This is a genomic window from Cerasibacillus quisquiliarum (assembly GCF_014202495.1).
In the GTDB taxonomy this organism is placed as follows: domain Bacteria; phylum Bacillota; class Bacilli; order Bacillales; family Amphibacillaceae; genus Cerasibacillus; species Cerasibacillus quisquiliarum.
Genome location: NZ_JACHHA010000002.1, coordinates 1 through 57671 on the forward strand (window position 1 = coordinate 1; position 57671 = coordinate 57671).

Here is a 57671-nt window from a genome sequence, read left to right on the forward strand (position 1 = left end):
TTATTTTATTAGTTTAACTGATTAGGAGGCTATTTTAATAGAAAAGTGTTCAATTCTATCAAGCAGAAACTGTTGATTCTATTCTAGCAGTTACATATGTGGTATTTGTTTACTAAATTGATAACACTGTTTGTAAATATGCTGCTGAAATAATAAAGAATAAATTGTCTTACCTAATTCAATACGGCGATGAAGCTTTGTAAAATCTTTTGTATAAGAACCATAAAGCTTACCTGTTATTGTTGGTAAGAGAACAGCATTTAGTTTTAATCGATTTTGCATTCGATATGGAAGTTCACGAAAGACAGAATGCTTTTGGATAATCGGATTTTCAATAATATGTTGTTCATTTACAATTAATGCCATTACAAGACGTGTTTTTTGCTTACTTTCCCAAAAATGGATCCATTCATTTTTCATATATTGCGATACATTGAAATATTTTAATAAAAAGAATAAAGGTCGCTTTTCTTTTTTTGATAATGCATAGATAAGGAGTTGTGGATAAGCATCCGCAAAGATACGTGCGTTCGCTTCTTCATAAGTCAAAAACAACTTATCACATGATGTTTTTCCTAGTAAAAGTTGAAACATAGGTAGCTTTAAATCGGTCATATTCCAACCAGCATTACGCGAAACAATACTTGCTAAAAACGCCCATTCAATTTCTGGATGTTGAGAATAATAATTTAAATATGCTTCAGTACGAGAGATGTTATCGAAATTATGTTCTTCTGTTTGTTTTGTTATATAATGTATATAGTTAAACATATAACCACCTTTTTCTTAACAATATGGACATTTTTGTTACATTTATATTTTTCGATTATCAAATCACCATTTTTTTGATATGATACTTTCAGACATTAGGAGGAATCCTTATGAATTACCCAAATGGACAAAAAAGAAATACTGCAACTAAACAAGTAATAAAACCATTATCAACGCACTATGGTAATCGGGGAATGAGTCTTGAAAAAGATATTAATATAACGAATACGTATTATTTACAAACAAATCGGGCTGTTATTCATAAAAAGCCAACACCTGTACAAATTGTTGATGTTCATTATCCTAGACGAAGTGCTGCTGTGATTAAAGAAGCATATTTTAAACAAGCATCAACAACGGATTATAATGGTATATATCGCAGCAAGTATATTGATTTTGAAGCAAAAGAAACGAAAAATAAGACATCCTTTCCATTAGCCAATATTCAAGACCATCAGATTAAACATATGGAAGCTGTTTTACAACATGGCGGCATATGTTTCTTTATTATCCGTTTTGCAGCAAATGATGAAACCTTTTTATATCCTGCAAAGTATTTACTAATGGATTGGAAGCATCATTTAAAAAATGGACGTAAATCCATACCTTATCATAGGATTCAGCAAAATGGTGTTTTAATTCCTTTTAAATTCCAAGCAAGGGTTGATTACCTATCAGTAGTCGATCGACTCTACTTTAAATAATCGGAGGTATAATCATGGTTACAAATAACCAGCAAACCCGAATGGGAAGAAAGAAACAACAAAAAAGATTGAAGCAAAATAAGCATAAAAAGCATAAGCCTTTATGGAAAAAGCTTTTCTTATCTATTCTCGTCTTAATATTAGCGATAGGAATTGGTGTAATGGCATTATTTGGATATTATATTGCCACTGCTCCAAAAATTGATCCTGAAAAATTATCAGATCCCTTCTCATCTAAAGTTCTTGATAAAAATGGTGAAGTATTTGCCGATTTAGGTTCTGAAAAACGAACAAAAATCGTTTATGATGATTTACCAGAAGTTCTCGTTGATGCGGTTATAGCGACTGAAGACTCTCGCTTCTTTAAACATCCTGGAATCGATATTAAACGAATTGGTGGTGCGATTATCGCTAACATTAAACACGGTTTCGGGTCTGAAGGTGCAAGTACGATTACACAACAAGTAGCAGAGAATGCCTTTTTAACATCAGAAAAGAAAATAAAGTTAAAGGTTCAAGAACAATGGATCGCTTTAAAACTCGAACGACAATATTCTAAAGAACAGATATTGGAAATGTATTTAAATAAAATATTTTATGGTAATGGTGCTTATGGAGTAGCACGTGCCGCGCAAGTTTATTTCGGTAAGACCGATTTGCACGAACTAACATTACCAGAAGCAGCAATATTAGCTGGTTTACCACAGCGTCCGACAGCTTATAACCCATTTAAAAATCCCGATTTAACTAAAAAACGAATGAATACTGTTTTAGACTTGATGGTACGACATAATAAAATTACAGAGAAAGAAGCAGATGAAGCTAGGAAAGTTGACATTGAATCATTATTAACTGAAAGAAGTCCACAGTCTATTAAATATCAAGCATTTATTCAACAAGTTGAAAAAGAAGTAAAAGAAAAAGTGAATGGTGCTAATATTTATACAGATGGTCTAAAAATATATACGACATTAGACCCTGACATACAAGATTATGTTGAGTTTTTACTTACTGATCAAGAAGAAAATCCGATTAAGTTTCCAAATGATACGATGCAGTCAGGAATGGTTGTTGTCGATACAAAAACAGGAAAAATCCAAGCCATTGGTGGTAGAAGAAACAGTGAAGGTGATGATTTTAACTATGCCCAAGCCGGCTTTCAACCTGCTTCAACAGCTAAACCAATCATGGCTTACGGTCCTGCTATTGAATACAATAAATGGTCAACTTATCATCAGATAAATGATGATAAGCCTTATGAGATAGCTGGATCAAATCCGATTCGAAATCATAACCGAACATACCAAGGTTGGGTTAGTGCACGTTACGCCTTAACGCATTCATTAAATGTACCAGCTGTTAAGACATTTGAAGAAGTAGGCGCTGATAAAGTGAAGCAATTTGCAGAGGGATTAGGAATTAAATTTCCTAAGTCTGGAATTAATATTCGTGATGCAATAGGTGGAACTGAAACAACTGTATCACCTATCCAAATGGCTGGAGCATACCAAGCATTTGGAAATGAAGGTATTTATATTGAGCCACATACAGTGACTAAAGTCGAATTTCCTGATGGAAAAGTGATTGAATTAACGCCTGAATCTAAAGCTGTCATGAATGATTACACGGCATATATGGTTACTGACATGCTTAAATCCGTTGTTAGAGAAGGTACGGGTCAAAGGGCAAATGTTGCTGGGCTACCTATTGCAGGTAAAACCGGAACAACAAATGAGAACAAAGATTCTTGGTTTGTCGGATACTCAACGAATTATACAGTCTCAGTATGGACGGGAAATTATGACGAAGATAATAATCGACAACCGATTCCATCTGGCTATACGGGTATTGCAAGAGATTTATTCCGTTATACTATGACCGAGATTTCGAAAAACATTGAGACACCTGATTTTAAGATGCCAGATTCTGTTGTTAAAGTAAATATTGAAAGAGGATCTAACCCACCGTCATTACCAAGTAGTTATACGCCTAGTTCAAAAATTGTAACTGAATTATTTGTTAAAGGGACTGAGCCAAAACAATCATCAGTTAAGTACGATCAATTAGACCCTGTTAAAGGTCTACAAGCAACATTTGACGAGGCTAAAGAAGCTATCCATATTAAATGGTCTCATGATAAAAAAGATGACGTACAATTTGAAGTTAGCGCACGCATAGATGGTGGTCAAATGAATGTATTATCAACAACAGATGATACCGAGCTTGTCATTAATCAAGTAGAACTAGGCGCACAATATGATATTCAAGTTGTTGCTATAAGCAAAGCTGATCAAGCGCTTAAAAGTCATCCGCAAACAGTCACAGTTAGAACTGGTCCAGATGAAGATCAGAACTTAGACGATGATGAAAACAAAGATGATGAGCAAGATGAACCTGAAGAAGAAACCATCCCTTCTGTTCAAAATTTAAGTGCTCATTATAATGGATCCATGATTCAGGTTAATTGGGGCTATAACGGTCCACCAGCATCATTTGAAGTCACAGTAAATGGTCAAACAGAGATAAAAAATTCAATGGGTGTCAATATCAAAGGTGCACAACCAGGTGAAACATATACAATCGTCGTAACAGCCATTGGCAAACAGTCCGGAAAACGAAGTGAAGAAAATTCAGTACAAATTAAGATACCGAATGAAGAACAAAATAAAAATAATAATGACGACAATGACGACGATGATAACAGTGACGACGACGATGACGATGATGAAAACGATGAAGACAATTAGTTAAAAAATAGAAACCCCGTACATATGAAAAATGTACGGGGTTTCTTATTTTTGTTCAATGCGTTTCATTCGCTTTTTTCCTTCACGACATAAATCAAGAAGTGGACATTCAGGACAGTTTGGATTTCGTGCTTTACAATGATACCTACCAAAGAATATCATTCGGTGATGCGTTATACTCCATTCTTCTTCTGGTATTTTCCGCATTAATGTTTTTTCAACTTCCAACACACTATCTTTCCAACGACAAATACCTAATCTTTTTGCAACGCGCTCGACATGAGTATCCACGGCAATAGCAGGTTCATTAAAGGCAACAGAAGCTACGACATTAGCTGTTTTCCTTCCTACTCCTGCTAACTTTACAAGTTCTTTTTTAGATTGGGGAACTTTCCCATCATATTCGTGTATGATTTGATAAGACAATTTTTGAATGTTTTTTGCTTTGTTACGATATAAACCAATCGAGCGGATATCATTTTGTAATTCCTCTTGTGAAACTGCTAAGTAATCCTCGGGTGTTTTATACTTTTTAAATAATTCCCGTGTTACTTTATTCACGAGGTCGTCTGTACATTGAGCAGATAAAACAACAGCGATCAGAAGCTCAAATGGATTTCGATGGATAAGCTCACAAGTTGCATGTGGAAACATCTTCTCTATCTCATCTAAACAGAAACGTATTTCATTTTTATTTAGCATGCCCATCCTCCCCTGTTAACCAGTTAAAATATAATGTATCATCTTTTTGCTCTACATTTTTATATGTTGTATGCTGAGATGCTTGCTTTTTAAATGAGCGACTCTCCACGCGAGCTTGCTCAACTGTTTCAATACCCTTTTTCTTCCAACTCCGTAAAATACGATCAATGTATTTAAAATTCAACTTATTCATTAATACAGATTCTCTTAATCCTGCTTTTATTAATGATGGAGAAATTCGATCATCATCTAACCAAGTATTAATCATTTCAATTTCAAAAGGTGATAACGGACGACCAAATTCTTGTTCAAACAGAATAAAAAGCGTACCGTCATCTGACACTTCTTGTTGTAAATTATTTTCATGAAATAATTTTTCCCATAATGGTTCTAATGAATAAACTTCACTAATCTGATTCATTTCATTTTCGATTTGATCGATGGATAATAATTGTTTCTGGATTAAACGTCTCAATATATTCGCACATTCTGTTTCATTGATTGATAAGCATTCGGATAAATCTTGCGGCGTTGGGAAATTATTTCCTTCATGCCGAAACCGATGCAATTGAATAATAACGACTAATTCAATCTCATCTAATCCTAATAAATGAAAATCTGTTAATAATTTTGTCGGAACTGGCAGTTGGTTTGATAAAATATGTTCTAATTTCATTTGTTTGTTCATATAGTTGTTCCACCTCTTATTTCTAACATATAGTATAGCATGATTATGTATTGTAAATAAAAAGATAAAATCCCTTGCAATGATTGCAAGAGATTTTATATTGTTTATGGATATAGACGATTTAACAGTCTTGGGAATGGTATCGTTTCACGAACATGTTCAACACCTGATATCCATGCAACTGTTCTTTCTAACCCAAGACCAAAGCCGGAGTGAGGTACACTACCATATTTTCGTAATTCTAAATACCATTCATATGCCGGACCACTTAAACCATGTTCTTCGTAACGTTGTTTCATTAAGTCATAATCATGGATGCGTTCAGACCCACCAATTATTTCGCCATATCCCTCTGGTGCAATTAAATCAGCACATAGGACGAGTTCAGGATTGTCTGGATGTGGTTGCATATAGAAAGCTTTAATTTCTTTTGGCCAATTTGTAATAAATACAGGCTGATTATAGTTTTCAGCTATCGCAGTTTCATGTGGTGCTCCAAAATCGTCTCCCCATTCAATATCAGTAAAACCTTTTTCTTTTAAAAATTTAATCGCTTCACCATAGGTTATTCTAGGAAATGGTGTTTTTACTTTCTCTAGCTTTGAAATATCGCGATCAAGCTGTTTTAATTCTGTTTGACAATTTTCTAATACAGACTGAACGACATGAGTCACATATTGCTCTTGAATTTGTAAACTTTCTTCATGTTCTACAAAAGCCATTTCAGGCTCCATCATCCAGAATTCGATTAAATGACGTCGTGTTTTTGATTTTTCAGCTCTAAAAGTAGGCCCGAATGAGAACACCTTTCCTAAAGCCATTGCAGCTGCTTCCATATAGAGTTGTCCACTTTGCGATAAATACGCTTCTTCATCAAAGTATTCAACATGAAACAATTCAGTTGTATCTTCAGCTGATGCACCTGTTAATATAGGTGGATCTACTTTGACAAAATCTCGTGCATTAAAAAATTCATATGTTGAACGAATGATCTCATTACGGATTTTCATTACGGCATGTTGTCTTCTAGAACGCAACCATAAATGACGATGGTCCATCAAAAATTCAGTACCATGTTCTTTTGGTGTAATGGGATAATCAACTGCTTCTTGAATGAGTTCGATATTTTTTACTTGCATTTCATAACCTATTGGTGAACGCTTATCTTCAACTATCGTCCCGGTAATATACATTGAAGATTCTTGGTTCATAGTTTTCGCTAATTTAAAGACATTTTCATCAACATCGTTTTTTACGACGACTGCTTGCATAAAGCCTGTTCCATCACGTAATTGTAAAAATGCAATCTTACCACTTGACCGTTTATTTGCAAGCCATGCACCTATTGTTACTTCTTGTCCTTCATATTTTGCTATATGTTGAATCGTTGTTTTCAAATTAAAAACCTCCAAAATCTATTGTTGATTTTTTTCTACAAAATGTTTAATACGTTGTGCCGCTTCGACTAATTCTTCTTTTGATGTCGCATACGATAGTCGCACATTTTCAGGCGCTCCGAAGCCAGATCCTGGGACAAGTGCCACTTTCACTTCTTCTAAAAGTGCTTCCACCCATGCATCAACAGTTTGAAAACCATTTTGTTTAATAGCTCCACTCACATTTGGAAATAAGTAAAATGCACCTTTAGGCTGACGACATGTAATCCCAGGTATAGTCGTTATTAAATCATATAGTGTTTGCAAACGCTCTTTAAAAATCGCTCTCATTTCAATGGTAGGATCCTGATCAGTCTCATAGGCTCGTAATGCAGCATATTGAGCAATTGAAGTTGGGTTACTCGTTGCGTGAGATACATGATTAGTCATCGCTTTAACGATGCCTTTAGGTCCTGCTAAATAACCAATCCGCCAACCAGTCATCGCATGAGATTTAGATACACCATTTATGACAACTGTTTGCGCTTTTAATTCAGGTGATAACTGTGCAATTGATATATGTGGATCGCTCGTATAAATAAGCTTTTCATAAATTTCATCGGAAACAATTAAAATATTATGTTTCAGGCACACTTCCCCAAGTGCATATAGTTCTTCTTTAGAATACATCATACCAGTAGGATTACTTGGTGAATTAATAATCAAGGCTTTCGTTTTATTTGTAATTGATTGTTCAAGTTGTTCAGGCGTGATTTTGAAATCATTTTCTTCTAAAGCATGAACAAAAACAGGCTCTCCTTCAGCTAACTTAATTTGCTCTGGATAACTTACCCAATAAGGCGAAGGTACAATCACCTCATCTCCTGCATTTAAGATGACTTGAAATAATGTATATAATGCATGCTTAGCCCCTGTTGTAATAATGATTTCATCAAGTTCATAATCAAGTTGATTATCTTTTTTAAACTTTTTAGCAATGGCTTTTTTTAATTCCGGAATGCCTCCAGAAGGTGTGTATTTGGTTAACCCGTCTTGCATCGCTTGATTTGCAGCGTCTAATATATATTGCGGTGTATTAAAATCAGGTTCTCCTACACCAAGACCAATGACATCATGCCCTTCTTTTTTTAGCGCTTTTGCTTTAGCTGATATTGCTAACGTTGATGATGGTGTCAAGTTCATTACCCGATTAGCTAATCTCATTATGTATCCCCTTCTTTCTTATTTTTCACTAAATCGTTTAAAGCGAAATTGTTCTATACTCTTACCGTCATACATGGACAAGTAATCAAAAACATATCTCAAAGATTGGTCTTTATAAGTTATTTCCCAAACTGGTTGGTCATCAATTAGACCCGGTGATATTCTAATAAAATGACATGTTTGACAGCTCTTTAACCAATGATCCTTAATCTGACTTTGGGATATAATATTCGCATGATTGATAAGCGTTATTTTTTGTTTTTTATGATTATTTGTAATAGGTAGAAAAGCAAAATATGTATCTCCATCTTTTGCTCGTCCAGTAATGACATGATAAGATGTATCACCATGGAATCGTTCAACTTTATCAACAGATATTAACTTTGTTTGTTCTAAAATAATCTGTTCTGATTTTTGTAGACCTGTTTCTTTATTATTAAGTATCGAATAATATAGATAGACACTATATATAAGTATACCAATAATAAGTACACAGCATAGTACAATAAACCATATTAGCCATGTTAATTTGAACTTGTTTTTTCGTTCGATGATCATACTTTCACCTTACCCGTGTATGACATAATAAACTCCTAAAAATTGTTACTTATATGATTGAATCAAATGAAAACAATAAAGGAATAGTTGAACATAAACAGACATCATCTTCTTTATTATAACAACTTTGACTAAGATTGTGTCTTGTTTTTTCGCATTTCAACTAAAAAACTCAACTTACACCAATTATTCGTAAACATACTGATGATAAACAGTATGTTTACGCTTTTTCAAATGGAATCTTTCTGATTAAACCATGTATGAGCTTTCTTAATTAGTCGATGTGTTGTATCGTAATGAATAGGAACATTAGGTATCGAATCAATAAAAAACGAACCATATGTCGATGTTTTTATTCGTGAATCACAGACAAATACAAGCCCCCTATCTGTATTAGACCGAATTAACCTTCCAAAACCTTGTTTAAAACGAATCACTGCATGTGGTAAAGCTAAATGATAAAAAGCGTTTTTCCTTGTCTCCTTTAATTTTTCTGCTTTAGCTTTATAAACAGGATGATTTGGTGGCTGAAATGGCAATCGAACAATAACTAACGATGATAAAGCTTCTCCAGGAATATCAATCCCCTCCCAAAAAGAACTTGTTCCTAAAAGAATTGCTTTTTCAAATGATTGAAATTTCTTTTTTAGTCGGGAACGACTTCCACTTGTTATTCCTTGGGCTATTAACGTATAGTCTTCCGCAAACATTTCTTTTAATAAATTATATGAGCGTTGTAACATGTCATACGATGTGAAAAGAACAAGCATTCTCCCTTTTGTTATTTCAGCTAAAGAGAGAATAGCTTCACATGAAGAGTAGATAAACTCCTCTGGATCCGTTCGAATATCTGGAAAGTCATTCGGTATAAGCATTTGTACTTGTTCTTCAAAATTAAACGGTGTTGCAATTTGCGACTTGATTACCTGTCCATTAGTTAGGCCGAGTTGTTCTTGAACGAAACGAAATGATTGTTTCATCGTTAATGTAGCACTTGTTAAAATAACGGATTGCTTTTCATCAAAAAATTGTTTATTTAAAATATCCGCGATGTTGCTCGGTTTAGCATATATATATACAGCATTTTTTGCACCTGTTGTATCAATTTCAATCCACTTTACTTGATTCTCATTAGATTGAAGAAAGATCGCAAATAGTTTCTTTTGGATTGACTCCATGAAATCATGACTTTGTTTTATTTGTTCTAATAAATAAGAATCAATAAAAGGATCCATCATTAACTCTTTTAATAAAATACATAGTTCCTTTGCAAGAATATGAATAGAATGCATATTCTCAACAATCGATTGCCAATATGGTTCGGATAATCTTACTTCATTGATATCATATTGTAAACGTCCAATATCATTAAACGATGCACTACTATGTTTTAATACATGTTCGTAAATGCTTCGAAATATTTCGTCTAACTCCATTCTAAACGACATAAATTGGGCGTCCCATTGATTTAATATTTTCCCTTTACTCTGATTAGGAAGTGCATGAGCTAACTTTGTCATCCATCTACCATCATCAGTCGTACCCATTTGGTTTAATACGAAAACGCTTTGCATATAATCAAACTGTAATCCAAAATGATGTGCGGCTGTTTCTTCTAAATGGTGTGCCTCATCAATAATGATCTTTTCATATCTTGGTAAATACGAATATTCACTTACTATATCTGTACATAATAAAGCATGATTAGTAATGATTAAATCTGCATTGTATGCTTTTTCGTATGCTTTTTGGTAATATGAATACCGATGCCATGGCGTATGAACATCCTGAATATCTTCAGATTCCGCTGAAATCTTTCTAAAAAAGTAGTAACCACTTGATGGTAGATGAATTTCATCAATGTCGCCAGTTACCGTTTCTGTTAACCATACAAGAATCATTGCCTTTGTAATGACTATTCCATAATGATCATCTTCAGAATGAGGCAATTCTTTTACAAATTTATCTAGACTAATGTAATGCTTTTTCCCTTTTAAGAGAGCGACTTGAAAGGAAAATGGCAAAATTGCTTGAAGTATCGGAATTTCTTCCACTAGTAACTGACTCTGTAATTGTGTCGTATATGTACTAATAACAATACGTTCATTTAGTTGAACAGCTTCATAAATTGCTGGTATTAAATAAGCAAGTGATTTACCAGTTCCTGTTGATGCTTCAATTAACCCATGTTTTTTTTGCCTAAATATATCATAGACGAGTTCAGACATATCTTTTTGTTCTCGACGCATTTCAAAGCGATTAAGGGCTTGTTTTAATAAGCCATTCGAACTATATATATCTTCTATTAGCTCTCCAAAGGAAGGAAGAGTTTCTTTAAAGCTCAATGTATCCGGCTGTTCATCTTTCCGAAAAGCTATGCCTTTATAAAAATCAATCGCTTTTTGTTTATCTTTATATGCTTTAATTTGTTTTTCTTTTTCAAGAATAGCAAACAAATCCGATTTTAAGAAAGGTTCTAATTCTAATAAATGCGATATTGTTTCAAAGGGTAATGTTTTTAATTTGGCGATAATCTTCATAAAAATTTCTGCTGTAACAAATGCATCAGATAATGCACGATGTGGCATATCATGTGTTAAATTTAAATAGTTGGCTAACTCATTCAATTTAAATCCAGTAGCTGTTGGAAAGAAGATGCGTGCTAATTCTACAGTATCAAGAACCGGATTGTTTAATGGTGAAAAACCTTCTTCGATTAACATAGCGTTTAAAAATTCATAATCAAATTGGGCATTATGTGCGATGAAATAACCTGATTCAAAAAAATGAATGATTTCTTTTACAACTTCTGAAAAAAAAGGAGCTTCCTTGACATCATCATCATAAATATGTGTTAATTGACTGATAAATGGTGGGATAGATTGGTTAGGATTCATTAGCGTGTTATACGTATTCGTAATTGTTTCATTTTCAATGATGACAATCCCAATTTCAATGATTTTATCGCCTTGTTCTGGCGAATGCCCAGTTGTTTCTAAATCAACAACAATATATCTTTGCAATTCATTCCCCACCTTTCTATACTATATGAAGATTTATTCTCGAAACCAGTCAATTTCAGCAGAATATAATTTTTCAATTTTACCATCGTGTTTATTTTTTACTAGTAATCCTCCGTCTGAACCAATGCCTGAGAAAGTTCCTTCCCATTCTCGATTCATTGTTTTAATATTAATTTTTTCACCGATTTTAAAACCATAACTTTCCCATTTATTTTTAATCGCCGTAAAGCCATGATGTAAATACATTTCATATGTTTTTTCAAACTGTTCTAAAATAGATTGAACGAGTGTAAGCATATTGATTTGGCGCCCTGTTTCAATTTTTAGAGATGTTGCTGTTTCACGTAATTTATTTGGTAAATCGCCCTTTGTTTGGTTGATATTCATACCAATACCAATAATGATATATTGTATACGATCTTGTTCTGCTTGCATTTCAGTTAAAATACCACTTAACTTTTTATTTTCAATTAAAATATCATTCGGCCATTTAATATACGGACGTATATTTGTTTCTTGATAGATTACATCAGCTAGAACAGTTGCTGTTAATAATGTTAATTGTGGTGCCTGATGTGGTGAAATTTCTGGTCTTAAGATAAGACTCGTCCATATACCTTGATTTTTTGAAGAATGCCATGGGCGATTCATTCTACCTTTTCCACCTGTTTGTTCATCGGCAATAACGATTGTGCCGTGTTCAGCACCCTCCCTAGCTAATTGATGCGCGATATGCTGTGTAGACGTTGTGATCGTTTTATGGATAATTGTATGTCCTAACCAATCTGTTTCCAACCCCCACTTTAAAGTGTTTTCACTAAGTTTATTTGGAAAGGATACAATTCGGTATCCACGTCGTTGACGCGCCTCAATTTCATATCCGTCTTTTTCTAGTTCTTTCATATGTTTCCAAATGGCACTCCGAGAAATGTCTAGCTTTTCTGATAAGTACTGCCCGGAAATATACTTATCTTGATTATTTGCAAGAATAGCGATTAATTTATTCCGGGTGGATTGCATTTGATCCACTCCTTTATCTTTTCTTTATGATTTTTCAGTTGTTCTGTAACGATTAATCTTTCAATCTGATTTAAAAGTCTTTGCACCCACGGTCCTGCTTTCTTATTAGGAAACATCTTAAGTATATCATGCCCATTAACAGCTAATTCTTTTTTGGAATGAATAGCAAGCTCTTCTCTTATTAGATGAATGGTGTTAGTGTCGATTATTTGATCTCCTAAAATATAGTGAATAATACGTAAAAAAGCCTCATCATATTGAGCAGGCAATTGATAAACGAGCCAACGATCTAACCCATTCTTTTTATACTGTAATATCGTGTCAACCAATAGATTGGCTTTTCGCTTTATTTGGTTGGATGCCTTCCATCCTTTCACCCATGATTGAACACTTATCTCTGGTTCTAAAAGGTGCAAGACTGTTATGACTTCAGCAAATGAATTTAATGGCATCACTGGTTGCGGAAATTGATAGACAATATGAGGATGACTTTTAAAAACAGGTAAATATTGATGTATATTTAAATCTTTAAGATAATACATGCCTTTATCAACATATTTACCTGCAAAGAATCTTTCCATTTCTTGATAAAGCCGTTCAACTGCTAAATGCTCTATTTTAGCTTTTAATGTTTTCATCGCTTTTAATGTATCAGTTTCAATTGAAAAACCTAATTGGCTTGTAAAACGTAATGCTCGTATGATGCGCAAAGGGTCTTCTTTGAAACGTTTCACACCATCTCCGACTGTTCGAATAATATGTGCTTGTAAATCACGTTTTCCACCATATAAATCAATGATTTTTCCATGTTTATCCATAGCCAGAGCATTCATCGTAAAATCTCTTCTAGCAAGGTCTTCGTCAATGCGATCAATGAACTGGACCGAATCAGGATGTCTTTCATCTGAATATGAGCCATCTAATCGAAAGGTTGTTACTTCATAAGATATCCCTTGATGGTGGACTATAACTGTTCCATGTTCAATACCAACTGGAATAACTTTATCAAAGATATCTTGGATTAACTCTGGCTTTGCCGATGTAGCAATATCGATATCTTTTATATCATTATTTAATAATAAATCACGAACACAGCCACCAACAAAATAAGCTTGGTGGCCATGTTCTTCAATTTTATCAATAATGTAGCGAGCATGATGAAACGGGTTTGTAAGCATTTAATCACCATCAATTCTTTAACGTTAACGATTTAATATACTTTTATATAAATTTACGTATTGATTAACGATCAAATCTGAATGAAAATATTCTTGTGAACGGATATATGCTTGTTCTGATAAACGAACTAATTTTTCTTTGTTTGTCAATAAGTCTATCGCCTGCTTTGCCGCTTCTTCAACTGCACCAACCTCAACAAGTAAGCCACTCTCATTATGTTTAATAACCTCAGGAATTCCGCCAATATTAGTCCCGATTGTAGGCACATGACAGGCCATCGCTTCTAATATAACGAGTCCAAAACTTTCTTTTTCAGATAATAACAAATGTAAATCTGAAATAGATAAAAGATCACTGATGTTTTTTTGTTTTCCAAGAAAGAGCACATTATTTTCAATCTTCAATTCTTTAACTAATTGATATGCATGTGTTGATTCAGGGCCATCTCCAACGAGAAGAAGCTTCGAATCAACTTGTTTTTGTACATAATAAAATGTCTTAATAATATCTTCAATACGTTTTACCTTACGAAAATTAGAAATATGTATCAACACTTTCTCTTCATCTTTAATTCCGTATTGTGATTTTAAATTTGGCAATTCTTTCTTATAATAAACGTTTTCATTTATGAAATTGTAAATAACAGCAATATCTTTATTAACTTGAGTTAGCTCAATCGTTTGTTCTTTTAAGCGATTAGAAACAGCTGTGACAGCATCTGACTTTTCTATAGCATATGCAATCATTTTCTTAAAAAGCTGATCGACTCCTAACACAGTAATATCTGTACCATGCAATGTTGTCACTATTTTTACATCGTGTTTTGCAATATCACGTGCTAAAATGGCTGAAATTGCATGTGGAATAGCATAATGAACATGTAAAATGTCGAGTGCGTACTGGTCTATTACTTCTGCCATTTTAGAGGCTAAAGCTAAGTCATAAGGTGCATATTGAAAAACAGGATATTGGTTTACTTCTACTTCATGGTAATAAATATATGGATTCACTTGATTTAACCGAAATGGAAGTCCAGATGTAATAAAGTGAATTTCATGACCACGTTTTGCTAACATCATGCCCAACTCTGTTGCAATAACACCTGAGCCTCCAACAGTTGGATAGCATGTTATACCAATTTTCATGATGAACGTCCTTCCCTTTGTTTAACAATATCACGCCATGCAAAGTCCCCACGCTCCAACGCTCGAATGACAATTTCTGCCGCTGCAAGATTTGTAACTAATGGAATATAATAAACATCACATAAGCGCATCAATGCACTTATATCAGGTTCATGTGGTTGAGCAGTTAAAGGGTCTTTAAAGAATATGACAAGATCCATTTCATTGTGAGCAACCATAGCACCAATTTGCTGATCGCCACCTAATGGTCCAGACTTAAAGCGAGTGATCTTTAAATCCGTATGTTCCTCTATACGCTTACCTGTTGTTCCAGTTGCATATAAATGATGACGCTTTAAAATTTCTTCATAAGCAATGGTAAATTGAATCATTTCTTGCTTTTTTTCATCATGTGCGATTAATGCTATATTCATCATGCATATTCCCCTTTATTGTTAATCTAAAATATTTTCCATACCATAAACGAGTTCAGTTAGTTCATTGACCTTATTTAAAGCGAATTTAACACCCGTCATAAATGATTGACGATTATAAGAATCATGAGTAATCGTCAATGTTTGTCCTAAACCTCCAAAGATCACTTCTTGATGAGCTATCAATCCAGGTAAACGAACGCTATGAATGTGGACACCAGATTGATTTGCTCCTCTTGCTCCTTGCAATGTCTCTTTTTCATTCGGATGTCCTTGCTCTTTATCTTCTCTTGTTTCCAAAATCATATCTAATGTTTTTATGGCTGTCCCTGACGGTGCATCCAACTTTTTGTCATGGTGCTTCTCAATAATTTCTATATCTGGGAAATAACGTGCAGCTTTTTGAGCGAATTGCATCATTAAAACAGCACCTATAGCGAAGTTAGGGGCAATGATACATCCTAACTCCTTCTCAAAAGCAAGTATTTTTAGATCATGAATTTGTTCCTTTGTCAATCCTGATGTACCTACCACTGCACGTAAACCGTTTTTTAACGCATTTACTGTATGTGTGAATGCTACATCAGGGATAGATAATTCTAAAAATATATCAGCTTTAATGGATTCGAAACATTGTTTTGAGTCTACAAATATTGGTACATGAACATCTGGCATCCCATCAATATCCGCTAACATTTTTCCATTATTTATTCGATCAATACAAGCAACCAGTTCCATATTTTCTTCATTTAAAATCATATTAATGGCTTCTTTCCCCATTCTGCCTCTCGGACCAGATACAATTATTTTTAATGTCATAGTTGTCAACTCCTTGATTATTTACGAGTCCAGCGATCTTTGTCACGTGTTTCAATTTTTGTCATAGATCGTTCAAATGCTTCAGATAAGTCAATTTCAAGAGAATTAGCGAAACATGTTAGAACGAAAAGCATATCACCAAGTTCTTCTTCAATTGTTTTCTCTTTCTCTGTATGCTTTTTTGGCTTTTCACCGTAATAATGATTCACTTCACGTGCTAATTCTCCTACCTCTTCTGTCATACGTGCTAATAAACTTAATGGAGAAAAGTAACCTTCCTTAAATTGTGATATATAAGAATCAACTCGATTTTGTATATCTTTAGTCGTGTAAGTGTTCATAGAATAGGCACTCCTTTAATTTTAAGAAGTAAAAATGAACATATATCAATGTTAGCTAATTGTCCATTCTTTGACAAATGTTTTATCATTATTTATACAAAAAAAAGAGGTGTTATGATTAAAATCACCTCTAGTTATCACATCATGATTATTCACGGTTAGCAAAAACAATTAAGGCAAAACGAATTAATTCCATAACAGCAACTAAAGCTGCCGCAACATATGTCATAGCTGCAGCATTTAATACTTTTCTCGTATCGCGTTCTTCACGATTTGTAATATATCCACCGCTAACGAGTTGTCCCATAGCACGACTTGATGCATCAAATTCGACTGGTAATGTAACGAGCTGGAATAAAACAGCCCCCGCCATAAACAAAAGTCCAACGACGGCTAAATTCATCATATTCAAGAATAGGCCGACAATAATTAAGAAAAATGATAAGTTTGATCCAAGATTAGCAACAGGAACGAGCGCAGAACGAAATCTTAGAAAAGCGTAGTTCTCTGCATCTTGGATAGCATGTCCAACTTCGTGTGCAGCAACTGCTGATGCTGCCATCGAATAGCCATGATAATTATCAGTAGATAGACGAACGGTTTTTGAACGCGGATCATAATGGTCTGACAGAATACCTCTCGTTTCCTCTACTGTTACATCAAAAAGGCCATTATCATTTAAAATCTGCCTAGCAACTTGTGCACCAGTCATTTTAGATGATGTTGCAATTTTCGAATATTTAGAATACGTACTTTTAACTTTAGCTTGTGCCCATAACGGAACAATAAGAAGTATTGCAAAATAAATTAAGAGAGTTCCAGAGCTTAGATACATTTATTGTCCCCTCCATAAGTTATCTATAGGTCAATTTTAGTCAAATTATGCTAATCAGTCAACTGTTTTGTCATGAGTTCTTTGTTTCTGTTTTTCACCTTTATATTTTCTCCAACTAACATAAGTTAATGTAAGTGCAATTAATCCACCTATGACAAATAATACCCAATAAAAAGCAATCATATCTACACTTTTTTGAACGGTTTCTGTTTTTACTTTTGCTTTCGTGATTTTTGAGAAGAATAATATCTCGATTATCCCTATGATTATTATGAGTTTGCCTTTATTTATCTGTTTTATAAAATAATTCTTCATAGAGATCCCTCGCATAGCTTTTATTTTAATCTATGCGTGAACAAAAGGTTTTATAACTGATGTTGACGTTTGATTGTTAATTGATAAGCAATAAAAATGGATGTGATACTTAACCAAAATGTGAAGTATCCAATATGGTCCATATATTCTGTTAAGGAGTTATATATAGGCATCATTCCATAAACATAATCAATTACATCATTATGTAATGTCCATATACTCGCAACGACGAGATGCTTTAATTTAACTTTATAAAAACGGACATAAAGTAAACCTTCAACAGCCATTAAAGCATGTGATATTATGAGCATATAACCTTGTGGACTTAATGATCCATCAATATATAGTGATAATAGATTCATTACAACTGCCCATACACCATATTTAAATAGCGTGATTAGTGCTAATGCTTCGATATAAGGCACATTTCTTCCGAATATAAAAAACAACAAAAATATTGTAAAAAATAAACTCGCTGTTGGGCTATCAGGAACAAAAATGAGAAATTTAGCTGGTGTTATAGCCAATTGATATTTATACCAATAGAAACCATATATAGTTCCAAGCAGATTTATTATAAATAAAAGGATAAGCACACGTCGATCAGCTAAGATATGCCTAAACATTACAAAACTCCCTTCAATAAAGTTAAAAAGCACCTTTACCGACTGTGATGGCAAAGGTGCTTTCGTTTAGCTCTTTCTTATTCTTCTTTATTTTCCTCATTAATTGTAAAAATGAACTCAGCTAACTGTTCGAGTTCTTCATCTGTACCATCAAAGACACCAGCTGGCATATTACCGATTCCTTCTACAGATATTTTAGCAATTTCATCTGCAGTATAATCAATACCAATTAATGGTGGTCCAGCAGCGCCATCTGTTAAATTATCACCATGACATGATGCACAAGAATTTTTATATACTTCATAACCTGGATCAGATGTATCTATTTCAACTTCAGATGGTGGGATAGGCTTATTAGCCTCAGCACGTGCTTCCCAATCTACAGCTGAAGCTGAGTCATATGTTAGCCAAATCGTAGCAATTAAAGCTAATAACATCATGCTTGTAGCAATAGGGCGTTGACTTGGACGACGACCTGGTCCATTATCAAGAAATGGTGCTAATAGAAGGGCACCAAATGCTAGACCAGGAATGACGACAACACCGAGTAAAACATAATCTCCACCCGCGTATTTGTACTTTAATAATTCATATAAGAATAAGAAGTACCAGTCTGGAAGTGGTATATATCCTGCTGTCGTAGGGTCAGCCATCCCTTCGAGAGGTGATGGATGAGTTAATACAAGTGTAAGGAATCCTACTAGAAAAACTGAACCTGCAAGCCATTCTGTTAATAAGAAGTTAGGCCAGAAAGCTACGGTTCTACCAGGATATTCCGAATAGTCTTTTGGAGTTGTCGATGTTTTCTCTGCTGAAACTCGAGAATCACCGACATACTTCATTCCTTTACCCCTTTTCATTCTTTATCCCTCCTCATCATAGTGGTCCAGAAATACCTTGTCTACGAATTAATATAAAGTGTACAGCTAATAATGCGAATAATGCTGCTGGTAAGAAGAATACATGGATTGCAAAGAACCTTGTCAATGTTTGTGCACCAATAATTTCAGGGTGTCCACCGAGAAGAGTAATGAGCCAATCTCCAATTAAAGGTACTTGACCAGCAATATTCAAGCCAACTTCTGTAGCAAAATATGCTTTGTTATCCCATGGTAATAAATATCCAGTGAATCCTAAACCGAGCATGACAAAGAATAATAGAACGCCTACCATCCAGTTTAATTCACGTGGTTTTTTATATGCTCCTTGGAAGAACACTCGTAGTGTATGTAATAAGAGCATGACTATAACGACACTGGCGCCCCAATGGTGCATTCCACGAACAATTTGACCATGTGCTACCTGTGTTTGTAAATAATATACGGACTTCCAAGCGTTTTCAATATCAGGCACATAATACATCGTTAAAAACATGCCCGATAGTATTTGGATCACAACAACGAAGAAAGTTAATCCGCCAAAACAGTAAACAAACGCTGAAAAATGATGCGCTGGGTTAACGTGTTCTGGTACTTCGTGATCTGCGATATCGCGCCAAATTGGCGTAATATCTATACGCTCATCAATCCAATCATACATTTTTTGTAACATAGATGATTACGCCTCCCCTCTTGGATATGCTTTTCCTAAAAATAGCATGCCATTTTCAACCTTATGTTCATATACATGTAACGGTTCTAAAGGTGGTGTACCTTCAACGTTAGTACCATCTTTTGTAAAGCGTCCGTCATGACATGGACAGTAAAATTGGTCTGGATGACTTTCACTACCTTCCCATGATACCATACACCCTAAATGTGTACATTTTGGGGAAAGAGCTACAATTTCATCCTGATCATTTTTAAATACAAATGCTTTTCGAGTAACATCTGATTTATACCAAGCATCAACTTGTTCTACTTCCCATTCAACAGGTTGCGGTTCTGTTGTGATATCATCTACAGACAAACCTACATTAGCAAAATCACCATCACCAGATGGTTGTAAAACTGGATCAATTGCCATTCGTAAAGGTGAAATCAACATTCCTGCTGCCATAAACCCGCCTACACCTGTTAATGTATAGTTTAAGAATTGTCTTCGGGTCACTTGCTTCTTTTTATCACTCATGATTTTCCCCCCTCTTTACTTTGATGTTCACGGACATAATTTTAAAATCAGATTACTAGGACATTACCATGATAGCGTAAAGTAACATCTTGGTCAATTAATAACTTATAAATGTTAAAACTTGTTCAAAGTTGACCAATTTATACCTGATTTTACCAGTAAGAACGGATTAATTCACTAACTTGCTTTACATTTTCATGCATCCAACGTTTCAATTCATTATCATGAATATGGTCGACTTGAATGACTGGTAACCATATTAATTGACCTTCTAATTGCCTTTCATACTTTTTCCAACCCATATCAAATGTGATTAAAAAGGTATGTTTAAAAGGTTGTGTTTCAATTTCTTTAATCCATGTATTAAGTCTAGAAACTTCCTGTTGTTTATCTGTATGATGGAGATATGTATACGGTGGAATTTGCATTGTTCGACCTGATAGTTCGCGTTCTAATTCATCTGCAAATATTTGCAAAACATCGCTTTGATAAGCTTGCTTTGATATTTCATCATCTTTTAATATATGAAACGGAAGTAAAGACAATAAAGCCGTGTCAATATATTCTTTTGCTGTTATATATTTATTTACATCATCTTGTCGCCATTTCATTAACGAGCTCTCCTCCATATTATTTACTAAAATATAGATATATATGCTATCTTTACTATTTTCTTTCCCAAAAAAATCAACCTTAGCTAGGAAGTAGGTTGATTTTTCTGTTCTTCTAGCTGCTTTAAAGCTTGAGAAAGCTCTAAAAACTTCCTTTTATCTCCGCAATCTAAAGCAGCATCTATCTCCGCTTTTAATTGTGTCTTTTGAAAGCGATAGACGGACTGATTTAATAATCGGTTTGCATTTTGTTTATCCTCTACCGAGAGAAAAAAATCTTCTGGAATAAAAGGGTTTTCTTCTATCACACTAACATATTGAGTATTTTGATAAGCTTGTTTAAAATTTAACTCCAAGTAAAGTTTTTGGTCACAATTTAGACGAATATCATGAAATGCCTTCTCGGGATCAGTTGTTACGATATGACTTTTATAATACCGAAAAGGAATATGATCAGAACAAGTTGTAGACATAATCAAACCTCTAGGACAAAATTTTGCTCCATTTACAAAATGAACATTCTCTAAAACTGATTTATGTCCTAAAAGGTAATGCAGAATCCATACACTTTCTCGCCTTTTAAATTTAAGGTGATTTAATACCCATGTAAGAAAGTTCTTCTTATCTTCTATCGATACAGATGCGCTCATTTATCGATCTCCTTACCATAGTGAGCATCTTTTAGTTTATTTCCTCTATTCGCTCGGTAAATGCTATAATATCATAATCATCGGGAATCATCATTAAGTAAGTTCGAAAAATATTGACTGCTTCTTTACGCTCTCCTGCTTCATATAATAACATACCATATTCTTTTAGAAACTCAGGATCATCTTGTAAATTAGTATATGCCTGCTTATAGGCGTTTAATGCATCGTTTCTTTCATCTAATTCACTATATGCTCTACCTAACGCCCATTCATACAAGGGATCAATAGAGCCGTCATTTTTAATATCATGAATTAAGTCAATGATTAACTCGTATTTATTATTATCTTTCCAAAGTGCTATAAGCGATAAAATGGCTTCTTTATAATCAGGATCAAGTGTTATGGCTTCTTGAAACATTGTTTCACTTTCATCTAACCGATTTAACTTTTGTAATAATATTCCTAAATGATAATATAATTCTTTATTAAATTCGTCATATTCTAGTCCCTGTTTTAATATGTTATATGCTTCTTTAATTAAACCTTGTCTTTCATATGCTTCTGCAAGAAGTAAGTACGCCGAATGATAGTATGGATCTTTTTCTAAAAGTTGTTTTAAAACTTTAATTGCCACATCATCACGTTCTATTTGAAATGCAGTCAAACCATATGAAAACAACGTATCATGATCAGGTTCTTTAATTGTTTTAAAATAATTAAAAGCGAGTTCATATTTTCCAACTGCTGTTAAACTATGAGCGAGTCTTTCAGTTATAGATACATTTAAAATGTCTGTTGATACCTTTTCATAGTACAATATCGCGCGGTTATAGTCGCCAATTGAATAATATAATTCACCTAATGCGAAATCAATGACTTCTTCTTGCGGTGCAATTCGCTTTGCTTCCAATAGTTTTTGTTCAGAGACTTCAAATAATCCTTCTTGTTGGTACAAATCAGCTAATTGTAATAATGCAGGAAGATATGCTTCATCATCTGGATCGATTAATAAAAGGAGTTCAATTGCCTTTGTGTCTTCCTGTTGTTCAGTATATATTTCAGCAAGCATTAAAATGACTTCACTATGACACATCTTAGCATGGAGTGGTTCTAAAATGGAACGCGCCTCATCTAAAAACCCCCACTCCATAAAAAAGGCAGCATATAATATTTTTTCATTTTCTGAAGCTGTATTAAGTGCTTCCTCGATTAAATTTATCGCTTCATTTGCTAAGTGAGCTTCCATTAATTGATTTGCCTCTGTAATGATATCCATTATTTAGCTTCCTTTCTCATATTAAATCACAATTTGTTTTAAATCATGAATAAAGCGTGGATATGAAATATTCATACATGATAAATCGTCAATATATATTGGTTCTTTCGTAATGAGAGAGGCAATGATAATCATCATCGCCATCCGATGATCACCATATGCTGATACAGAGCCACCTATTAAAGTTGTTTTACCATTTATAATCATGCCATCTGCTGTTTCTTTTATGGATGCTCCCAAAGTTGTTAGCACATCAACAACTGCTTTAATTCGATCTGTTTCTTTCACACGAAGTTCTTCAGCATTTTTTATAACCGTTTGTCCCTCTGCTTGAGTTGCTATTAAACTGATGATAGGTAATTCATCAATAAGTCGTGGAATTAACTTGCCATCAATTGTTATACCACATAAGTTACTCGTCTCAATAGTTAGATTACCTACTCGTTCTCCGTTTGTTTCTTTTATATCGGACACTTGAATATGAGCACCCATTTGCCACAAAACATCTAACATACCAGTTCGTGTTGGATTAAGACCGATATTTTTAATAACTAATTGACTATTTTGTAAAATAAGTGCTCCAGCTATAAAGAAAGCAGCAGAAGAAAAATCACCTGGAACATTAATTTGCGTTGCTTTAAGCTGTTGCTTACCTTGGATTGAGATTTGATTATTTCTTGTCTTAAGTGATCCGCCAAAATGTTTCAACATTAATTCTGTATGATTTCGGGTTGGTATCCGCTCAATAACCGTTGTTTCTCCCTCTGCATATAAACCCGCTAATAATATGGCAGACTTAACTTGAGCACTCTCTATCTCCATTTCATATGTTATACTGGACAATGGTTGACCGTTAATAGCTAAAGGAAGTCGTGTATGAGAATCTCTCCCAAAGATAGATGCTCCCATCATTTTAAGAGGTTTTATCACACGATCCATTGGACGTTGACTTAATGATTGATCACCATAAACTGTTGTAAAAAATGGTAATCCTGATAATAATCCAAGCATAAGTCGCGCAGTTGTTCCTGAGTTGCCGAAATAAAGTGGTTTATCCGGCTCAACTAATCCTGCTATGCCTTTTCCATCAATTGTAACTGTATAATTATCTTGAACAATTTGAACACCTAAACATCTGAATACTTCTAATGTTCGTAAACAGTCTTTAGCTGGAAGGAAATTTTTAACAGTTGTTGTACCATTCGCGATTGAACCGAGTATAATTGCTCGATGGGATATTGATTTATCTCCAGGCATAGATAGATTTCCTCTTAATGCTCGAGCATTAAAATCTAGTTTGATTGGTTTCATTTGTCAATTCCTTTCATTAATTCTGAGAAAAATGATGTTATATATTCTACCATTTCTCGATCAGTAAAACATTTAAGTTCAGGTTGTCCAACAGACTTTAATAAAACCATCTGAATGTGACGATTAACTACTTTTTTATCTACCTTCATTCGATTTAGAAGGTCGTTGACATTTATTTTTGGAATCATTAGTGGGTAATCATGTTTCTTGAACCAATCTAGTAAAACGAGGTAAGTGTGTTTATTTCCATATTCATTTGCACTGATATATAATGCAAAAAGTAAACCAATCGCAACTGCTTCACCGTGTGTTAATTGCCCATAACCTAATTGCTGTTCAAGTGCATGTGCTAATGTATGACCAAAATTTAAATAACGACGAATGTTTTGTTCTCTCTCATCTTGTTGAACGATGCTTGCTTTAATCCGCATGCCGTGATAAAGATGATTAACTTGTGTTTTGGCATCGGTTTGATAAATGTTCGTTAATAAAAGGTCATTAAAAAACGCCTCATCCGAAATCAATGCTTCTTTAATAATCTCAGCATAACCAGAACGTATTTCTCGCTTATCTAGTGTACGAAGTGTTGCGACGTCATATATAACAGCTTTTGGGACATAGAATTGGCCAATTAAATTTTTACCTAAATGATGATTAATCGCTACCTTTCCACCTACGCTACTATCATGCGCTAATATTGTTGTAGGAATTTGAATAAAGTCAATGCCACGCATAAATGTCGCAGCAACAAAACCGGCTAAATCTCCAACGACTCCTCCACCGAGAGCAATAATGAGTGAATGCCGATCCAATCCAAAAGAAAGAGCTTTCGTATGAATGTCATAAAACTGCTCGATCGATTTAGACTGTTCTCCAGGTTCAATAACGATATGATGGACGGAAAATTGTTTTAAAGCATTCATTACATCATCTAAATAATAAGTCGCTACCGTTTGATCTGTTATAACTAAAACGGACGTATATGATGGATTTATATACTGCTCTAAACGTTTTAATAAATCTGTTCCTAGATAAATAGGGTAAGATGTCGTCTTAGACTTAATCAACATTTGTTTCATTAAAAGCACCTGCTTGCTTCACGATGTCGGTCTAATTCACGTTTTAATATAGTAAATTGATCACTTGAAAACTGTTCTGTAATAGCTTTTGCAATTTCAAATGCCACAACATGTTCCATGACAACACTAGCAGCAGGAACAGCACAAGCATCAGAACGTTCAATACTTGCATGAAATGGTTCTTTTGTCTCAATATCAACACTTTGCAACGGCTTATAGAGAGTCGGTATTGGCTTCATGACACCTTTGACAACGATTGGCATGCCAGTTGTCATACCACCTTCAAATCCACCTAAACGGTTTGTTTTTCTATAATATCCTTTATTTTTTGACCACATAATTTCATCATGTACTTCACTACCATTTTTACGTGCTGCTAAAAAACCAATTCCAAATTCAACACCTTTAAAAGCGTTAATGCTCATCACACTTCCTGCAATTCTCCCGTCTAATTTCCTGTCATAATGGACGTATGAACCAATACCAGCAGGCACACCTTCAACAATCACTTCAGCAACGCCACCTATAGAATCACCATCTTTTTTAGCTTGATCAATTTTGGACATCATGTCTTCTTCTACATCTTTATCTAAAGTACGTACTGGCGATTGATTAGACCTATTGATTTTTTCATCTATCGATAAAGATTGAAAGTCTTTTGCAACAACTCCCGCGATTTCTTTTACATAACCGACTATTTTAATGCCTAAATGATTTAATAAGATTTTACCTACAGCACCTGCCGCAACCCGAGCTGCTGTTTCACGGGCAGATGAACGTTCCAAAACATTTCGCATATCACGATGTCCATACTTGATAGCCCCATTCAAATCGGCATGCCCTGGTCTTGGTTTCGTTACAATTCGTCTAATATATGTATCTGGATCAATCGGCTCTTCCCCCATAATATCTGTCCAATGTTTATAATCATCGTTTTTTACTACTAGTGTAATCGGAGAACCTAATGTGTAACCATGTCGAACGCCACTCATAATATGAACATCATCAGTTTCTATTTCCATTCGTTTACCACGTCCATATCCGCCTTGCCGACGATGTAAAGACTCATTAATATCTTGTGCTAATAGAGGCATACCTGCAGGCACACCTTCTATAATCGTTGTTAATTGTTTACCATGTGACTCGCCTGCTGTTAAATAACGCAATGAAGCTTCCTCCTTATCTATGTTAATGCCTTTTATATGCTCATTATACAAAAATACTCTTATCTATGTGAAGATAAGAGTGATATATCTTAGATCTTTTGATAAAAAAATGTATCGAACAACCGAAGATTAAACCGTTCTGGATGGAAAATTTGTTCAGTGCTTCCAACGAATAAGATACCTTTGTTTGTTAAAGTTTTCCCAATACGGTAATAAATATTTTCTTTAGCTTCATCTGTAAAATAAATTAAAACATTCCTACAAATAATTAAATCTATCTCAGTAGGATATGGGTCCTTTAATAAATCATGTTTCAAAAAAGAGACTTCTTTTTTAATATGTTCTGATATTTTATATAAATTATTGTGATACGTGAAATATTTGCGTTTCATATTGTCTGGGACTTCTTTTAATGCTTGTTCTTTATATAATCCATTTTGAGCTTTCTGCAAAATATTCTCGTCGATATCTGTAGCTATTAATTTAAATGAAACTTGTGGAAAATACTCTTTTAGCATCATAATGACACTGTATGGTTCCTCACCAGTCGAACATGCAGCAGACCAAATGTTTAGATGTGCCCTTGACTCAAGAAGCGATGGAATAATTTTATCTCTAAGTATGTCCCATCGTTTTGGATTTCGAAAAAACTCGGAAACATTAATCGTGATTCGATCAGTAAATTCATTTAACAGCTTTTTGTCTCTATCAAGCGCATGAAAATAAGATGCAAAATCATTAAATCCACGTTTATTTCTTAAAGATGTTAATCTTCGTTTCATTTGTGCTTCTTTATATAATGATAAATCAATGCCAAGCTTTCTATTAATTTGTGAAATAAATGTTTGATAATCAGTCATATGTCGTCTCCGTATGTGATGATAATTGTTGAAAAAGCCCCCTTGCTTCGGGGGGCTTTACGCTTAATAAATCCATGTTTGATCTTGTTTTTTATAAGATACCAATTCTTCCTCTTTAAAAAAGAGGTTAATTTCTCTTTCCGCACTTTCAGGAGAGTCAGAACCATGGATCACGTTTTTACCAATTGTTACTCCAAAGTCTCCACGAATCGTTCCTGGTTGAGCTTCAGCTGGATTCGTTGCTCCCATCATTGTACGGGCTGTTTTAATGACATCTTCACCTTCCCAAACCATCGCAAAAACTGGTCCTGAAGTGATAAAGTCAACGAGTTCACCAAAGAAAGGACGCTCTTTATGTTCTCCGTAATGATTTTCAGCCAATTCATCAGAGACTTGCATTAATTTAGCCCCAACTAATTGGAATCCTTTTTGCTCAAAACGAGCTACTATTTCTCCAATTAAATTACGTTGTACACCGTCTGGTTTAACCATTAAGAAAGTTTTTTCCATGCTTTACACCTCATTTATGTTTTCATCAACCGTTAAAATTCTACCAAATTTTATATTAATTAACAACTATGTATCAAAGAAAACGTCTCAAAAACGGCGTTTCCCAATGTAATGCGCGATATTTTCTAATGTTTGTTTTGGAACTGAATCAGGTATATCTTTAATGATATTTAATGCTTTTTGTAAATATTGATTACTTATTTGATAAGACTTTTCAATGGCACCTGAATCTTTTATCATGTCAATTAATGCATTGATTTTCTCATCAGTTATTTCATTCGGGTGATTAAAAATATGGATAATTTCTTGGAAAAATATGGGTTCTTTAATCGCAAATAAAACAGGCAAGGTTATATTTCCTTGTCTCAAATCACTTCCTGCTGGTTTACCGAGTTGTTTTTCAGTAGATGTAAAATCTAAAATATCATCAATAATTTGATAGGACATGCCAATATAATAACCGTATTTATATAACTTACGCACATCGGACGCATCTAATCCCGCAGAGATAGCGCCAAGTTTACAACTTGTTGCAATTAATAAAGCTGTTTTTCGCTTAATTCGACGTAAGTAAATACGTAAATTTTGTTCCCAATTGTACTTGTATTTAATTTGTTCAACTTCTCCGATACACACATCTACGAGTGCTTTTGATAAACACTGATGAATTTCAGGCATTTTAATTGATGTAATATTTTCTAGTGCTCTTGCAAGCATATAATCTCCTGTATACATGGCAACGCGATTATCATATTGGTGTTTAATCGTCGGTTTTCCACGACGTAATTCAGCGTCATCTATAACATCATCATGTACAAGTGTTGCCATGTGGATTAACTCTAAAGAAACAGCAATCGTTTTAATTTCTTCCATGCGAAAGTCCCCAAGTTTTCCAGTTAACAATACAAAAACGGGTCGGATTCGTTTACCTCCTGCTTTTAATAGTTGTGTTGATGCATTTCGTAGTACAGGATGTTCGGATTGTATGACTGAACCTAAGGCCTTTTCAATTATTTGTAGCTCTTTTTTGAGATAACTGTATGTTTTGGCTAATTTCATGCGATTCACCTTTTGCAATTATTAAAACAACATTATTTATACCCTATATGCATAGCTGCTACGCCACCAGTATAACTTTTCACATCAACTTTCGAGAAACCTGCCTCATGAAACATTTGTTTTAATTTCTTTTTATTGGGAAAGTCCTTTGCAGATTCATGTAACCAAGCATATTCTTCATAGCTTTTTGCAAAGATTCTCCCAAATAACGGCATTATAAAGCGGAAATAAAAGTAATATAATTGACGATACACTGGCATAGTTGGCTGTGATGTTTCTAGACAAACGACTTTTCCCCCAGGTTTAACGACCCGATACATCTCTTTTAAAACCGTCATATAGTCTGGCACATTTCTTAATCCAAAGCCAATGGTAACATAGTCAAATGAATTATCTGCGAACGGTAAATCCATTGCATTACCGTGTATATATGTTAAATGTTCAAGATTCGTTTCAGCTTTTTTTTGTTTCGCAACACTCAGCATGTTTTGACTGAAATCTAAACCGATTACTTCTCCTTGCGAACCAGTTGCTTCAGCTAAGGCGAGACTCCAATCGCCCGTGCCACAGCAAACATCTAATGCTGTTGAACCTGGTTTTACTTTCATCCGTTTCATAACATCTTTTCGCCAAGATTTATGCCTTTGAAAAGAAATAATTGAGTTCATCGTATCATATTTTTTATAAATCTTTTCAAAGACATGGTGCACACGTTCTTCTTTAGATTGTTGTTTCATATGACAGCCCTTCCCACTTTTTGATGTATTATTAATTAGATAACTGATCTATAAATGATTGTGAATGCTTAATAAGTAAATGATATTGTCGAATGAATTGAAATCCCTGTTCCCTTAATATGATCATAGGCTTTTCCATGTTTTTTTCTATATATGATATAAATGATTCCGCATCTAAATCAACATAAATTTGATCAAAAATCGTTTTTTTACCGTGTTGGTAGTTTTTTAAAGTATAGATTAATATCCATTCCTCTATATAAGAGACAATTTCTGGTTCACCAATATATTTAGCTAAATGTGTGTATAATGATGCCTCAATTGTTTTCGCAAGATTTAATAACTCTTCATAATTCTTAAATTCTTGATAATATACTTTTATTTTCGCTTCATTTATTTTTCTAATAGCTTCAGCAAGTATTTGAATAAACTCATAATCATTAATATTGGATAATAATAAATAATACAAACTGCTATAATAATCTCCAGCTAAAACGAGAAGTTGTTGTTCAAGCGATACTCCTATATGGCTATGATTTTTGTCATTATTACTAACTAAATCGTGTGTATCAAGCGCCATTTGAACGAGCATCGTTGTCATGATATATTTTTCTTTCTTTTGTTTAGGTATATCACAATCTGTTAGAAGCGTGTATATAAGCAATAATTTTCCTTGATCTATATTTGGTGCTTGAATATGTTTGTCCAAATAATGATAATGAGCCTGTTTCTTTATTAAAGTCTGTATCTCTTTTAATTCTTGCATTATGTTGTGCAAACGAATCACCTTGACCCTTCCAACTATTCCACCATAGCTTTTGCTATTATAACATAATAAATGCTATGGGATAACTAACAAACTCTAGAATATCATTTTAATTGCTCGATATTTCGCCGTGATTCGTTTGTATTAATGCTTTTCCTCTTACTTTTATAGCAGATGTATGTTCAGTAAATTGAGCAATCATCACTTCTCCTTTGTCTAGTTTCTCAGAATGATGAAAACGGGTTTCGGTGCCACGTGTTAATCCTATAACATTAACACCGTCTTCTAATGCTTTAATAATAAAATAGTCTGATTTATAATGAAGGTTCTCCATAACATTACCTCCTATGATTTATTAATGATGACGTATTAAGTTATATCTAGAGATAGCACTAAAATAAAACGTCCTATATATGTGGGTGTTTCAGCTTGCTTGGTTTTAAATAACTTAACAAAATCTACATCTATTTACATAAATAAAAAGGGTGCGCACATGACACGCACCCTTTTATCGCCCTATGTACTCGACTATTTAACGGCTTCTTTAAGGGCTTTTCCTGGCTTGAATGCAGGAACTTTGCTTGCCGGAATTTGAATTTCTTCTCCGGTTTGTGGATTACGTCCTTTTCGAGCAGAGCGTTGACGTACCTCAAAGTTACCAAAGCCAATTAATTGTACTTTTTCACCTTTACTAAGTGAATCCATGACAGTTTCAAAAACCGCATCAACTGCTTTACCAGCGTCCTTTTTAGAAAGGTCAGTTTTCTCAGCAACAGCATTGATTAATTCTGTTTTGTTCATGATATTCACCTCCTCCCAATATGTCCTCTACCATTGGAACAAATCATTGCTATCATCATTTGTTTACCAATTTGCTTTCTTTTATACTTGAAAGCCATTAAAATCAACGGTGACAAGGAATATAATAACTTACACTCAAGTAAATTTCAACAAAAACTGATCATTTTTATCGTTTTTGTTGAAGGTTCACATACATTGGTTATCTACTCCTTATAGGTATTATGACATACTTCGGAGGCAAAAATCTAGTCTAAATCAAGATGTTTCAAAGATTTCCGGAAAAAAGTTTTTCAGTTATATCGATATTTGATAAATGGTATGGGTTATTTACAAGATGATTGCGATTAACCCCCCAGAACCTTTATTTATAATTTGTTCAAGTGTGTCTTTTAACTTATAACGAGCATTTTCCGGCATAAGGGCAATTTTTGCTTGAATACCTTCTCTTACAATTGAACTTAATGACCTTCCAAATATATCTGATTCCCAAATTGAAAGCGGGTCTTCTTCAAAATCTTGCATTAAGTAGCGAACAAGCTCTTCACTCTGTTTTTCTGTGCCAATAATAGGTGAGAATTCAGATTCAACTTCTACCTTAATCATGTGAATACTTGGTGCAACAGCTTTCAAACGCACACCGTAACGAGCCCCTTGCCTAATGATTTCAGGTTCATCTAACTCCATATCCGCCAGACTTGGCGCGGCAATTCCATAGCCTGTTTGTTTAACCATTTGTAAAGCTCCGGCAATTTGATCATATTCACGTTTAGCATATGAGAAATCTTGCATCAATTGAAGAAGATGGTCTTTACCACGGATTTCTTCCCCTACAATTTCTTTCAATACATCATCATATAAATGGTCAGGAGCATGTAAGTCGATTTCGGCAATGCCATCTCCCATGTTCATACCAGCAATATTTGCTCGCTCAATATATTCAATCGCCATAAAGTCACCAATAATCTTATCAACATCTCTCAATCGCTTAATATTCTTTACCGTAGACTGAATTGACTCTTGATAGTTTTGTTGTAACCAATGATCCTCACGTAAAACCATTACCCAACTTGGTAAATTCACATTGACTTCTAACACAGGAAATTCATATAATGCTTCACGTAACACATTATAGACATCGTGTTCTGTCATTGTTTCGACATTAATGGCTAATACAGGAATATCATACAATTCTACCAATTCTTGTCTTAAATTCTCTGTTTCTGGAGCGTTTGGCTGGGTTGAGTTAATCACCATAATAAATGGTTTACCAACTTCTTTTAATTCATCGACAATCCTTGCTTCTGCATCAACATATTCATATCGGGGAATTTCACCAATTGTACCATCGGAAGTTACAATGACACCAATCGTTGAATGTTCTTGTATAACTTTTCTCGTTCCAATTTCAGCTGCATCATGAAACGGAATTGGATCCTCATACCATGGTGTATGAATCATCCGCGGACCATTTTCATCTTCAAATCCTTTAGCGCCTTCTACCGCATAACCAACGCAATCAACCATTCTTATATTAACATCTAATCCATCTTCAACATGAACTGTAACAGCTTGGTTCGGAATAAACTTTGGCTCAGTCGTCATAATTGTTTTACCTTGAGCGCTTTGTGGTAGCTCATCTTGTGCTCGTGAACGTTCATTTTCATCACGAATATTCGGGAGCACCACAAGTTCCATAAATTTTTTTATAAAGGTCGATTTTCCTGTCCTTACTGCCCCAACAATCCCAAGATAAATATCTCCATCAGTGCGCTTGGAGATATCTTTAAAAATGTCTACTTTTTTCATCATTCTTCCCTCCTGATCTAAAACTACATTTATTCATATTTGACGTGACGAATCATTGATATTACAAGTCTATGATGTTGTCCATGTAAATTATGCCTTGAATATAAGGTTTGTTTGGCATGGTATATCATAAAAATTGAACATTAATAAAGCCCCTGCAACAATATATTGTTACAGGGGCTTATTTATACCATTATTCATTTAAAAATATAGGTTCATTATTCTTAACAGTATATGGTAGGGAATAAGCTGGGACAAATGGTGAATGTTCAACTAATAGAAATCGTATATCATCTCCTTCTTTATAATCATGCTTATACTCATTTAAAGCTTCTTGTAAATCTTTACGATAGTCGATATATAGTTGACCATCTGAACTTATAATAATTGGGAGACTCTCTTGTGAAAAGGGACTTATAACACTAGGTGGTGCATCAAGTCCTAATTTCTTATAGTCTAGTGTATAAACCTCTGGACCCACTTTTTTATCAAATGGAGGATAAATATGTTTACTACGATAATGCTCGAGATGAACATTAACTTTACGTAAAGCTTCTGCTGTCCGTAAATCTATAAGCTTCACTTGTGGATTTTCTTCAGGATCGACAATCGTATATTGATATACCCCGCCTTTTTCATAGGCAGTAGATGGAATCTCAGTCAATAAATGATTTTCCTTTAATAATGAAAAGTCAATTAAGTATTTTTCAAAAATAGGTGTATCACTATCTTTTGTTTTAATTGGAACAAGTCCATTCGTTTCTTCTTTATATTTTTCGACGGCTGATTGAACCATTTCTAATTGAATATCATTGGGAACTTGATTCTGTGTAAGTTCCTCATCTGGATACATACAACCGGTTAAAATAAATAGAATAAAGCCAATGATTATTATGCTCTTATGTTTCATATGTTTTTCCTCCTTTTCCTTATTGAGTAGGTCCACTAAAAACGACATAAAATACAATTAATGCTCCTACGATAAGGCAAATATAGGCAAGGAAGGAAACGATGGCAGCAAACAAACCAGATAGTTTATTTCTAGCTAATTGGATAAAAATAATTGCTAAGATAAGTAGTCCAATTCCAACAAACGAGATGATTTCTTTTATTTCTGCAGCTGACATATTTTCACTCCTACAAGTAGCAATGACATTTGTAAATTACATTATAACATATACAAATAAATAAGTGGTATACGCTTTCTGACATCAGTTAAACAAAAAAATCCGAGGATAAAGTGGGGTCAACTTTAACCTCGGTTTGACTAAATAATACCCACAGCAACTCTAACAATGAATACTCACACGGTGTATTATATGCTGATTAAATACTTACTGTATCATCAGAAGCCTACAGATTCATTTGTCTATATACTTATTTAATGAATCAATATCAGCAGGAATATTATTAGACGTAATGGCGTTTACAATTTTGTCTTCTATCTCTTTTGATACCGATTTATTTGCCATTCTCGCTAACTTTTTAACTAGATTTCTCACTGTCTGTTCATCTGAAAAATTAGCATGTTTTACCGAATCAGCAATCTTATAAATATCGCTTGGATTTAAATTTGTAAGCTGACGTATTTTTTCAAACGGATTATTTTTATCCACAATTGTTCCTCCTTACAAGTAACATTCAACATATTATATGCAAGGAGAATTTTGATGTGTTATTCCTATTTTCTCTCTGTAAATATATCAGCCATCTCATCCTTTTTTGTTCGATTCATTAGTTGCTGAACGATTTCTTTCGGATGTTTTCCTTCAAACAATATATCATAAATCCCTTTTGTTATTGGCATATCTACATTCTCTTCTTGAGCAAATTGATAAGCCGCTTTTGTCGTTCTAACCCCTTCAACGACCATTTCCATCTGATTGAGTACTTCTTCTAATTGGTAACCTTTACCTAAAAGATGTCCTGCCTTCCAATTACGACTATGGACACTTGTACATGTTACAATAAGGTCACCTACTCCTGGTAAGCCTAAAAATGATAGCGGTTGAGCTCCTAAAGCTACTCCTAGTCGAGTCATCTCAGCTAAGCCACGCGTTATTAATGCAGCTTTTGCATTATCTCCAAAGCCTAATCCATCAGAAATACCTGCACCTAAAGCGATAATATTTTTGAGCGCGCCACCTAATTCAATGCCGATAAGATCATCACTTGTATATACACGAAAAGATTCATTAAAGAAAAGATCCTGAGCGTATTTAGCATGTTCTTCTGTCAAAGAAGCAACTGTAACAGTTGTCGGTTGGCGTTGTGCCACTTCCTCAGCATGACTCGGCCCAGATAGCACAACAACATCTTCATATATATATTGTGGCATTTCTTCATCAATAATTTCTGATACACGTTTTAATGTGTTAGGCTCAATTCCTTTAGAAGCGTGAATGAGTACGGGCTTATTCATTAAGACAGTTGTTAATTTTTGACATACTTCTCTTATCGCTTTTGTCGGTACAACAATGACGATTGCATCAACATTACTAACAGCTTCTTTCATATCGTTATAAGCTATAATTGATTCAGGAATTATCGTATCCAAATACTTTTCATTTTTATGTGTTTCATTCATTTCGAGAGCTTGGTCTTTATTATGTGTCCATAAACGAACATCATGTTTATTATCAGCTAGTACGATACTTAGTGCTGTTCCCCAACTACCTGCACCTAATACTGCTATTTTTGCCATTTTCTTCACTCCTCATTGACGTCTTCTTGCAAATATATTAATTGGTGTTCCGACAAAACCGAACGTATCTCTAATTTTATTTTCAAGAAATCGTTGATAAGTAAAATGCATAAGCTCAGGATCATTGACAAATACAACAAATGACGGTGGTTTGACAGACACTTGTGTCACATATAATATCTTTAATCTTTTACCTTTTATTGAACTCGGTGGACTAATTGCAACTGCATCCATAATAACTTCGTTTAATACGTTTGTCGGAACACGTTTAGCGTGATTTTCACTTACTAAACGAATAACCGGGAGTAAAGTATGTAATCGTTTTTTTGTTTTTGCTGATAAAAACACAATTGGTGCATAATCTAAAAATTGAAAATGCATCCGTATATCCTCTTCAAATTGCTCCATCGACTGCTCTTTCGAATCAATGGTATCCCATTTGTTTACAACAATTATAATACCTCTTCCGGCATCATGTGCATAGCCAGCAATTCGTTTATCTTGCTCACGAATACCCGTTTCTGCATCTATAATAACAAGAACGACATTAGAACGATCAATTGCTTTTAAAGCACGTAAAACACTGTATTTTTCCGTTTTTTCATATACTTTACCACGTTTACGCATGCCAGCCGTATCAATAATTGTATATTCTTGACCATCTCTTTCAAAGGTACTATCAATGGCATCACGTGTCGTGCCTTCGATATCACTTACGATAACACGTTCCTCATTTAAGATTGCATTGACTAATGAAGACTTACCAACATTTGGTCTTCCAATCAAACTAAATGAAATAACGTCATCTTCATCTTGCACATGATCAAACTTAGGAAAATGTTTGACAACTTCATCAAGTAAATCACCTAATCCGAGTCCATGAGCACCAGAAATAGGGTACGGTTCTCCAAAACCGAGCGCGTAATATTCATAAATTTGTTCTCTTTGTTCAGGATTATCCATTTTATTGACGGCTAAAACAACAGGTTTATTAGATTTATATAATAATTTCGCAATCTCTTCATCAGCACCTGTTATGCCTTCTTGACCATTTACAATAAAAATAATGACATCGGCTTCATCAATGGCAATTTCGGCTTGTTGCCTAACAAGAGTAAGTAATGGTTCATCACCTACTTCAATTCCTCCTGTATCAATAACACGAAAAGTTGTAGTTAACCATTCTGCCTCTGCATATATACGGTCTCTAGTAACACCTGGTTTATCCTCTACGATTGATATTCTTTCACCAATTAAACGATTAAAAATAGTCGATTTACCTACATTAGGTCTTCCTACAATCGCGACTACAGGTTTTTGCATGAAAGGAACACCCTTTCTCTTTTTTTGTGACTTTATTTATTCTAGCAAAAGAACTCTAAATACACAATAAACATCCATATCTATCATGGTCTTTGTAAAATACGGGTGAAGAACATAAGCAGTTTATCAATCATCCGTTCATACAAAGCTATCACAGTAAGAAATGTGATGATAATGGCACATAAATCAAAAAATATATCATGTCCCATCGTATAATCATCAGTATATGCCATTAATGATATATGATATAGTAGTTCTCCACCACAAGCTCCAACTAAAGAGACGAAGCATCTGTTCTTAAATTCATTCATTAAAAAGATTGCAATTAAAACAATAAAAGATGGGAGTACTAGATATTTTGGAAAGAAAAGTAACAAAGGGGTTTCGTGCTCCCAAACTAAAAAACTAGCATAAGCAATCGCTAATGTAAATGAAGAGAAGAAATGAAAGAGTCGATGATTCGTTTGCAATAAAAACATAATACTGCCTATAAATAAGACGATATAAGCAATAGAAAATTTTAATACTGTTAATGTCATATACATATTTGACGTACTCATAATGATTAAAATCCAATACATTAAGAACCATTGATGTTTATCATATTTCATAAAAAATAAAACATACACAAAGAACATCCAACTTAACCAATAAAACATAAGACCTGATGACATGAGTTCCACTCCCAAAATTTTCAAATCACAATATAAGTATGTCTGTTTAATATTTTTTTAAACAAAAACCTTTCCATTGTGAAATGGAAAGGTTTCTATCATCAGGTTGTTTAATCAATTAATTTTTATATTTATCTAATTGGTCACCAATGATTTCTCCAAATTGGAAACTAGATTGTTCTTCCTCTTTTTCATATTCTTTGTATTCCTTTTCAGCTTCTTCGGCTTCTAACTCACGAATACTTAATGACATTCTTTCTTCTTCTTCATTGACATCAAGGACTTTTACGTTTACTGTTTGTCCCTCTTCTAAAACTTCTTGCGGTGTGCCAATATGACGGTTAGCAATTTGTGAAATATGTACTAAGCCTTCAACACCTGGTAACACTTCAACAAATGCACCAAAACTGACAAGTCTCTTCACTGTCCCTTCTAGCACATCACCAGCTTTAATTTTTTCACTTACATTTTCCCATGGCCCTGGTACAACATTTTTACGTGATAAAGAAATCCGTTCATTTTCAAGATCAACTGATAAAACTTCGACTTCAATTGTTTCACCTTCTGCTACGATATCAGATGGTTTTTCAACATGCTCATGAGCTAATTGAGATATATGTACAAGCCCGTCAACACCACCTAGGTCAATAAACGCACCGAAGTCAGTTAAACGACTTACTTTTCCCTCTACCACTTGTCCAGCTTCAAGAGATTGTAATCGTTCCATTTTTTCTTTTTCGGCTTGTTCTTCTACAACAGCACGATGAGATAATATAACACGATTTGTTGAACGGTCTAAATCAACTATTTTGACGTCGAGTTTTTTTCCTTTATATTCTGAGAAATCTTCTACGTAGTATGTTTCTACTAGAGATGCTGGAATAAACCCACGAACACCAACATCTGTCACAAGACCACCTTTTACAATTTCTTTTACTTCTGTTTCAAATATTTCATCATTTGCTTGCTTTTGCTCTAATTCTTGCCATGCTTGATCAGCATCTACAGCCTTTTTAGAAAGAATCACTTCATCATCATCTAGTTTTTTAACCATTAAAGTTAATTCTTCGCCATCACTAACCACATCGCCTGGGGTATCTACATGTAAGTGAGATAATTCGCTAATTGGGACAATGCCTTCCGTCTTATAGCCAATATCAACAAGCACTTGTTTTTCTTCGATTTTTACAACAGTGCCTGTAACAGTATCTCCTATGTTTAAGATTGATAAGTCGTTGTTTAATTCACTCATGATTTTTCCTCCTTAAGAACAAAAACGAATTTACACATCAAGAAATAAGTCCGTTTCTATTACTTTTTAGAAATTTATAAATACCTTCTCTTTATAACTTCTAACAATTATATATATTTGTCAAGCAAATTATTAGGAAAGATTAAGTAAATTTTTAATTTCTTTCATAATTGTGTCAGCCGTCTCCTGAGCACTTGCTTTTTGCTTGCGTAATTCATTCATTTCAACCGGTTCACCATATGTCACTATTGTTCGCTTAAATGGCTTATACGAGCTTTTTATTGCACATGGTATGACGACTGCATCTGATCTTAAAGCAAAAAAACCAACGCCAGCTAATGGTTTTCCTGGCTTTCCAGTTCTACTTCGCGTTCCTTCAGGAAATAACCCGAGTACTTTTCCTTCCTTCAGTATTTTTAATCCGGTCCGTAAAGCATTACGATCAGCCATGCCACGTCTTACTGGAAAGGCATGGATACCAGTGAGTAACTTTCTTGAAAATGTTTTTTCAAATAACTCTTCTTTTGCCATAAAATGGATGACCCGTGGCGATGTAATGCCAATGACAGGTGGATCTAAGTTTGAAATATGATTTGAACATATAATGACAGGACCCTTTGTAGGGATGTTTTCTTTTCCTACTACTTTAATTCTATACAATGGGTAGAAAAGAGTCGATACAATTATTTTAGCTATACGATATAAACTCATATCACAATCCCCCTTTACGTTTTATGGCAGATTGAGCTTCTTGTAAAATTCGCTCGGCGACTTCTTCAATTGTTAATGATGTTGTATCAATCTCTATCGCATCAACTGCCTTCGTAAGAGGTGAAACATCTCGATTCGTATCTATAGCATCTCTTTGTTTAATCTCTTCTTTAATCGATTCTAAATCAGATGGAATACCTTTTTCTTGATTCTCTTTATGACGTCTCTTGGCGCGTTCATCAACTGATGCAACTAAAAATATTTTTACTTCTGCATCAGGTAATACATGTGTACCTATATCTCGCCCATCCATGACAATGCCTTTTTGGGTAGCGAATTCTTGCTGCCTTTTAACCATTTCTCTTCTTATTTTAGGATATTTAGCAACCAGTGATACATGGTTTGTTACTTCTTTCGTACGAATCGTATGTGTGACATCTTTCCCATCAAGTAATACAAGCTGTCCATCGTCAGATTGTTTTAACTCTATATTTGTTTCTTTCAATAGTTGTAATAATTTGTCTTCATCTGTTAAATCGACTGATTCATTTATCGCTTTAAGTGTAATTGAACGATACATCGCTCCTGTATCGATATAAATATATGATAGTTGTTTAGCAACCATTTTAGCTACCGTACTTTTGCCAGCAGCTGCAGGCCCATCAATAGCAATTTTAATCGCAGGTACATTTAACAACAACAGTCATTCCTCTCTATAGACCTTATTATCTCATTATTTTCATATGTTGATTATACCATTTTATCTTGAAAAAAACCGTTATCTTTCTATATTTCCTATTTCTTTTCTTCTTTCTTGTCTTTGAATAAAAAACAATATTGAATAAGTTTTTGTTCAGTTTGAATAGGAAGATTGATAAATGCCACGGATGCCCTTGTTATATTATTTGACTTTGATAGGCGAACAACTTTAGCCGGTAAGTTTAATATTTCATGATCATCATTCGGAAGTGTAAGAGAAATATGTAATACATCATCTAATTTAATTGGGACGCCTTTAGGGACTACCATCAATAATCCACCACCACTTAAATCGACAGTTACTGTTGTAAATGGTGAAAAGTTATTTGTTGGACTCTTAACAATAACAATGAGATCAAGTGTCACTTTAACACGAACGAACTGTCTCCTTTGGATTCGCTTTAATGAGTCCTTTTCATATTTTTTAATCATTATCGCGGGAAATGGCATGTTAATTATTATTAATAACTTCACTTTCAAATTGATAGACAGCATGCTTTTCTTTTATAAATTGGACAAATAGCTTCGTTCCTTTTGTAAGGATTTTTGTTCGTCTTGTCTCATCTTCGACAGGAAGTGTTACGATTAAATACTTCTCTGTTTCATCGATAAGTTTACATGTCATGTATAAATCTGTTCATGCTCCTCATTCAAAGTAATCATTTTCAATGTGAGTATCATCCCGATTTTCATATGCATTACTCCTCAATCATCCTAAATAAAGTCCTATCTACATTATTACAGAAATACAAAAAAAAGGAAAGATGTGTTCCATCCTTCCTATGTACCATATGAAAAATTTCTTTCCGCCTTTTGCAAGCGTTCAATTTTTTCTTCTGTTCCATCCATTGCATTTATATATATTCGATATGAATCATCTTCATACGTTCCGATAAATTCATATGTTAAGACTTCATCACCTAAATCATTTCTTATAATCGCAAGACTATCATCCATTATTTGAACTTGTGGATTTACTTTTTTCTTCGCTTCTGCTATTGATAATATTGGTGATTCAATCTTCCTTTCTTTATGATTCATATAATAGTTTTTAGCTGTTAACCCTAAAATATCACCATTATCTAAAGCGACTTTCACTTCAACGGTATCTGGATAGACCTTCACTTTATCTTGTTGATAAAGGAATGTGTAAACACCAATTTGATCATATTCAGTACTTTGTTGAAGCGTCATATTTTCAAACTCATTTTGAGAAAGAAACTCCTTAGCTCGTTCAAATCCTTCATTTAAACTAAGTTGCTTTTTATTTAGAGGTCTATCGACTAATAAAGATATGGGATGTGCACCATTCACCGACATATCCAAGTAACCACGTTTTTCACCTTCTTCATACGATAAAGTATATAAGGGGATGTCAGATCCTTCACCACTCTTAGTCAATTGTATATCTGATTTACTTTTAACATTAAAAAGTTTCTTCCCGAATTGTAATGCTTCATTTTCGGTCACTTTTTTTCCGTGCAAATGTTTTAACAGTTGTCCTTTTCCAGTGTCAGTCACCAATGGTGAATCGGAACTGCTTTCACTATATCCTTCTACTTTCTTTTCAACTGTTTTAAATCCATCAATAATCGTGTTATCAAGTGGGTCGCCATTTGTTGCCAAAGCAAGTTCAACATCCATCCAACGTAAATCATTTTCTAATACAGCATGTTGTACGTTACGTAGTTCATCTTTTATTTCACTAGCCTGTTCGTACAATTTTTTTAATGTCGTCATTTCCTCTTTAGATAGTGGTTCTTTATCTAAGTCTCTGACCGCTGTCCGATACGTAAAATCACCAATATTAGATAAAAACTCCTCTGTCTTATTAAAAGGTAATAATGTTAATGGTAGTTGTCCGACATTTGCCAATGCTTCTGACGATATTCGCCAGATATCAACTAATTGTGGAGATAATCTTGATTTAGAATTCATTGCAAGTGATGTTCCGATTTTATCATGTAATAAATCCATATGATAAACTAATTCATGGAATGATCGCTGGTACGTATTTTCAGCATGTATTAATACAGCATTTTTCTCTTGATGTTCCTTATAACCCCAATAACCAGTGCCAACGATGCCTAAAGACAATAAAATGAGAAGTATTGAGCGAATCATGTAAAGTCATCCTTTCTATTTACAGAAAATATGTTTTCCAATTCGTTTAATTTGCGGTCTTGTCCAAATCCAAGGTGATGTTGCTGTATCAGGGTTAAAATAATATAATGCATTTCCAGAAGGGTCCCACCCATTAATAGCATCTAAAACAGCACGTTTTGATGTTTCATTCGGCGTTAGCCATATCTGACCATCAGCAACAGCGGTGAAAGCACGAGGTTCAAAGATAACACCAGAAACTGTATTGGGAAAGGTCGGACTTTGCACGCGATTTAATATAACGGCAGCTACAGCAACTTGTCCTTCATATGGTTCACCACGTGCTTCCCCATGAACAGCATTGGCTAATAGTTTAATATCATTTTGGGAAAAACCATTCGGAACGTTTACTGCTGGTGTTTTTGTAGATGTTGTTTCTTTTTGCTTCTTCGTTTCTCCTTTCCCATAATGCGTAAATTTCGCTCCTGACTGTATTTTTTTCTTTATCTCTTCTTCATTATACTTACTTGCTTTTACTAATTTATCCTTTGTCGCTTGACCAGCAAGACCATCAATATTTAGTCCAAATTCATATTGAAAATTTCTCAGTGCCCAATACGTACTCCAACCAAATACACCATCTATTTGCTTATTGTAAAACCCCAAGTACTGTAAGCGTGCTTGTAATTCAATCACATCATCACCTACTGCACCGTGTTGAATGATTTGTGAGCTAAACGCTTTACTACTTTGTGGCATAAATATCGCTGAGCTAAACACGATAATCGCTATTAATATCATTTGAAATAGCGGTCTATAAACCATACAAATCCTCCTATCAAATGTCCATTTGTATATTGTATTTTTTGAGAAATAATGATATTTATTCATAAAAAAAAGCCCCATCTCATTTGATGGTGACTTGATCATAAGAATGCTTTTGTAACGCTTTAGCAGCAACTCTAACTCGATATAAACCGACGATCCATAGAAAAATCATAAAAGGTATAAGAATTAATGGCCATGATTCTTGATTTGTTTGTAAAATGTAGTTATACGTACCGTGTAAAAAGAAAGGTAAAAATAAAGCTAAAAATATATTCCATGATTGACGTCGCTTAATAATTTTTGCTATTCCAAAATGATAGCCCATCATAACCCCAAATAAAGCATGTGAGGAAACGGGGAAAATCGCTCGAGTGAAAGCATATTCAATGCCATGGCTAAGTAGATACATAATGTTTTCTAAACTAGCAAAACCAAGACTTATTGAAACGGCGTAAATGATACCATCATAATGTGTATCGAATTCTGTATGTTGATATACAACATACAAAAAAACAAACCATTTAAAGAATTCTTCAGTGAATCCTGTGACGATGTATGCATGAAATAGAGGTCCTAAATAGAGCTCTGTTTTAAATGCATATTGTAAAAACATTAAAGGAAAAACAAGTAAAACACCAAAAATAAACGTTTTAATAATTAATGTTAATGGTTCACTATAATGTTTTCTTAAGTAAAAGAAAGCCATTAATGCAATAGCTGGAGCCATTCCCGCTGACAAAACAGCAAACATCTTTTCTCCCTCTTTCATACTCATTATTACTATCGTACCATGATATGAAAGAATTGAACATACTAAAAAAATTGGAATATTAAACATACAAGACAATAATAAAAAGATTCCACTCACCGAAAGTTGATGAGTGAAACCTTTTAATGTTTTGTTTTAACACTTTATTTAATTTACAACCGATTGTTTCTCTCTTATCGATTCAGCAATTCCTTTACCATGAAAACGCCCATTCTCAATAAAAATCTCATTATTATTATTCCCAGATGCAACAACGCCTGCAACATATAAATCTTCTATATTTGTCTCCAGTGTGCGTTCATTATACAAAGGCTTTCCAGTTTTAGTATCTATAATAACGCCCGCGTTAGATAATAAAGTCATATCTGGACGGTAGCCGGTCATTGCAAATACAAAATCATTCTCTATTTCATATTCCATACCATTTTGTTTATAAAAAACAGATGTATCCGTGATTTTTGTAACATGCGCATTAAACTCCATTTGAACAATGCCTCTTCTTACTAATGATTTAAAATCTGGTAAAATCCAAGGTTTAATACTACTAGAGTATTCATGACCACGATATAAAACAGTTATTTTGGCACCTGCATTATGCAATTCTAATGCAGCGTCAACAGCTGAGTTCTTACCGCCAATAATGACAACATTTTTATCGTAATATGGATGACCTTCTTTAAAATAATGTGAAACTTTAGGTAAGTCTTCACCAGGAATATTCATATAATGAGGTTGGTCATAATATCCCGTCGCTACAACGACATATCTTGCTTCATATTTCTTTTCCTCACCGTTTTGTTTCTTCGTTGAAACAATAAATGAATTGTCATTTTTTTCAATATGGGTTACTTTTTCAAACGTATTGATGTTTAAGTTTGTTCGCTTTGCAACTTCTCGATAATATGCGAGTGCTTGAATACGAACAGGCTTTTGTCTTTCATTAATAAATGGAATACCACCAATTTCTAAATTATAACTTGAGCTAAAAAACGTTTGATGTGTAGGAAAATGATAAATTGTATTCGCAATATTTCCTTTTTCAATAATCAGTGGCTTTATACCGATGTTCTTGAGTTCAATCGCACAGGACATACCGCACGGTCCACCACCGACGATGATGATTTCTTCTTTTTGCATCTATTAAGCACTTCCTTTTTAATCATAACCATGTTCTAGATTATGAGAAAAACCCTTATCCGAATCTTATAAATCGAGATAAGAGTTTTTCTCATTGCATAAAATTAAACCCAACCACGATAACGAGACGCTTCAGCTGTATTTCTTACTCCTACCATGTATGCTGCAAGTCGCATATCGACATTTCTCGTTTCTGCTAATTCATAAATCGTATTAAAAGCAGTTACCATTGTTTCATGGAGTTTTTCTTCTACTTCTTCTTCTGACCAATAATAACCTTGATTGTTTTGTACCCATTCAAAATATGAAACAGTTACTCCTCCAGCAGATGCTAATACATCAGGAACAAGAAGAATATCTCTTTCAGTTAAAATCTTTGTCGCTTCCATTGTTGTCGGACCATTTGCAGCTTCGACGACAATCTGAGCTTTAATATGTTCGGCATTCTTCTCAGTAATTTGATTTTCAACAGCAGCCGGAACAAGAATATCACAATCTAATTCAAGCATTTCTTGGTTTGTAATGGTATCATCAAATAATGTTGTAACTGTACCAAAACTGTCTCTCCGATCTAATAGATAGTCGATATCTAAACCGTCAGGATCATAAAGAGCGCCGTATGCATCAGAAATCGCTACAATTTTAGCCCCAGCATCATATAAAAATTTAGAAAGAAAACTTCCTGCATTTCCAAAACCTTGAATGATGACTCTAGCACCTTTAATGTCAATACCACGCTTTTTAGCGGCTTCATTAATAGCAATTGTAACCCCTTTTGCTGTAGCAGTCTCTCGACCATGCGAGCCACCGAGAACGATTGGTTTACCTGTTATAAATCCAGGACTATTGTATTCATCAATCCGACTATATTCATCCATCATCCATGCCATGATTTGTGAATTGGTGAAGACATCAGGTGCCGGAATATCTTTTGTCGGTCCAACTACTTGGCTAAGTGCACGAACGTAACCACGGCTTAAACCTTCTAATTCACGGAATGACATTTCACGTGGATCACAGATGATTCCACCTTTTCCACCGCCATATGGTAAATTAACAATGCCTGCTTTTAAAGTCATCCAAATTGATAAAGCTTTCACTTCATCTTCTGTTACATCTGGATGAAAGCGAACCCCGCCTTTAGTTGGGCCAACTGCATCATTATGTTGTGCACGATACCCGGTAAAAACTTTAACAGAGCCATCATCCATTCGTACTGGAATTCTTACAGTAACCATACGAACTGGGTCCTTTAACAATTGATAAACCTCATCAGGGTAACCCAACTTATCCAATGCGGTTTTTATGACAGACCTTGTTGACGTTAATATATTCATTTCCTTCTTATCTTCATTCTGAGAGTCTGCTTTATCGGCTACCATGAATTTACCTCCTAAATTTATCTTTAAATGATCAATTACTAATGCGTTACTCAAGCATTAGTATACACTTTCATTATAATATTGCAATTGACACAACTCAATGGTCGTCTGTCCCATGTCCATTATGTTAACAGATTAGTGAAAATCCTCGTAAATTCGTTTGACTGCTTCGTTATGATATATCGTTTTACCATACTCTAATAAGCGATGCGACGTAATCATACTTGGCATGGCATATTCAGATAAAATAGCAATTATATCATCTTTATGTTGACCATCTATATCGGATTCTTCTAAAAGTAAATAATAGTAGTGATCGAAATAAAAAACTTGCCCTCCATGAATGGACTGATTATATAGGAGTTCACCTACATGAATCATATGTTCAAAGTCATGGAATGAAAAAATAAGTTCTTCACTTTCATCTAATGTCACTTTCATTTCAATGAATTCTTCATCCCATTCCGCATCAGTTACTTCTTGAGTGACTACGACATGCATTCCCTGGGCCTGCATTAAATGAACTTGAACAACAAGCTCACCTTCCAATTCGATACCTAGCTCTGAACTTGCCTCGTACATCATATCACTAAAAAGATTACGAACTTTTACAGCATCATACCACAGATCTTCTTTTGTGAAACCACGTTCTAACAGATCGTCAAAAGTAAGAAATATCGTAAACTGATTTGGTGACACTCTTTCTATACGCATACAGCACCCTCCTTAGCAACGATAAATGAGTATGTCTCATGCAACTCATTTCTGTTTGTTATATTATATGTTATTTACCTCTATTTGAACAGTATTCCATAAGATTAATTAATTATTAAGTGTACACCAATCAAGATTAACAAAATAATAACAACACTAAGAAAACGTAGTAATGGTTGTTTAAACTTTATACGTGTCTTATGATTATCCTGGTGAACAACACTTCGAGGAGGTAAATTTAATATATCAATCTCATCAGGCGATTCGCTATTGTTTGTATCACATTGATTATCTTCTAATTCTTGAAATGATGTTGTTTGATTGTCTTGTACATCATTCATAGACATACACCTCACCTTTATAATGGATAAAAAGACCTAGTAAGAAATCTACAAGAAAATGTGCTGTCATAACCGTTAACAAATTCCCAGTTAATTTATATATATAACCGAGATAAAAACTTACAAGTACAACAGAAAGAAATAGAACTGGTTTTTTCAAATAACGAATGTGAACAAAAGCGAAAATAAGACTCGCAATGATATAACCAACCGTATACTGTAAAACACCTCTAAATAATGCTTCTTCTGCGATGGCAATGAGTAACGTAAAATAAAGTATTTCTATTGGAGACATACTGGTAAACAATCGCTTATTAATGCCACCATCATTTAGATATTTTTTTGGTACAACTAAATAAAGTAATATATTAAATAAGATAATGATGATTCCTGGAATGACACCGTAATAAAAGATTTCTTCTGAATTCCATCTTATTTGTAACAACCAATCTGATAAACGGTCAAAAACAACAATACTTATGCTAATTGCAAGTATAAGTAAAGATAATTGCGTTAATAATAATGATTTTTTTAGTTCTTGATCACTTAGCTGTTTAATCATTTCACTTTGTTTCATTTTCATCTCCAATTAAAAACTTATCTTTCAATACTTGTTGCCATGTTTTTTCTGACGATTGATACGATTCATATGGGCTAACATCCCAATGATCAATAGAGAAACCACATCGACTACAACAATCTTTCTTCGGTTTTGTATATTTTGACTGAAAAGGTTTATAAAGCGCTTCTCGCAAACATTTATTTTGATGTATCCAAGTTAACATTTGCTGTAATTTTTCCTCTTTTATACGTAATCTTTGTGCGGTTGTTTGTTTAATTATTGTATAGACTCGTTTCCAATGCCACTTTTCATATGTAATTGTATTACCTTTAATGATATCATGTTTTTCTAGTTGAGCATATAGAAACCGCCATTGGACTTCATTTAACTGAAAAAGTTGTGCTGCCTTCTCTGATTGTGTTGGAAGTGCTTGATTTTGCTCATATAACTTAAACAACATATAAAAAACAAAACGAATGTCCATCTCTGTCGGAAGTTCATGATTCATGAAGTGCTTAGGCAAATATTCATCTTCTCTTGTATATAATACAACACTGACACTTTGTTTACCGTCACGCCCCGCACGACCTGCTTCTTGGACATATGATTCTAATTGATTAGGTAGATGGTAATGAATAATTAAACGAATATTACTTTTATCAATTCCCATACCAAAGGCACTTGTGCAACAGATAACTTGTAATTGATCATTCATAAATTGCTGTTGAATCGTAATACGATCAATATGTTCCATTCCTCCATGATAGAATGCAACAGAAATACTTGGCAAACGATTCTTAATTGTTTGAGCCATTTGTTCTGCTTCAATTCGGCTTGAAAAGTAAATTAAAGTCGGAACATCGAAACGTTTCAAAACATCTATAATATATGACGCCTTTTCATCTCGATGACGAAATTTTTCTACTGAGAAAATAATGTTTTCTTTATCCATTGGATAAATATGTTTAATTATATCCGTTAAACCTAAAGACTCAATAATATCTGTTTGAACATAAGGGGTAGCTGTTGCACTTAGTGCCAGGACAGGAGGGTTATTTAACAGTTTAATCATATGTTTCAATTTCATATAATCTGGTCTAAATTCATGTCCCCACTGGGAAATACAATGTGCTTCATCGATAACAAATAAACGAACCGAAAGTTGCTTCAAATAAAATAAAAAATCTTCTTGCTGTAATAATTCCGGTGATACATAAATCAATTTGTATGTATTTAATTGTTGATAAATCTTTGTGCGTTCATTTGGTGTAATAAAACTATTCAGGGCGACGACACGTTTAATCTGTTTCGCTTTTAGTTGTTTCACCTGATCAATCATCAAAGCTATTAAAGGAGATACAACAATCGTCGTTCCTTCAAGTAGTAAGGCAGGAAGTTGATAACAGATTGATTTACCAGATCCAGTTGGTAATATACCGAGTACATTTTCTCCTCGAAGAACATCTTCAATAATTTCTAATTGCCCCATGCGAAACGAATCAAAGCCAAAATAATCATTAAGATACTTTGTTAATTCATTCGCTTTATACTTTTTTACCATTTAATATCACCTTATTATTTCTTCGCGATTGCTAAATATAATCTGATTTGAAAATAACTAATATTATCATGTAATTTTTCTTTTATATCTCTCAACCTATACCCTTTTGTTTCATTGACAGCCTGGTTAATTTCTCTTATATCTGTTTCTGATAAATATTCTTCATAAGGGAAAGCAACATCATTCAATGCTATTTCAATCATATGATCTTCAATCGTATTTTTCTTTAAGCGACGTAATCGAGCTATTTCATCTAATGAATAACCTTGTTTTAAAAGAAGGAGTGTCTTCTTTGCTGACAACGTCAATGTCATATGGTCCTCTTGATGTTTCATAAATGATATTAAAATAGGAAAAGATTGTTTATCTCGATTAATCGCCGTTAACATATAATGGATGATTGCCTTTTCAATGATCGGAATATCCTCAGTTGCAAGTTGATATTTATTTGCTAATTGAAATGTATTCAAACCATAAGTTTGATAACTTGTTATACGATCAACAAAAATAGCTGCCCATTGATCAGGTAAAGATCTTAACAACTGTACTAATTCTTCATATAAACGAAGGTGTATGTTATCGTGATTATCTTTTGTTTGATAATAGAATGTACGTACCCAATCAGTAATCGGTTGCGAATCAATAATCGGGATAAAATTAAAATGATTCATCTGGGTATTTAACAATGTTTGAATAAATAATAATAATCTCTGCTGAAATAATTTATCTATTTTATAATATGCCATACCATTAAGCAGCTTAAAATGAAGTAAATGACGATATTCCTGTAATTTAACTTCACCGCGATCTGTTAATCGAATGATTCGTTTCGTTGATTTTTCGTCGACGCTAAGTAATTTCTGTTTCATAAGTTGGTTGATTTTTTCATCATATTGTTTTTGTGTCAGATTTGGATAAACACCATAAAACTGTTGAACTTGGAACAGTTTCGCATCTTGTAAAGTTTGAATCGCTTTAAATCCTTTCAATAATCGATAACTAGCAGATGAAGAACGATTCGTATGCAATTGTTTTTGACAATATAGAAGCAAACTATCAAAATACACGAGACAATGCGGCCTCCATTCATATGATAATATTGACTAATAGACAGACATAAACCCTCATTTTATAATATAAATAGGTTATTTCAAACAAACGTTGCCTCATCAAGGCTTATTAATGTGAAATTCATCTTATACATTTTCAGAACTATAAGAGGAGGTTGTATAGTTAGTGAGTCTCTTTACCATTGTAGATAAAGAAACATGTATTGCATGTGGGGTTTGTGGTGTAACTTGTCCCCAAATTTTTGATTATGATATAAACGGTTTATCTGAAGTCATTATAGATGATAATCACGGTAGTAAACAAATTCCTGAATTATTTTATGAAGATGTCATAGATGCGTATGAATCATGCCCAAGTGAGTCCATTAAAATAAGCGAAAAACCTTTTCATGGTAATCCTAAAAAGTATGAGAGATTGTAATTTATTTTTATGACATATAGTAAAAAATCCCACTATCATCAATCGACTAAAGTGGGATTTTATCCTTAATCTTCCTCTAAATGATCCACTGGAATTTTAAATGTAAAAGTTGTCCCCTGATTCACCTTACTTTTCACTGTAATCGTTCCATCATGTGCTTTCACTATGTTATTTGCAATCGATAGGCCTAAACCTGTTCCTTTTGCATTATTCTTCCGTGCTCGCGACTTATCTGCTTTATAAAATCGTTCAAAGACAAATGGTAAATCTTCTTCAGGTATGCCACTTCCACTATCCTTAACCGATACTTCCAAAATATCTCCATGATAAGTCACATCAACTACGACATAACCGCCTTCATAAGTATGACGAATCGCATTATCAATCAAATTTGTTAACACTTGTTCTATCCGATCGACATCAAATACAGCCATTTTATTTGATATGTCTTTATTTAACTTAAGGGTAATCTGATTATCTTCGGCAACACCTTTGAATTTTCTTGAAATGCGATCCATATAATCTTCTACATCTACTTGTACTTTATTCAATTGGATATGTCCTGCTTCCATACGTGCTAAATCCAACAATTCATTAACTAGTCTACTTAACCGCATCGATTCTTCATAAATAATTTGTGCGAGCTCATTTTTTTCTTCTTTTGTTTCTGCAATATCATCAACAATGGCTTCACTGTATCCTTGTAACATAGAAATAGGTGTTCGCAATTCATGTGAAACATTAGCAATAAAGTCTTTTCTTAACTTATCTAAACGTCTTTCTTCAGTCATGTCGCGAATAACAGCGACTGCACCACGTACATAAGACTGATCATATAATGGTGTCATAATCATAACCCAACTACGACCCTGTAAGCTAATCTCTCTTAACACTTCCTTCTCACCTTGAACAACTTCCTGAAGGACATCATTTAATTCATTAGGCCATTTTTGGCGTGACTCATCTTGTGGATAATTATATTCATAAAACCAATCTTCAAAAAAGTGTTCAGCAGGTGGATTTGTTACGATCATATTTCCATTCCGACTTAATGTTACAACACCATCGGCCATTGAGCTTAAAATACTTGATAATTGTTCCTTCTCCTGACGAAGTGCATTAATGTGAAACTTAAGTTGCCTTCCCATTCGATTAAAAGCCATAGCTAATTCTCCAATCTCATCATGTGTTAAGATTGGTACTTTCGTGTTAAATTCACCTCTTGTTAAATCAAACGCAGCTTCTCGCATTTTTATTAATGGTGATGTGATGCGCGTTGATAAGAAAAAGGCAAATATCGTTGTTAAAACGATAGCTATACCTGCTGCTAATAGGATAATCTTTGTTGTTTCATGTTTTGTTTGATCCATCGTACCAAGTGATTGATAAATGAAAACGGCCGTTTTTTTGTCATTTGTAATGGTCCCGACTAGAAATGCACCCATATCTTGATCAGGAAGTTTCACTTGTTTCTTTATTTTACGTTCTTCACCTAACAACTCTGATTTATCAGCATTCTCAACAATCCAATTTTCACTCATTAAACCTAAATGTTCATCATTACTTCCTGAAACCCAGACACCACCATCTGGAAAATAAATAACAATTCGACTTGAGGGATCTTTAACCCGCTCGGTCGTATCGGTAATAAGATCGCGATCTTGATATTGTTCAGCCATAACCGATATTTTCATTGCCGTTTGCAACATATCCTTTTCTGCTTCTTCAATATGGAAATTTTCAAAGAACTCAAGTAACAAAATCGTTAAAATAAATAAAACAAAAGAAACTAGCAATAAGATTGTTACTGCTAGTTTACCAACAACACTTCGCCAAAACATCATTACTTATCATCCGCCTCAAATTTATATCCGACACCCCATACGGTAACGATCATCTTTGCTGCTTCCTTAGATACACTGCTAAGTTTCTCACGTAAACGCTTAACATGTGTATCTACTGTTCTTAAATCACCGAAAAATTCATACTGCCATACTTCTTTTAGTAGTTGCTCACGATTAAAGACTTTATCTGGTGATTTAGCTAAAAAACAAAGCAGTTCATATTCTTTAGGTGTTAAATTCACTTCTTGGTCATTAGCTGTTACGCGATGAGCATCATGGTCAATCGTCAAATGTGGAAAAACTAAAATGTTTTTCGCTTGAGCATCCATTTGATTGTAATCAGATGCTGTTGCACGGCGTAAAATAGCTTTAACACGTAAGACGACTTCTCGTGGACTAAAAGGTTTAACGATATAATCATCAGCTCCGACTTCAAACCCTTGGACACGATTTGATTCCTCACCTTTTGCTGTCAACATAATGACAGGGGTGTTTTTTTCTTTGCGAAGTTCCTGACAAACATCTATTCCGTCCATCTCTGGCATCATAATATCTAATAAAATTAGGTCATAATCATTCTTTAAGGCAAGCTCTAATGCTTCTTGTCCATTTTCTGCCTCATCTATTATGAAGTCTTCGCGTTCAAGATACATTTTGAGTAAGCGGCGTATTCTTTCCTCATCATCCACTACTAAAATATGTGCATTTTTATCCACAAAAAATCCCCCTTAATAGTTTACCCTTTAAGTACTAGTATAAACGAATATATTAAAAATGTATAAGAAAAAAGATGACCACATGTAGATTACACATGAGCCATCTTTTTATTTGTATTAATATATATTATTTAGGCATAAGAATGTAATCCAGCTAACAGCAAGTTAACACCAACGAGGTTGAACATAATGATAGCAAAACCAATAATTGAAAGCCATGCTGATTTTTCTCCATGCCAACCTCTTGATAGACGTAAGTGCAAATAAGCAGCATAGAAAAACCATGTAATTAATGCCCAAACTTCTTTAGGATCCCATCCCCAGAAACGATCCCATGCAATTTGAGCCCATATAGCGGCAAAAATAAGACCACCAAGTGTAAAAAGTGGAAATCCAATCGCTACAGCGCGATATGAAATTTCGTCAACAAGATCTAAATTAACTTTTTTTAGCATAGGCTGTAGTAAAGCACCTACACGTTTTCTACCAATTAGGCGAACGATTAAGTAGATAAGTCCACCAGCTAAAAAGGACCAGATTAACGTATTAAATTTTCTACCTGCATCTTTTCCTAACATCCAACTTGGCGCTTCAAACCATGGCTTCATTACATCTGATGTTAATGCTTTACCTTCATGGGGTTTCACTATAGGCGGCATTTCATAAACTGTTGTTACTTCACGTGTTCCGTCAATGTATTGAAACTTTGCTTCATAACCAGTGATATTAAAACTTACAGATACAATAATAAAGCCAATAAATACAAAGAGCGTAAATAGAACGATTTCTAACCAAGTTGTTCTTTTAGTACGCGATGATTGATCAACAAATTTAACTAAATAAATAAGACCCGCGATGAAACTAATGGATAGTATTCCTATAGATATAGCTACAGTAATAACATGTATCGTTAACCAATGACTTTGTAATGATGGAACAAGTGGTGCTACATCACTTGGAAACATGCTAGCGTAACCTGTAACTGTTAGCGCAACAGGTAGTGCAAACAATCCAAGCGCTGTTAATCGATACATAAAATATAAAATAATAAAGGCTAATACCATCGCCATACCAAATGCTGTGACAAATTCAAACATATTACTTACTGGAGCATGTCCACTAGCTACCCATCTTGTAATGAAATAAGTAAGTTGGGCCAAAAAGCCAATAATCGTTAATGCAACGGCTATTTTTTCAGAAAATCCTTTTTTTGTACTTTTTTTACGTTTTATAGTTGCACCAAAGAAAGCCGTCGCGATTAAATATAAAACAAATGAAGCATATAACATGCCATTACTAATTTGTAATAAACTCATGATTCTCCTCCTCGTTTAGAAACATCTTTATCTAACTCTTGTTGATCTTCTACGATTTTAATTGACGTATTAGCAATTGCTTTTTCAATGTTTTGTTTCAACGCATGCCAGTTTTTATTCGTATGTGCTGCTAAGAGTACGCCATTTCCTTTCGGATGAATCCATATGCGACGATGTTGCCAATACATCCCTTGTATCACACCAATCATAAAAATAAGTGCGCCAAGAATAAAGATAGGTAAAGTATAATCTTTACGAACAGTTAATCCACTTACATGCCTCATATCAAAATCGACAATCCCTAGTTTATATTCATTTTCATTTGTTGGATCAATATTTTTCCCAATACCAACGAAACTTACTTCTGGTTTTGTTTCATTTGGAGGATAGATGAGAAAAACAAATGCTGGGTTTCTAGGGAACTTTGATATTGAACGTGGTTCGCCATCGTCTAACTCATACTCTGGATAGTATTGGTCGATTTTAACTGTTAATCCATTGTCTAATTCATATTCATGCTTTGGGTTGTTCATATCAACTGTGAATGTTCCTAAAGCCTTCTCATTTTGATCATCTGTCCGATGTACTTTAAAGCTCATCGTATGAAATTCATTCAATTGATAACCCGCTTGATATAATGTAAATCCATTACCTATCTTAGCCGGTTCATTCATGCGAATTTCTGCTTCTTTAACGACTTCTAATTCAGGATCAGCTCCTGCAACGGTCTCCCCCTTCTTCTTGTATATAACGGCGTTTGTTTGGTAGTTTTTTGGAACCATTGCTTCCTGTTTTTCAAGTGCTTCTTTATAAATTTCCCCATCTTCTTCACTATACGTTTCAAAGATGAACTTCTTATTTTCTATATAGTACTCGCCATCTGTTCCGGGAATGACTGTTTGTTCGCCTTCCCTTACCCAAACATATTCATCTAAAAAGAGTAAAGGTGTTTGACGTAAAAGTGCTGCAATTAGAATAATGATTAGTCCAATATGATTGACATAAGGACCCCAACGCGAAAACCGTCCCTTTTCTGCTAAAATATGACCATTTTCCTCTGTTATTTTATAGCGTTGTTGTTGCAGTTTTTCTTTTACTGAATGAATTTCATCTGTTGTAACATGTTCTGTTTCACTAAAAAAACGTTGACGTTTAATAAATGTTTCATGACGTTTTGGCTTTTGGATTTTTAATGCTCTTCTTAATGGTATGTAGCGATCCAAACTACAGATAACTAATGAAACACCAATTAAAGCAAGTAAAATCATATACCACCACGAACCATATAATTCATGTAAACCAAGTTGGTAGTATATTTTTCCAGTTATACCGTAAGTCGCTTCATAAAAAACAGCTGGATCGCGTGAGACGGCCTCAGGTGGAATGTATTCCGCTTGAGGATAAATTGTTCCTAACGCAGATGCAATTAAGGCAATAACGATAAGCCAAACACCCACTTTGACAGATGAGAAAAATGACCAAATCTTATCAACAATTGAATTGGTATATGTTTTAGAACGTCTTGCGGAACCTTCATAACGCATATTTAGAAGTGTCTTTTTATCATTACCATCTATATGTTGGTTGCCTTCTATTGGTTTTCCGCAAGCCTCACAAAGAACCGTACCTTCAGGATTCACGTGGCCACATTCACATTTAATCTTATCCATAGTATCCCTCATAACTTCTTGTGATTATTTTTTTGGTAAAATCTTTTGAAATTGTTTCTCTAAATTCTCAAGTGTGAGTGCACCATCTACTTTATCTACAATGACTCCATTTTCATCTATAAAAAATGTACTTGGTAGTTTTCCAACTTTATAGAGATCCATCACTTGCTCCTTATGATCAGGAAGAATCGGAAAGGTTAAATCATATTTATCGATAAAGCGATCAACAACTAATGTATTAACATCCAAATTGACGGCAACGATTTCAATTCCTTTTTCTTTATATTCAGGATAAAGTTTTTCCATAAATGGCATTTCTGCTTCACACGGCTTACAATATGTCGCCCAAAAATTTAACATGACCCCTTTCCCTTTTAATTCACTTAATTGTATCGACTCTAATTCGTTGTTTGCGTTGATTTGTTCCAATTTAAAATCTGGTGCTTGATCCCCTGCCCGATATATTGATTTATCCTTGTTAAAATTAGCAACTAATGCGTATACAATTGCAGCTAGCATCAAAATTAATATAATGGAACGAAATATAAATCGTTTTTTCATTTTATGTGCTTTATTAGCTTTTCGTTGTTCCAAACTCATGCACATCACTCCTCGAACTATTATAC

General features: G+C 34.1%; 62 protein-coding genes. 3 read left to right on the forward strand and 59 right to left on the reverse strand.

The window, feature by feature from the left end; all coding sequences use genetic code 11:
* Positions 1–90: 90 nt before the first annotated feature.
* Positions 91–771: a DUF2515 family protein gene (locus tag HNQ35_RS02620; protein WP_183330119.1), complete on the reverse strand. Its 681-nt coding sequence runs from the start codon at positions 769–771 to the stop codon at positions 91–93.
* Between the two features lie 110 nt (positions 772–881).
* On the opposite strand from HNQ35_RS02620, the gene recU reads away from it, so the two are divergent.
* A complete protein-coding gene (gene recU / locus HNQ35_RS02625; protein WP_146938167.1) occupies positions 882–1475 on the forward strand; it encodes a Holliday junction resolvase RecU in 594 nt (197 codons plus the stop codon).
* Between the two features lie 14 nt (positions 1476–1489).
* Positions 1490–4222 (forward strand): PBP1A family penicillin-binding protein, encoded by a 2733-nt coding sequence (locus HNQ35_RS02630; RefSeq protein WP_146938168.1) that lies wholly within the window; start codon positions 1490–1492, stop codon positions 4220–4222.
* A 45-nt stretch (positions 4223–4267) separates the two neighbouring features.
* Here HNQ35_RS02630 and nth read toward each other — a convergent pair whose 3' ends face one another.
* The 53 genes from nth to HNQ35_RS14385 all read right to left on the reverse strand — a co-directional run bounded on the left by nth (position 4268) and on the right by HNQ35_RS14385 (position 51075).
* Positions 4268–4924 (reverse strand): endonuclease III, encoded by a 657-nt coding sequence (gene nth / locus HNQ35_RS02635; RefSeq protein WP_146938169.1) that lies wholly within the window; start codon positions 4922–4924, stop codon positions 4268–4270.
* On the reverse strand, positions 4914–5612 hold the full coding sequence (locus tag HNQ35_RS02640) for a DnaD domain-containing protein (RefSeq protein ID WP_146938170.1): 699 nt from the start codon (positions 5610–5612) through the stop codon (positions 4914–4916). The genes nth and HNQ35_RS02640 overlap by 11 nt, the downstream gene beginning before the upstream one ends.
* A 104-nt stretch (positions 5613–5716) precedes the next feature.
* A complete protein-coding gene (gene asnS / locus HNQ35_RS02645) occupies positions 5717–7009 on the reverse strand; it encodes an asparagine--tRNA ligase (protein ID WP_146938171.1) in 1293 nt (430 codons plus the stop codon).
* An 18-nt stretch (positions 7010–7027) separates the two neighbouring features.
* Complete coding sequence (locus HNQ35_RS02650; protein WP_146938172.1) at positions 7028–8212, reverse strand: pyridoxal phosphate-dependent aminotransferase; 1185 nt, start codon at positions 8210–8212, stop codon at positions 7028–7030.
* A gap of 18 nt (positions 8213–8230) precedes the next feature.
* Positions 8231–8770, reverse strand: coding sequence for a cell wall elongation regulator TseB-like domain-containing protein (locus HNQ35_RS02655; protein ID WP_146938173.1), 540 nt, complete (start codon positions 8768–8770; stop codon positions 8231–8233).
* Positions 8771–9000: 230 nt separating this feature from the next.
* A complete protein-coding gene (locus HNQ35_RS02660; RefSeq protein WP_146938174.1) occupies positions 9001–11793 on the reverse strand; it encodes an ATP-dependent DNA helicase DinG, 3'-5' exoribonuclease type in 2793 nt (930 codons plus the stop codon).
* A 33-nt stretch (positions 11794–11826) separates the two neighbouring features.
* Entirely contained in the window at positions 11827–12813 is a 987-nt protein-coding gene (locus HNQ35_RS02665) for a biotin--[acetyl-CoA-carboxylase] ligase (protein WP_146938175.1), read from the reverse strand.
* The gene (locus tag HNQ35_RS02670; RefSeq protein WP_146938176.1) at positions 12789–13991 is read right to left on the reverse strand and encodes a CCA tRNA nucleotidyltransferase; all 1203 of its coding nucleotides are present in this window, start codon (positions 13989–13991) and stop codon (positions 12789–12791) included. Before HNQ35_RS02670 ends, HNQ35_RS02665 begins: the two co-directional genes overlap by 25 nt.
* Before the next feature lie 24 nt (positions 13992–14015).
* Complete coding sequence (gene bshA / locus HNQ35_RS02675) at positions 14016–15137, reverse strand: N-acetyl-alpha-D-glucosaminyl L-malate synthase BshA (protein WP_146938177.1); 1122 nt, start codon at positions 15135–15137, stop codon at positions 14016–14018.
* Positions 15134–15550, reverse strand: coding sequence for a methylglyoxal synthase (gene mgsA, locus HNQ35_RS02680; RefSeq protein WP_146938254.1), 417 nt, complete (start codon positions 15548–15550; stop codon positions 15134–15136). Before mgsA ends, bshA begins: the two co-directional genes overlap by 4 nt.
* 21 nt (positions 15551–15571) lie before the next feature.
* Positions 15572–16369 (reverse strand): 4-hydroxy-tetrahydrodipicolinate reductase, encoded by a 798-nt coding sequence (gene dapB, locus HNQ35_RS02685; RefSeq protein WP_146938178.1) that lies wholly within the window; start codon positions 16367–16369, stop codon positions 15572–15574.
* A gap of 17 nt (positions 16370–16386) precedes the next feature.
* On the reverse strand, positions 16387–16710 hold the full coding sequence (locus HNQ35_RS02690) for a nucleotide pyrophosphohydrolase (RefSeq protein WP_146938179.1): 324 nt from the start codon (positions 16708–16710) through the stop codon (positions 16387–16389).
* Positions 16711–16858: 148 nt separating this feature from the next.
* Positions 16859–17545, reverse strand: coding sequence for a zinc metallopeptidase (locus HNQ35_RS02695; protein ID WP_146938180.1), 687 nt, complete (start codon positions 17543–17545; stop codon positions 16859–16861).
* Between the two features lie 54 nt (positions 17546–17599).
* On the reverse strand, positions 17600–17860 hold the full coding sequence (locus tag HNQ35_RS02700) for a sporulation protein YpjB (protein ID WP_246118093.1): 261 nt from the start codon (positions 17858–17860) through the stop codon (positions 17600–17602).
* Positions 17861–17910: 50 nt separating this feature from the next.
* Positions 17911–18486 (reverse strand): lipoprotein heptaprenylglyceryl N-acetyltransferase LhaT, encoded by a 576-nt coding sequence (lhaT, locus tag HNQ35_RS02705; RefSeq protein ID WP_146938182.1) that lies wholly within the window; start codon positions 18484–18486, stop codon positions 17911–17913.
* A 77-nt stretch (positions 18487–18563) separates the two neighbouring features.
* Positions 18564–19346, reverse strand: a complete 783-nt coding sequence (locus tag HNQ35_RS02710) for a menaquinol-cytochrome c reductase cytochrome b/c subunit (protein ID WP_146938183.1) — start codon at positions 19344–19346, stop codon at positions 18564–18566.
* 16 nt (positions 19347–19362) lie between these two features.
* Positions 19363–20037, reverse strand: coding sequence for a menaquinol-cytochrome c reductase cytochrome b subunit (gene qcrB, locus HNQ35_RS02715; protein WP_146938184.1), 675 nt, complete (start codon positions 20035–20037; stop codon positions 19363–19365).
* Between the two features lie 6 nt (positions 20038–20043).
* The gene (locus HNQ35_RS02720; RefSeq protein WP_146938185.1) at positions 20044–20556 is read right to left on the reverse strand and encodes a QcrA and Rieske domain-containing protein; all 513 of its coding nucleotides are present in this window, start codon (positions 20554–20556) and stop codon (positions 20044–20046) included.
* Positions 20557–20708: 152 nt separating this feature from the next.
* Positions 20709–21167 (reverse strand): DUF2487 family protein, encoded by a 459-nt coding sequence (locus HNQ35_RS02725; protein ID WP_170226693.1) that lies wholly within the window; start codon positions 21165–21167, stop codon positions 20709–20711.
* Positions 21168–21253: 86 nt separating this feature from the next.
* On the reverse strand, positions 21254–21817 hold the full coding sequence (locus HNQ35_RS02730) for a ReoY family proteolytic degradation factor (protein ID WP_146938187.1): 564 nt from the start codon (positions 21815–21817) through the stop codon (positions 21254–21256).
* A gap of 31 nt (positions 21818–21848) precedes the next feature.
* Positions 21849–23093 carry a tetratricopeptide repeat protein gene (locus HNQ35_RS02735; RefSeq protein ID WP_146938188.1) on the reverse strand — a complete coding sequence of 415 codons (1245 nt, stop codon included), beginning with the start codon at positions 23091–23093 and terminating at the stop codon, positions 21849–21851.
* 21 nt (positions 23094–23114) lie between these two features.
* Positions 23115–24404 carry a 3-phosphoshikimate 1-carboxyvinyltransferase gene (gene aroA / locus HNQ35_RS02740; RefSeq protein ID WP_146938189.1) on the reverse strand — a complete coding sequence of 430 codons (1290 nt, stop codon included), beginning with the start codon at positions 24402–24404 and terminating at the stop codon, positions 23115–23117.
* The gene (aroB, locus tag HNQ35_RS02745) at positions 24401–25483 is read right to left on the reverse strand and encodes a 3-dehydroquinate synthase (RefSeq protein ID WP_146938190.1); all 1083 of its coding nucleotides are present in this window, start codon (positions 25481–25483) and stop codon (positions 24401–24403) included. Before aroB ends, aroA begins: the two co-directional genes overlap by 4 nt.
* Positions 25483–26649, reverse strand: coding sequence for a chorismate synthase (aroC, locus tag HNQ35_RS02750; protein WP_146938191.1), 1167 nt, complete (start codon positions 26647–26649; stop codon positions 25483–25485). Before aroC ends, aroB begins: the two co-directional genes overlap by 1 nt.
* An 89-nt stretch (positions 26650–26738) precedes the next feature.
* Positions 26739–27509 (reverse strand): CheR family methyltransferase, encoded by a 771-nt coding sequence (locus HNQ35_RS02755; protein WP_146938192.1) that lies wholly within the window; start codon positions 27507–27509, stop codon positions 26739–26741.
* Between the two features lie 63 nt (positions 27510–27572).
* Entirely contained in the window at positions 27573–28019 is a 447-nt protein-coding gene (gene ndk, locus HNQ35_RS02760) for a nucleoside-diphosphate kinase (RefSeq protein WP_146938193.1), read from the reverse strand.
* An 87-nt stretch (positions 28020–28106) separates the two neighbouring features.
* A complete protein-coding gene (gene hepT, locus HNQ35_RS02765; RefSeq protein ID WP_146938194.1) occupies positions 28107–29078 on the reverse strand; it encodes a heptaprenyl diphosphate synthase component II in 972 nt (323 codons plus the stop codon).
* Between the two features lie 32 nt (positions 29079–29110).
* On the reverse strand, positions 29111–29815 hold the full coding sequence (menG, locus tag HNQ35_RS02770) for a demethylmenaquinone methyltransferase (RefSeq protein ID WP_146938195.1): 705 nt from the start codon (positions 29813–29815) through the stop codon (positions 29111–29113).
* 31 nt (positions 29816–29846) lie between these two features.
* Entirely contained in the window at positions 29847–30593 is a 747-nt protein-coding gene (locus tag HNQ35_RS02775; RefSeq protein ID WP_146938196.1) for a heptaprenyl diphosphate synthase component 1, read from the reverse strand.
* Positions 30594–30690: 97 nt separating this feature from the next.
* Positions 30691–30915 carry a trp RNA-binding attenuation protein MtrB gene (mtrB, locus tag HNQ35_RS02780; protein WP_146938197.1) on the reverse strand — a complete coding sequence of 75 codons (225 nt, stop codon included), beginning with the start codon at positions 30913–30915 and terminating at the stop codon, positions 30691–30693.
* 194 nt (positions 30916–31109) lie between these two features.
* A complete protein-coding gene (hbs, locus tag HNQ35_RS02785) occupies positions 31110–31382 on the reverse strand; it encodes a non-specific DNA-binding protein Hbs (RefSeq protein WP_146938198.1) in 273 nt (90 codons plus the stop codon).
* A gap of 327 nt (positions 31383–31709) precedes the next feature.
* The gene (gene spoIVA, locus HNQ35_RS02790; protein WP_146938199.1) at positions 31710–33188 is read right to left on the reverse strand and encodes a stage IV sporulation protein A; all 1479 of its coding nucleotides are present in this window, start codon (positions 33186–33188) and stop codon (positions 31710–31712) included.
* Positions 33189–33381: 193 nt separating this feature from the next.
* Positions 33382–34098 carry a YphF family lipoprotein gene (locus HNQ35_RS02795; protein ID WP_146938200.1) on the reverse strand — a complete coding sequence of 239 codons (717 nt, stop codon included), beginning with the start codon at positions 34096–34098 and terminating at the stop codon, positions 33382–33384.
* A gap of 19 nt (positions 34099–34117) precedes the next feature.
* On the reverse strand, positions 34118–34315 hold the full coding sequence (locus HNQ35_RS02800; RefSeq protein ID WP_146938201.1) for a DUF2768 domain-containing protein: 198 nt from the start codon (positions 34313–34315) through the stop codon (positions 34118–34120).
* Positions 34316–34549: 234 nt separating this feature from the next.
* The gene (locus tag HNQ35_RS02805) at positions 34550–34804 is read right to left on the reverse strand and encodes a stage VI sporulation protein F (RefSeq protein ID WP_307724230.1); all 255 of its coding nucleotides are present in this window, start codon (positions 34802–34804) and stop codon (positions 34550–34552) included.
* 65 nt (positions 34805–34869) lie between these two features.
* Positions 34870–35892, reverse strand: coding sequence for an NAD(P)H-dependent glycerol-3-phosphate dehydrogenase (locus HNQ35_RS02810; protein ID WP_146938203.1), 1023 nt, complete (start codon positions 35890–35892; stop codon positions 34870–34872).
* Positions 35893–35904: 12 nt separating this feature from the next.
* Positions 35905–37215, reverse strand: coding sequence for a ribosome biogenesis GTPase Der (gene der, locus HNQ35_RS02815; protein ID WP_146938204.1), 1311 nt, complete (start codon positions 37213–37215; stop codon positions 35905–35907).
* Positions 37216–37298: 83 nt separating this feature from the next.
* Positions 37299–37889: a YphA family membrane protein gene (locus tag HNQ35_RS02820; protein ID WP_146938205.1), complete on the reverse strand. Its 591-nt coding sequence runs from the start codon at positions 37887–37889 to the stop codon at positions 37299–37301.
* A 118-nt stretch (positions 37890–38007) separates the two neighbouring features.
* Complete coding sequence (gene rpsA / locus HNQ35_RS02825) at positions 38008–39141, reverse strand: 30S ribosomal protein S1 (protein ID WP_146938206.1); 1134 nt, start codon at positions 39139–39141, stop codon at positions 38008–38010.
* Positions 39142–39273: 132 nt separating this feature from the next.
* A complete protein-coding gene (locus HNQ35_RS02830) occupies positions 39274–39852 on the reverse strand; it encodes a lysophospholipid acyltransferase family protein (RefSeq protein ID WP_146938207.1) in 579 nt (192 codons plus the stop codon).
* Between the two features lies 1 nt (position 39853).
* The gene (gene cmk, locus HNQ35_RS02835; RefSeq protein ID WP_246118094.1) at positions 39854–40552 is read right to left on the reverse strand and encodes a (d)CMP kinase; all 699 of its coding nucleotides are present in this window, start codon (positions 40550–40552) and stop codon (positions 39854–39856) included.
* Between the two features lie 95 nt (positions 40553–40647).
* Positions 40648–41043 carry a flagellar brake protein gene (locus HNQ35_RS02840; protein ID WP_170226695.1) on the reverse strand — a complete coding sequence of 132 codons (396 nt, stop codon included), beginning with the start codon at positions 41041–41043 and terminating at the stop codon, positions 40648–40650.
* 19 nt (positions 41044–41062) lie between these two features.
* Entirely contained in the window at positions 41063–41236 is a 174-nt protein-coding gene (locus HNQ35_RS02845) for a flagellar brake protein (protein ID WP_146938209.1), read from the reverse strand.
* Between the two features lie 155 nt (positions 41237–41391).
* Positions 41392–42735, reverse strand: coding sequence for a germination protein YpeB (gene ypeB / locus HNQ35_RS02850; protein ID WP_146938210.1), 1344 nt, complete (start codon positions 42733–42735; stop codon positions 41392–41394).
* Between the two features lie 15 nt (positions 42736–42750).
* Entirely contained in the window at positions 42751–43515 is a 765-nt protein-coding gene (sleB, locus tag HNQ35_RS02855; RefSeq protein WP_246118095.1) for a spore cortex-lytic enzyme, read from the reverse strand.
* Positions 43516–43621: 106 nt separating this feature from the next.
* Entirely contained in the window at positions 43622–44293 is a 672-nt protein-coding gene (prsW, locus tag HNQ35_RS02860; protein WP_146938212.1) for a glutamic-type intramembrane protease PrsW, read from the reverse strand.
* A 165-nt stretch (positions 44294–44458) separates the two neighbouring features.
* Positions 44459–45448: a YpdA family putative bacillithiol disulfide reductase gene (locus HNQ35_RS02865; protein ID WP_146938213.1), complete on the reverse strand. Its 990-nt coding sequence runs from the start codon at positions 45446–45448 to the stop codon at positions 44459–44461.
* 104 nt (positions 45449–45552) lie between these two features.
* On the reverse strand, positions 45553–46830 hold the full coding sequence (locus HNQ35_RS02870) for a Glu/Leu/Phe/Val family dehydrogenase (protein WP_146938214.1): 1278 nt from the start codon (positions 46828–46830) through the stop codon (positions 45553–45555).
* A gap of 135 nt (positions 46831–46965) precedes the next feature.
* On the reverse strand, positions 46966–47544 hold the full coding sequence (locus tag HNQ35_RS02875; protein ID WP_146938215.1) for a genetic competence negative regulator: 579 nt from the start codon (positions 47542–47544) through the stop codon (positions 46966–46968).
* 104 nt (positions 47545–47648) lie between these two features.
* Positions 47649–47885, reverse strand: a complete 237-nt coding sequence (locus tag HNQ35_RS02880; RefSeq protein WP_146938216.1) for a hypothetical protein — start codon at positions 47883–47885, stop codon at positions 47649–47651.
* A complete protein-coding gene (locus HNQ35_RS02885; protein WP_146938217.1) occupies positions 47878–48462 on the reverse strand; it encodes a CPBP family intramembrane glutamic endopeptidase in 585 nt (194 codons plus the stop codon). Before HNQ35_RS02885 ends, HNQ35_RS02880 begins: the two co-directional genes overlap by 8 nt.
* Positions 48449–50008 carry a RecQ family ATP-dependent DNA helicase gene (locus tag HNQ35_RS02890; protein WP_146938218.1) on the reverse strand — a complete coding sequence of 520 codons (1560 nt, stop codon included), beginning with the start codon at positions 50006–50008 and terminating at the stop codon, positions 48449–48451. The genes HNQ35_RS02885 and HNQ35_RS02890 overlap by 14 nt, the downstream gene beginning before the upstream one ends.
* Positions 50009–50022: 14 nt before the next feature.
* The gene (locus HNQ35_RS14385) at positions 50023–51075 is read right to left on the reverse strand and encodes a YpbB family protein (RefSeq protein ID WP_146938219.1); all 1053 of its coding nucleotides are present in this window, start codon (positions 51073–51075) and stop codon (positions 50023–50025) included.
* Between the two features lie 169 nt (positions 51076–51244).
* Here HNQ35_RS14385 and HNQ35_RS02900 point away from each other — a divergent pair, with 169 nt between their 5' ends.
* Complete coding sequence (locus tag HNQ35_RS02900; RefSeq protein WP_146938220.1) at positions 51245–51499, forward strand: ferredoxin; 255 nt, start codon at positions 51245–51247, stop codon at positions 51497–51499.
* A 65-nt stretch (positions 51500–51564) separates the two neighbouring features.
* Here the strand turns inward: HNQ35_RS02900 and HNQ35_RS02905 are convergent, their stop codons facing one another.
* The 5 genes from HNQ35_RS02905 to resA form a co-directional block, all read right to left on the reverse strand.
* Positions 51565–53340 carry an ATP-binding protein gene (locus HNQ35_RS02905; RefSeq protein WP_281284188.1) on the reverse strand — a complete coding sequence of 592 codons (1776 nt, stop codon included), beginning with the start codon at positions 53338–53340 and terminating at the stop codon, positions 51565–51567.
* A 2-nt stretch (positions 53341–53342) separates the two neighbouring features.
* A complete protein-coding gene (locus tag HNQ35_RS02910) occupies positions 53343–54059 on the reverse strand; it encodes a response regulator transcription factor (protein ID WP_146938222.1) in 717 nt (238 codons plus the stop codon).
* Between the two features lie 131 nt (positions 54060–54190).
* On the reverse strand, positions 54191–55375 hold the full coding sequence (gene ccsB / locus HNQ35_RS02915; protein WP_146938223.1) for a c-type cytochrome biogenesis protein CcsB: 1185 nt from the start codon (positions 55373–55375) through the stop codon (positions 54191–54193).
* Complete coding sequence (resB, locus tag HNQ35_RS02920; protein ID WP_146938224.1) at positions 55372–57045, reverse strand: cytochrome c biogenesis protein ResB; 1674 nt, start codon at positions 57043–57045, stop codon at positions 55372–55374. The genes ccsB and resB overlap by 4 nt, the downstream gene beginning before the upstream one ends.
* A gap of 24 nt (positions 57046–57069) precedes the next feature.
* Complete coding sequence (gene resA, locus HNQ35_RS02925; protein WP_146938225.1) at positions 57070–57645, reverse strand: thiol-disulfide oxidoreductase ResA; 576 nt, start codon at positions 57643–57645, stop codon at positions 57070–57072.
* Positions 57646–57671: the final 26 nt, after the last annotated feature.

Bases quoted from the DNA above. Each gene is read 5' to 3' on its own strand.
- HNQ35_RS02650 (WP_146938172.1), bottom strand. From the start codon at position 8,212: ATGAGATTAGCTAATCGGGTAATGAACTTGACACCATCATCAACGTTA.
- resB (WP_146938224.1), bottom strand. From the start codon at position 57,045: ATGGATAAGATTAAATGTGAATGTGGCCACGTGAATCCTGAAGGTACG.
- HNQ35_RS02725 (WP_170226693.1), bottom strand. From the start codon at position 21,167: ATGAAATGGCGACAAGATGATGTAAATAAATATATAACAGCAAAAGAA.
- HNQ35_RS02670 (WP_146938176.1), bottom strand. From the start codon at position 13,991: ATGCTTACAAACCCGTTTCATCATGCTCGCTACATTATTGATAAAATT.
- HNQ35_RS02795 (WP_146938200.1), bottom strand. From the start codon at position 34,098: ATGAAACATAAGAGCATAATAATCATTGGCTTTATTCTATTTATTTTA.
- HNQ35_RS02665 (WP_146938175.1), bottom strand. From the start codon at position 12,813: ATGCAATCCACCCGGAATAAATTAATCGCTATTCTTGCAAATAATCAA.
- spoIVA (WP_146938199.1), bottom strand. From the start codon at position 33,188: ATGAAAAAAGTAGACATTTTTAAAGATATCTCCAAGCGCACTGATGGA.
- HNQ35_RS02690 (WP_146938179.1), bottom strand. From the start codon at position 16,710: ATGAACACTTACACGACTAAAGATATACAAAATCGAGTTGATTCTTAT.
- HNQ35_RS02875 (WP_146938215.1), bottom strand. From the start codon at position 47,544: ATGCGTATAGAAAGAGTGTCACCAAATCAGTTTACGATATTTCTTACT.
- HNQ35_RS02820 (WP_146938205.1), bottom strand. From the start codon at position 37,889: ATGTCATCAGGTCTTATGTTTTATTGGTTAAGTTGGATGTTCTTTGTG.
- qcrB (WP_146938184.1), bottom strand. From the start codon at position 20,037: ATGTTACAAAAAATGTATGATTGGATTGATGAGCGTATAGATATTACG.
- mtrB (WP_146938197.1), bottom strand. From the start codon at position 30,915: ATGGAGAACCTTCATTATAAATCAGACTATTTTATTATTAAAGCATTA.
- HNQ35_RS02735 (WP_146938188.1), bottom strand. From the start codon at position 23,093: ATGGATATCATTACAGAGGCAAATCAATTAATGGAAGCTCACTTAGCA.
- prsW (WP_146938212.1), bottom strand. From the start codon at position 44,293: ATGTTTGCTGTTTTGTCAGCGGGAATGGCTCCAGCTATTGCATTAATG.
- ndk (WP_146938193.1), bottom strand. From the start codon at position 28,019: ATGGAAAAAACTTTCTTAATGGTTAAACCAGACGGTGTACAACGTAAT.
- der (WP_146938204.1), bottom strand. From the start codon at position 37,215: ATGCAAAAACCTGTAGTCGCGATTGTAGGAAGACCTAATGTAGGTAAA.
- HNQ35_RS02865 (WP_146938213.1), bottom strand. From the start codon at position 45,448: ATGCAAAAAGAAGAAATCATCATCGTCGGTGGTGGACCGTGCGGTATG.
- HNQ35_RS02630 (WP_146938168.1), top strand. From the start codon at position 1,490: ATGGTTACAAATAACCAGCAAACCCGAATGGGAAGAAAGAAACAACAA.
- HNQ35_RS02890 (WP_146938218.1), bottom strand. From the start codon at position 50,008: ATGGTAAAAAAGTATAAAGCGAATGAATTAACAAAGTATCTTAATGAT.
- HNQ35_RS02810 (WP_146938203.1), bottom strand. From the start codon at position 35,892: ATGGCAAAAATAGCAGTATTAGGTGCAGGTAGTTGGGGAACAGCACTA.
- HNQ35_RS02880 (WP_146938216.1), bottom strand. From the start codon at position 47,885: ATGAATGATGTACAAGACAATCAAACAACATCATTTCAAGAATTAGAA.
- HNQ35_RS02700 (WP_246118093.1), bottom strand. From the start codon at position 17,860: ATGAAGAATTATTTTATAAAACAGATAAATAAAGGCAAACTCATAATA.
- dapB (WP_146938178.1), bottom strand. From the start codon at position 16,369: ATGACATTAAAAATAATTGTATCTGGTCCGAGAGGCAGAATGGGGAAA.
- lhaT (WP_146938182.1), bottom strand. From the start codon at position 18,486: ATGTTTAGGCATATCTTAGCTGATCGACGTGTGCTTATCCTTTTATTT.
- ccsB (WP_146938223.1), bottom strand. From the start codon at position 55,375: ATGAGTTTATTACAAATTAGTAATGGCATGTTATATGCTTCATTTGTT.
- nth (WP_146938169.1), bottom strand. From the start codon at position 4,924: ATGCTAAATAAAAATGAAATACGTTTCTGTTTAGATGAGATAGAGAAG.
- ypeB (WP_146938210.1), bottom strand. From the start codon at position 42,735: ATGATTCGCTCAATACTTCTCATTTTATTGTCTTTAGGCATCGTTGGC.
- hbs (WP_146938198.1), bottom strand. From the start codon at position 31,382: ATGAACAAAACAGAATTAATCAATGCTGTTGCTGAGAAAACTGACCTT.
- HNQ35_RS02840 (WP_170226695.1), bottom strand. From the start codon at position 41,043: ATGATTAAAAAATATGAAAAGGACTCATTAAAGCGAATCCAAAGGAGA.
- mgsA (WP_146938254.1), bottom strand. From the start codon at position 15,550: ATGAATATAGCATTAATCGCACATGATGAAAAAAAGCAAGAAATGATT.
- HNQ35_RS02695 (WP_146938180.1), bottom strand. From the start codon at position 17,545: ATGTATCTAAGCTCTGGAACTCTCTTAATTTATTTTGCAATACTTCTT.
- HNQ35_RS02845 (WP_146938209.1), bottom strand. From the start codon at position 41,236: ATGACATGTAAACTTATCGATGAAACAGAGAAGTATTTAATCGTAACA.
- aroA (WP_146938189.1), bottom strand. From the start codon at position 24,404: ATGAAACCAATCAAACTAGATTTTAATGCTCGAGCATTAAGAGGAAAT.
- HNQ35_RS02640 (WP_146938170.1), bottom strand. From the start codon at position 5,612: ATGAACAAACAAATGAAATTAGAACATATTTTATCAAACCAACTGCCA.
- aroB (WP_146938190.1), bottom strand. From the start codon at position 25,483: ATGAAACAAATGTTGATTAAGTCTAAGACGACATCTTACCCTATTTAT.
- HNQ35_RS02905 (WP_281284188.1), bottom strand. From the start codon at position 53,340: ATGTTTTGGCGAAGTGTTGTTGGTAAACTAGCAGTAACAATCTTATTG.
- HNQ35_RS02710 (WP_146938183.1), bottom strand. From the start codon at position 19,346: ATGAAAAGGGGTAAAGGAATGAAGTATGTCGGTGATTCTCGAGTTTCA.
- HNQ35_RS02800 (WP_146938201.1), bottom strand. From the start codon at position 34,315: ATGTCAGCTGCAGAAATAAAAGAAATCATCTCGTTTGTTGGAATTGGA.
- resA (WP_146938225.1), bottom strand. From the start codon at position 57,645: ATGAGTTTGGAACAACGAAAAGCTAATAAAGCACATAAAATGAAAAAA.
- HNQ35_RS02830 (WP_146938207.1), bottom strand. From the start codon at position 39,852: ATGAGTTTATATCGTATAGCTAAAATAATTGTATCGACTCTTTTCTAC.
- sleB (WP_246118095.1), bottom strand. From the start codon at position 43,515: ATGATATTAATAGCGATTATCGTGTTTAGCTCAGCGATATTTATGCCA.
- HNQ35_RS02720 (WP_146938185.1), bottom strand. From the start codon at position 20,556: ATGAGTGATAAAAAGAAGCAAGTGACCCGAAGACAATTCTTAAACTAT.
- hepT (WP_146938194.1), bottom strand. From the start codon at position 29,078: ATGAAATTAGCCAAAACATACAGTTATCTCAAAAAAGAGCTACAAATA.
- recU (WP_146938167.1), top strand. From the start codon at position 882: ATGAATTACCCAAATGGACAAAAAAGAAATACTGCAACTAAACAAGTA.
- HNQ35_RS02620 (WP_183330119.1), bottom strand. From the start codon at position 771: ATGTTTAACTATATACATTATATAACAAAACAAACAGAAGAACATAAT.
- HNQ35_RS02655 (WP_146938173.1), bottom strand. From the start codon at position 8,770: ATGATCATCGAACGAAAAAACAAGTTCAAATTAACATGGCTAATATGG.
- HNQ35_RS02885 (WP_146938217.1), bottom strand. From the start codon at position 48,462: ATGAAACAAAGTGAAATGATTAAACAGCTAAGTGATCAAGAACTAAAA.
- bshA (WP_146938177.1), bottom strand. From the start codon at position 15,137: ATGAAAATTGGTATAACATGCTATCCAACTGTTGGAGGCTCAGGTGTT.
- menG (WP_146938195.1), bottom strand. From the start codon at position 29,815: ATGAAACAACAATCTAAAGAAGAACGTGTGCACCATGTCTTTGAAAAG.
- rpsA (WP_146938206.1), bottom strand. From the start codon at position 39,141: ATGAGTGAATTAAACAACGACTTATCAATCTTAAACATAGGAGATACT.
- HNQ35_RS02755 (WP_146938192.1), bottom strand. From the start codon at position 27,509: ATGACTGATTATCAAACATTTATTTCACAAATTAATAGAAAGCTTGGC.
- HNQ35_RS02870 (WP_146938214.1), bottom strand. From the start codon at position 46,830: ATGGTAGCCGATAAAGCAGACTCTCAGAATGAAGATAAGAAGGAAATG.
- HNQ35_RS02730 (WP_146938187.1), bottom strand. From the start codon at position 21,817: ATGAGCGCATCTGTATCGATAGAAGATAAGAAGAACTTTCTTACATGG.